Here is a 57,671-nt window from a genome sequence, read left to right as displayed (position 1 = left end):
TCGATGAGGCCGTCGCCCCACACGGTCGAAGTCAGCACGGCGCTGCTTTGATTGGGAAAGAGATCGAGGCCGCCCGCGTCGTTCACGCGCGCGCGCAGGAACTCGTTGCGGCGGTCGCCCTTCTTTTGGCTGAAGTCGGCACGCATCGAGTAGACGCGCGGCGCGACGTCGCTCGCGCCTGCCAGCCGCAGCAGGAACGGCCGCACGAACAGCAAGAAGGTGCAAAAGCTCGACACCGGATTTCCCGGCAGGCCGATGAAATATGCTTCGCCGAGTGCGGCATCCGAACGTCGCACGTTGCCGAACGCGAGCGGCTTGCCGGGCTTCATCGCGATCTGCCACATGGCGATGCGTCCTTCGGCTTCCACCGCCGGTTTCACGTGATCTTCCTCGCCGACCGATACCCCGCCGCACGTCAGAATCAGATCGTGTTCCCCGGCCGCGCGGCGCAGGGTTTCGCGCGTTGCGTCGAGACGATCCGGCACGATCCCGAGGTCGGTCACGTCGCAACCGAGTTTCGCAAGCAGCGAGCGCAGCACGAAGCGATTCGAGTTGTAGATGGCGCCGGGCGCGAGCGGCTCGCCGGGCATGCGCAGTTCGTCGCCGGTAAAGAAGATGGCGACGCGCACGCGCCGCACGACATCGAGCGCGCCGCAACCGACCGATGCCGCGAGACCCAACGCTTGCGGCGTGAGGCGCGTGCCCGCAGGCAGGATCGCCGAACCGCCGCGGATGTCCGCGCCTTGTTGCGTGATCCATTCGCCAGCTGCGGGCGCGTGCGCGAACGCGACGCTGCCGTCGTCCGCCGCACGCGCCATTTCCTGCATGACGACGGTATCGGCGCCCGGAGGCACCGTCGCGCCGGTGAAGATGCGCGCGGCCGTGCCTGCCGTGAGCGGCGTGGCGGCGTGGCCAGCCGGAATGCGTTGCGACACCGGCAGCGCGCGCGGCGCGGCCTCGCTTGCGCCGGCGAGATCGGCGGCGCGGACGGCGTAACCGTCCATCGAGCTGGTGTGCATTGGCGGAACGTCTAGCGGCGACGTGACATCGGCGGCGAGAACGCGGCCGAGCGACGCCGCGGCATCGAGCGTATCGATGCGCTCGGTGCCATCGACCCGATGCGCGGCGTCGAGGAGAAGGCCGAGCGCTTGCGCGGTCGCGAGCATCGGGGGACGAGGAGAAGTGGACATGGAGTTCGTACGGAGCGATGCGCCCGTCAATCGTGAATGGGGAGTAGCTGGCAACGTCAGTCAACCATTGTAGCGAGATGGGCGGTGAGGCGAAGCGCTCTGGCGTTTGCGGTCGTTCGCGTCGTTCGCGGTCGTTCGCGTCGTTCGCGGTCGTTCGTGTTGTTCGTGTTGTTCGCTTCGTTCGCTTCGTTCGCTTCGTTCGCTTCGTTCGCTTCGTTCGCTTCGTTCGCTTCGTTCGCTTCGTTCGCTTCGTTCGCTTCGTTCGCTTCGTTCGCTTCGTTCGCTTCGTTCGCTTCGTTCGCTTCGTTCGCTTCGTTCGCTTCGTTCACTTCGTTCACTTCGTTCGCTTCGTTCACTTCGTTCGCGTCGCCTGCGCGAGTTCCGCCCGACCAACCGATCACGCCCCCGCTTTCCGCCTCACCCGCCCTTCATGACGACCCCCAAGCCGGTGATACACTCGCACCACACTTCCCACGTCCATTTCCATGAAATTCTGTTCCGTCTGCGGCCACGAGGTCGCCCTTTCGGTCCCGCCTGGCGACAACCGCGAGCGCTTCGTCTGCGGCAGTTGCGGCACCGTTCACTACCAGAATCCGCGCAACGTCGTCGGCACGGTGCCGGTGTGGGACGACAAGGTGCTCTTGTGCCGCCGGGCAATCGAGCCGCGCTACGGCTACTGGACCTTGCCGGCAGGCTTCATGGAAATGGACGAGACCACGAGCGAAGGCGCATCGCGCGAAACGCTCGAGGAAGCAGGCGCGCGCGTCGAGATTCAAAGTCTTTTCACGCTGCTCAACGTGCCGCACGTGCATCAGGTGCATCTGTTCTATCTCGCGCGTCTGCTCGATATCGAAATCGACGCCGGCGAGGAAAGTCTCGAAGTGCGTCTCTTCGAGGAAAGCGAGATTCCGTGGGACGAGATCGCCTTTCCGACCGTCGGCCAGACGCTGCGTTTCTTCTTCGCCGACCGCGCCGCGGGCAACTTCACGCTGCACACGGGCGACATCTTCCGCACGCTGCGCGAAGGCTGAGCGCCTCGCGCATCGACCGCTTCGACCATGGTTCCCTGGCTCGCCGACGACGATCCGTTCCCGCCCGTCGAGCGCGCGCTCGGCGCATTGAGCGGCGCGCCGGGTTTGCTCGCCGCGAGCGCGGAGCTCTTGCCCGCGCGTCTCGTCGATGCCTACCGGCGCGGCATCTTTCCGTGGTATTCGGACGGTCAGCCCGTGCTGTGGTGGAGTCCCGATCCACGCATGGTGCTGGTTCCGGACGAGTTCAAGGTCTCCGATTCGCTGCGCAAGACGCTCAAACGCGTGTCGCGCGAGCCGCTCTGGGAAGTGCGCGTGGACGACGACTTCGCCGCCGTGATGCACGCGTGCGCCGACACGCCGCGCGACGGTCAGCGCGGCACGTGGATCACTTCCGAAATCGTTGAGGCGTACTCGACGCTGCATCGCGCGGGCAAGGCGCACAGCGTCGAAACGTGGTTCGACGGGCGGCGCGTCGGCGGGCTTTATGGCGTGTCGTTCGGCAAGATGTTCTTCGGCGAATCGATGTTCGCGCACAAGACCGATGCCTCGAAAATCGCCCTCGCCGCGCTCGTCGCGCACTTGCGCCGCCATAAAATTGGGATGATAGACTGTCAGCAGAATACGGCGCATCTGGCGTCGCTGGGCGGCCGCGAGATCGGCCGCCGCGCGTTTGTCACGCATCTGCGTCACGCGGTCGAAGATGCGCCGATTCCCTGGCGTTTCGATAAATCGGTTCTCGCGGAACTGATCGAGCGCTAGACGACGACGCAAGGACACCGGAACGGAACCAGGCACCGGACAGGCATCAACCAGGCAACCAGAAACCAGCAACGACGAGACGCCCGCGAGACGAGAGCCGCCAACGTGACACATCCGAACGAGCTGCCGCTGTCACCGCTTTCCGCGCTGCAATTCTATGCAACAGCGCCCTATCCTTGCAGTTATCTGGAAGGACGCGTGGCACGCTCGCAAGTCGCGACGCCCAGCCATCTCATCAATTCCGACGTCTACACCGAACTCGTCAAAGCCGGCTTCCGGCGTTCGGGCGTGTTCACGTATCGCCCGTATTGCGACGGTTGCCGTGCCTGCGTGCCGGTGCGCGTGCCGGTGGCGCGCTTCGCCCCGAACCGCACGCAACGGCGCGTCTGGAAGCAGCACGGCAATCTCGTCGCGAGCGTCGCGCCGCTGCATTACGACGAAGAGCACTACGCGCTTTATATGCGCTATCAATCGGCGCGGCACGCGGGTGGCGGCATGGATCGCGACAGCCGCGACCAGTACGAACAGTTTTTGCTGCAAAGCAGGATCAACTCGAGGCTCGTCGAATTCCGCGAGCCGGGCAACGCGGACACGCCCGGCGCATTGCGCATGATCAGCATGATCGACATTCTCGGCGACGGGCTTTCGTCCGTGTACACGTTCTTCGAGCCGGGCCTGCCGCACACGAGCTTCGGCACGTTCAACATCCTCTGGCAGATCGAGCAGGCGAAGAGCCTCGACTTGCCGCACGTGTATCTCGGCTACTGGATTCGCGAAAGCGAAAAGATGGCGTACAAGGCCAACTTCCGGCCGCTGGAAGGGCTGATCGATGGCCGCTGGTCACCGCTCGATCCCGCAACGACGCTTTCCGCCGGAACCTTGCCGATGCCGGGCCGCATCCACAACGTGAGTCAGCCGAAGTAGCAAGCGCCTCGCGCGCGGCAACCTTGCGCTTGACGCTCGGAAAGCCCCATCGGCAGGAAACAACCGCTTCCCCGAATCGCCGCACCTTGCCGACAAAACTCGCGCCGCAACCATCCACTCCGGCGCCCTCTGCAAAGCCGCTAAAATAGCGGGTCTTAAAAAAACTCGCCGTCGCAGGCGTTCACTTCGTGTTCAGCTCCCTTTACCCGCTCGCGCGCTCGCATCTGTTCAAGATGGACGCGGAAGACGCTCATCACCTCACCCTGCGCATGCTGGGCGCGGCCGGCCGCACCGGACTCGCCGGCATGCTTGCCAAACGCGGCCCCGACTCGCCGCGCAACGTGATGGGCCTCGCGTTCCGCAATCCCGTCGGTCTCGCGGCGGGACTGGACAAGGACGGCGCGTGCATCGACGGACTGGCGGCGCTCGGCTTCGGCTTCATCGAAGTGGGCACGGTCACGCCGCGCGCGCAGTCGGGCAACCCGCGGCCGCGCATTTTCCGGCTGCCGGAAGCGGGCGCGTTGATCAACCGCATGGGCTTCAACAACGGCGGCGTCGAACAGTTCGTCGCCAACGTGCAGGCGGCGCGCTATCGCGGCGTCCTGGGGCTCAATATCGGCAAGAACGCCGATACCCCGATCGAACGCGCCGCCGATGACTATCTGTACTGCCTCGAACGCGTCTATCCGTTCGCGAGCTACGTGACGATCAATATCTCGTCGCCGAACACGAAGAATCTGCGGCAGCTACAGGGCGCGGGCGAACTGGATTCGCTGCTCGGCGCGCTCAAGGACAAGCAGCAGCGTCTGTCCGATCTTCACGGCAAGCTCGTGCCGCTCGCGCTCAAGATCGCGCCCGATCTCGACGACGAGCAGATCAAGTCGATCGCCGGAACCGTCCTTACGCACGGTATCGACGGCGTGATCGCCACCAACACCACGCTCTCGCGCACCGCCGTCAGCGGCATGCGGCACGGCGAGGAAACCGGAGGCCTGTCGGGCCGCCCCGTCTTCGATGCGTCCAACGAGGTGATCCGCAAGCTGCGCGCCGAACTGGGCGCGGATGTGCCGATCATCGGCGTGGGCGGGATTTTCTCGGGCGAGGACGCGCGCGCAAAGCTCGCGGCGGGAGCATCGCTCGTGCAGATTTATACGGGGCTGATCTACAAGGGACCGGCGCTCGTGCGCGAGTGCGTCGAAGCCCTTGCGTAGGAATATGGAAATAAGCAAACGATCTTACGCATCGCTTGCCTTTTATCTATGATGCCGCACCTGCAAAGCACGGCTCGCCGTCGCGATGCCATTCAAGAGGAATAAAACACGATGAAACTGTCCACGCTCAAGAAAGTGCTCGTCGCCGGTCTGATCGGCGCGTCCCTGTCGGCTGCGGCGCATGCCGAAGACCTGCTCGATTCCGTCAAGCAACGCGGCACGCTGCGCGTCGGTCTGGAAGGCACCTTCCCCCCGTTCAACTCGAAGTCGCCGCAAGGCGAGCTGGTCGGTTACGACGTGGATATCGCCAAGGCGGTTGCCGCCAAGCTCGGCGTGAAACCCGAGTTCGTGACGACGGAGTGGAGCGGCATCATCGCGGGCCTGCAGGCTGGCAAGTTCGACGTGATCGTAAATCAAGTCGGTATCACCGATGCGCGCAAGGCCACGCTCGACTTCTCGCCCGCCTACACGTACTCGAACGCGCAGCTGATCCAGCGCGCGGATGACAAGCGCGAATTCAAGTCGCTCGACGAACTGAAGGGCAAGAAGCTCGGCGTCGGTCTCGGCACGAACTACATGGACATGGCGAAGTCGGTGCCGGGTATCGATGTGAAGACGTATCCGGGCGCGCCCGAATATTTGCGCGATCTGGCAGCCGGCCGTCTGGACGCCGCGCTCAACGACCGTCTGATGCTCGCCTATCTGCTGAAGAACTCGCAACTGCCGCTGCGCACGGGCACGAATCTCGACAAGGGCAGCCCGTCCGGCATTCCGTTCAAGAAGGGCAACCCGAAGTTCGCGAAGGCGATCGACGACGCCATGACCCAGCTCGAACAGGACGGCACGTTCACGAAGATCTCGCAGAAGTGGTTCGGTATCGACGTGACCAAGCCCGCGAAGTAAGCCTCGTTCCCGCGCGCCGAAAGGCGTTGCGGACGTTACGAGCGTAACGCGCGGCTCGAGGGCGGCATCGTCTGACGGTGTCGCCCTTGTCTTTTTCGCGCGCGGTTTATGATGTGCGCTTTGCGCGGCAACCTGCCCGCTCTCCTTCCTGCTTCCCCGTTCATGTCCACGACCTCCCTGCTCGTTCAATCGGCCCCGGTGCTGGCGCAAGGCGCGCTACTGACGATCAAGTTCGCGCTCTATTCGATGTTCTTCGGACTCATCGCGGGCGTCGTCCTGGCGTTGATGGGCATCAGCCGCAGCCGCGCGCTCGTCGCCATCGGCCGCTGCTATGTGAGCGTGATGCGCGGCACGCCGCTGCTCGTGCAGATCTTCGTGATTTACTACGGCCTGCCGAGCCTCGGCATCTCGCTCGACCCGACGCCCGCGGGCGTGATCGCGCTGTCGGCGAACGTGGCGGCGTATCTTTCGGAAAGCATGCGCGGCGCGATTCTCGGCATCCCCAACGGGCAATGGCTCGCCGCCTACAGTCTCGGTTTGTCGCGCGCCCAGACGCTGCGTTACGTGGTCGGGCCGCAAGCCTTGCGCATTGCGGTGCCGAGTTTGTCGAACAGTCTCATCAGCCTGATCAAGGATACGTCGCTCGTCTCGGTCATCACCGTGACGGAGTTGCTGCGCAGCGCGCAGGAAGTGATCGCGGCGACGTATCAGCCGTTGCCGCTTTATCTCGCGGCGGCGTTCGTCTATTGGGTGCTCTGCAGCGTGCTGGAATTCGTGCAGCGCAGGTTCGAAAGACGCCTCGCGCTGCCGGGCCGGCATTGAGCTGCACGGGCGACGAACGCTAATCTGCCTCGAACGGGAAGCGCACGTTCAGATCGCGCCGCGCGGCATCGATGATGGCGATCATGCGCATCGACATGGCGTGCGGCATGATCGGGCTTTCGATGGCGCCCGCGCGCAGCAGCTCGCAGAAGTGCGCGGTCTCGTAGTTCAGGCCGCCGCCGCTGAAAGGCTCGTCGAGTTCGACGCGGCGTCCGTCCGTATAAACGATGCTCGCGCGCGCCGGGTTCCACCAGTTCTCGTGGATCGTCACCGTGCCTTGAGTGCCGCCGATGAGTGCATCGCCACGACCTTGCAGATCGAGCCCGCAGAATATCTGCGCGATGCCGCGCTCGTGGCGCACGTTGAGGCTCGCGAAGACATCCACGCCCGTTTCGCCCACGCGGCCGATCGTCTGCACGTCGAGCGCCTCGCCGAGCCAGTCGACCGCCAGAAACGCTTCGTAGACGCCGATATCGAGCAACGCGCCGCCGCCCGCTTCGAGTGAGAACGACGGATGATCGAGCGGCACGCCGGCTATCGAACAGCCCGCGCGCACGAGTCCGATCTCGCCGATGGGATCGCGCGCAAGATGCTCGCGCAAACGGCGATAAAGCGGATAGAACGGCGGCTTCATCGCTTCCATGAAAAGCAGCTTGGACGCGCGCGCGGCGTCGATCATGGTCTGCAAGGTGCGCGCGTTCACGGCGGCCGGTTTCTCGCAGAGCACGGCCTTGCCCGCCGCGAAGGCACGCAGCGCGTATTCGGGATGACTGTCCTGCATGGTCGCGATATAGACCGCGTCGATCTCGCCGAACATGGCGTCGAGGTCGTCGAAGGCGCGCGCGCCATGCGGTGCCGCCAGCGCGCGAGCGGGTTCGGCGCGTCGTGACCAGACGCCCGCGAGTGCCGTGCCATCGACATGCCCCAGGCTTTCGGCAAAGCGCCGTGCAATGCGTCCCGCACCCACGATGCCCCAGCGGATCGCGTTCGTCTTTCCCGTGTTCGTCGTCGTGTTCGTTTCGGTATTGCTCAAAGCCGGTCTCCCGCGAGATGTTCATCGTGGGAGGCATTGTGCCTCAAGGAACCGCGCGGCCAAATGCAAAAAGCCGGGACAGGTCCCGGCTTTTCGCGCGATACGGACGCCGTTACGCGCCTGCCGGAGCATTCACGCTCGGCGGCTGCGCCGGATACTGCGGGCTCGAGCGCTCGAGCGAGAACGCGCGGCCCACTTCTTCCGCCGCGAGGTCGACGAGTGCGCGCGTCGCGCGTTCGGCTGCATCGGTATCTTTCGATTCGATGGCTTCGACCACGAGCCGCTGCGCCGCGAGCGTCGCTTCACGCACCGACTCGATGCCGTCGACGATCGGATTCACCGTGACGAGCGCACCGCGCACGATCGCCGTCATCTGGCGAAAGAACTGATTGCCGCTCGCCGCCACGATACGCGTATGCAGCACTTCGTCGGCGGCCTGATATTCCGGCTCGCCAACCTGCAATTGCGAAAGCGCGTCGAAGGCATCGCGAATGCCGGCGATCTCGTCGGGCGTCGCGCGGGCTGCTGCCAGCGCGGCGGCACGGGGCTCGATCAGCATGCGGAATTCGATTACATCGCGCAGAAACGTCTGATCGGGCTTCGCGCGAAAACGCCAGCTTACGACATCTTCGTCGATCAGGCGCCAGTCGCTCATCGGCCGGATGCGCGTGCCGGTTTTCGGCCGCACGTCCAGCATATGCCGCGCGAGCAGCATGGAGAGCGCCTCACGCATGACGGTCCGACTTACGTCGAACTCCTTCGAGAGGATGTCCTGCGGCGGCAATATCGCCCCATATTTCTGCTCGACGATCCCTGAGACGAGTCCGTCCATGACCTTCGCCACCAGCGATCGCTCTTTGTTTTCATCCATCTCGCTTCTCCCCTTTGTCGCCTGTCCGTAGCCATGTGTGTTCGTCGTGAACACGCTGTTTGCTCAGAGGCGCCGAGGCACGGCGACAACCGACTGGTCCGGTCGTCGTGCCTGATACGTTGCGTCTTCGTTGCACCGAAAACCAGTTGGGAATTTCCTGACAGGGTATTCCCTCTGACGGGGTGCAATCGCCACGTCGCCGCCCTTCTTGCTGCATGCCCTGAGTGCTGCACTCGCGCCGCGCGCGCGCCGGCATTCGTCAGGGAAACTGAAGAATGGCGACGTCGCAGCGCGGCGCGAGCGTTTTTTTGCGGTCCGTCCGAAATGCGAACCGGTCATGCAAGCATTTGAGCAAGCATCTCGTATGCGTTCTGTGCGACCGCGAACGCTCGCCCGATTCGATACCCCTTTTGTATGACACTCGCGCGCTTTATGCGGTACGTATGCGCGTTTTCGTCGTGCACCACTTAGTTCATTCGTCGGTCTATTCGCTCATACGGCGCCATCGGGCGCGCGCGTGCGACGCGGGCCGACCGGCATCGCACGCGGCCGTTGCGAAGCGCGTTCCGCGAGCGTTTCCTGATAGATCGTCAGGTATTCGTTGCTTACGCGCTCGACTGAAAGCTGATGCAGATTCTGTCGCGCGCGCGCCGACAGTTGGCCGCGCGCCTGCGAGTCGAGCAGCAGCCAGCGCAGTTTCGCCGCCGCCTCGGCCGGATTTCCATCGGGCACGAGCACGCCCGCCGCGCCGCCATCGAGTAATTCGGGGATACCGCCGATACGCGTGGCAACGATCGCGCACCCTGCCTCGCGCGCCTCGGCGATCACGAGCGGACTCGGGTCCTGAAGCGACAGCAACGCGAAGACATCGGCTTCGGCGAGATACGGACGCGGGTCCGCGACGAAGCCGGTGAAATGCACCGTCGCGCCCAGATCTAGCTCGGCGGCGAGCGTTTCCATCGCGCTGCGATCGGGCCCGTCGCCTACCAGGTACAAATGCGGCTCCGGTATGAATTCCCGGTCGTGCATCGATTGCTCGCGCAACAGCGCGAATGCATGCAGCAAATCGGTAATACCCTTTCTTCGATACATCCCCGCCACGCAAACTACGTTCGGATGCTTCAAACGCAGGGGTTTCGGCGCGGGACGGCACACGAGCCGCGGCGCGCCTATCGCACCATTGCGCACGACCGAAAGCCGCTCGGCCCCGATACCGCGGGCGACGAGATCCTTCGCGACCGCATCGCTCACGGCGACCATGCGATCGCCCGAGCGCACTAGCGACGCGCTCTTCTGCAATTCATGGTGCACGGTCGTGACGAGCGCGAAGCGGCGGCGCATGCTGCCAAACCGCGAGATCAATGCGCCCGTCATCATGTGCGCGTGCACGATATCGGGATCGAATCGGTCGATAAGGCGATTGAAGCCCGCGATCATCGAAGGGACGCGCCAAGGCTGGCGCGACTGTTGCAACGGAATATGCGTGATGCCGTGACGTCGCAAGAGCGGCTCGAATCCGCCGCCGGATGACGCCACGATTACCTCCTGCCCCATGCGCGCCTGCATGCAGGCGAGATCCACCATCATGTTGACGGTGCCGTTGCCAATCGTCTGTGCGTGGTTGGCTAGATGGACTATTCGCATGTGGGTTCGGCACGCGCGACCTTGGTCGGCGCGCGTGTCCTGGATTGCCTTTCGTTTTTACAGCGTGGAATTCGTTGGAGCGCGCGCCGCCTGAACGGCCGAGCAGCGCGCGCAAAGCTGCTTACAGCAACTCGTAGGTGTTGGCGTGCAGTTGCGCCTTGCTGGCGCTCGCCGTTTCGCGCGCCGTCTGACGGCTCTTTCGCGTCAGGCCGATGTACGGCATGCCGTGTTCGAGGAACGGACCTTCGGTCTTGCGAAAGCCGAACGCTTCGTAAAAGCCGCGCAGACTCACAGGCGCCGTGAGACGCACGCCGCGTCCGGGCCAACGTTCCGCGGTCACTTCGAGCACGCGTTCGATGAGCGCATGCGCGGTGCCATCGCCGCGACGCAGCGGGCTCGTCAAGATCTTGTCGACGACGACTTCCGGGTCTTCGGCGTCGCCTTCGTGAATGCGCGCATAGGCGAGCACGGGCATCGAACGAGTCATGTCTTCGGCTGCGAAGACATGCACGCCGCTTTCATCGCGGCCATCGGGATCGAGGTGCACATGCGACTGTTCGACGACGAACACCGCACTGCGTGCGCGCAGAATCAGATAAAGCTCTCGCGCAGTGAGCTGTTCGAAATCAAGGGCTTTCCAGTTCATCGTTTTATTCTCCATGCTCGGGCCGGATAAAACCGGCGTGGCGACCATCACACGTTACGTCCCGGTGAGCCAACATTCCGTGCGGCGGCGCACCGACGATAGCCCTTGCAGCCCCGTCAAATAAGGCCAACCGCACGCAAGGCGTCTCGGGGAAAAAGACGCCTTCGAACCTAAAACCGCATACACGGGCCGCGATGCACCGTTCGCCGCCCATAAGTGCATGCAACCGTGCACCCGGCGCGATTTCGTGCATTCGCATGCACCGATAGCGCTCGCTTCATGCGGCACCTTCATGGGAAAATCGAGATGCTTACCGCCGTCGACCGCGACCCGGGCGCGCAAAAAAACGAAAGCAAAAATGACTGCATGCCCGGCCGCACGGGCGGTATCGGACGCCGTCCTTACTGCTCAGAGGTCAACGCATGAGCGCGTTCCACACCGGCGGTGTGACGGGTTCCGACGCAGGCCGTTCGCGCGTCGTGCAACTCGACCCCTTGCGCCTGCGCGCGCGGCGGCATCACGCGCATGCGTTGCATCGTGGCGAGCGCATCTGGCGCGACGGCGCGGGACCCGTCGATCTCTGGATCGAGCTTCTGCACGGCAATGGTCTCGAACCGCGCGCGGCACTCGCGTATAGCGTCGCGCAAGACTTCGAGGACGACCAGTTCACGCTCGGCCGCATGACACCGGAAGACATCGAAAAGCTTTACGGCCTGCAAGTGCAGGAGCTTTCGATCTTCCATTCGCTCGAAGAACGCGCGCTCGTGCAGACGCGCCGCGCAAACACCGTGCTGATCGAAACGGATGCGTTCTTCTTGCCCGACACGCGGTCGGCTTCTTACCATCGCGAGCATGCGAAGACGACTATCGGCATCGATGTGATCGATCCCAATGCGCGGCGTCTCGGCTACTTTCATCACACGGGCTACCATCTGCTCGATGGCGATGACTACAACGGCGTGCTGGGCTTGCCCGCCAGCGACGCAAGCACGTTGGCCGCGACACTTTTCCCGCATGTCGAGTTCGTCAAGCGTGTACGTGAACCGCTTACCGGAACGGCCCTGGCGGAAGCATCGGCCGATCTGTTGTGCGCGCATTTGCTGCGACGTCCTTTGCACAATCCGATCACGCGCTGGCGTGCTGCCTTTCCCGAACATGTCGATGCCATGCTCGCGCGCGGTGACGCTTACACGCAGCTCTACTTCGCAAACGTAATGCGACAGCTCGGCGCGAACTTCGAACTGCTTGCGCACTACCTGCAATGGATGCGCGAGCAAGGCTTCGACATACCCGTGCAAACGCATACCAGCGCCCGCAAGATCGCAAGCGAGACCATGGTCATGCAATGCCGTCTCGCTCGCTCGCTTTCACGACAACATCGCGAGCTTTGCGAAGCCTCTTTCGATGTTCTCGAAGATGCATATTCGCGCGTAGTGCCGCCTCTCGCCGCTATAGTCTGTTGAACATTTCATAGCATGAATCATGAGATGCGCCCTTTGCGGCGCCCTCATTTCGAGCCTTATTTCAAGGGGTTTTCTGCTTGCTCCAATCTCTCGGCGACATGGCACGCCAAGTGTGTTAGTCAAATCTCACGCTGCTTTGCGCTGTGTTCAAGGCTTCACGCGACACACAAGCGCTCGAAGTTGTCCTCGATGAAACATTTCTGAATTCTTCCCTCCGCGTAATTCGGCGTTGTCGCAAAGCACCAAACCATCAAATGTCACGCAAACGTTTTACGCTGAATCATCGTGATGATGTTCGTTGAAGCATGCTGTGCAAGCCTCGTATGGGCCGATGTAAGCCATCACGGCCGACATGAAGATCGTTCACCATGATGCTTATCGCGTGAGGATTCCACATCGCGCAAGAGCCGCAACGTTTTGCCCTTGAACGCGAATCACGACCATGCACGACTTGCATGTCGCAAAGACATACGCAGCAAGGCTTTGCGGATAAGCAAGCGAATCATCCACGAATGCACGTTCGCTTGCCCACGAAGCCGATGGAACACGGATGAATCAATTTTCAAACTCCCTACGAAAGAAGGAAGGTTTGCAACCTGATGTCTCCCCAAGAGCCCTGTCGCGCGGTAATGCGATATGACCAATCCTTCATTCGGGGGGATCGCAACAATGCTACGTATTGGGTCGCATACGTATTCCTAAGACCAGCAATGTTCAAAACTGAAACAAAAACGCTTCGCTGCACTGCATCACAAACGGCGGATTTGCACTGAGGCCCCGCCCACATTGACGCTCGCCGCATTGGCACAGTCCTCGCTAAAAGAGTGTCGCCACCCGATCCACGCAATCAACCAAATCAACTCATGCGCGACACAGGAGCTACGGGGCTGATGTGAAGGACGGAATGTGTTGGAAAACGTTCACATCAGTAAATAAAAGAGTGAAGCGCACTGCGCGAGCTACGAGAGAACAACCATGCTTACCCTCCAGTCCGACCTGCACGGCAACCATTTGCTTGGCGCGCTTCCGGCGCACGAATGGCAAGCACTGACTCCGCATCTCGAGCTCGTTCAACTGCGCACCGAACAACTGCTGTGCGATTCCGGCCAGCGCATTCATCACGTCTATTTCCCGACGACGGCCATCATCTCGTTGCTGCATACCATGGAAGATGGCGGTTCCGTCGAAATCGCGGCGGTCGGCCGCGAAGGCATGACGGGCGTGCCGGTGCTCACGGGCGGCGAAACCATGCCGACGCGCGTGCAAGTGCAGTGCCCCGGCTTCGCGTATCGCATGAGCGCGCAAGCGCTGCGCGACCAGTTCGCGCGTTCCGACTTCCTGCGCCGCCTGATGCTTCTCTATATGCAAGCGCTGCTCACGCAAGTCGCGCAGACGGCCGCATGCAACCGCCATCATTCGCTCAATAAGCAACTTTGCCGCTGGCTTCTGATCGAAATCGATCGTACGGCGTCCAACGAACTACAAGTGACGCAACAATTAATTGCCGATATGCTGGGCGTACGCCGTGAAGGCGTGACCGAAGCAGCCGGGCAAGCTGCACGATGCGGGCCTCATCCATCACAGCCGCGGCTGTATCAAGGTGGTGGACCGCGAAGGGCTCGAAGCCCGCGCCTGCGAGTGCTACGGCCTCGTGAAGCGTGAATTCGACCGCCTGCTGCCGCGCATGCGCGTGCAGGAAAACGTCTCCGTTCCCAGCGCCTGATAATGCAGATGCAAACTAAAAATCGCGATATGTTCGCCCGCTCGGCACGTTGTCTCGACGTGTTCCTGATCATCGCAGGCGGGGTGATTGCGCACTTCATGCGCTTCTCCTCGCTCGATTTCAGCGATGTCGAAAAGTTGCTGATCGCGTTCAATTGCGTGCTCGCCCTCTTGCTGTTTCCGGCGTTCGGCGTGTACGAAGCCTGGCGCGGCAAGCCGTTGCCGGTGATGCTCGCACGCGTGACGCTCGCCTGGGTCGCGGTGGCGGCGGCGGCGCTTTTGCTGGCGTTCACGCTGCATCGGATGGATCTGGTCTCGCGTCTGTGGTTCGCTTATTCCACGCTGATTTCCGGCGCGTTGATCGTCGTCGCGAAGTGCGCGGTCTATCTGAGCCTTAGAGCCATGCGTGGCCGCGGCTTCAACCAGCGCACCGTGGCTATCGTCGGCGCGCAGGGTTTCGCGCGCACCTTGCTCGCGCACCTCAGCAGCACGCCCGAACAGGGTTTTACGCCGGTTTGCCTGCTCGATACGACCGGCGACGAGGAATTGCACGCGAGCGGCGTAGGCAGCACGCTGGGCGCTTCCATGCGCATGCCGGTGCTCAACGACTTCGACGAACTCGTCGAGAAAGTGCGCCGTGAAGAGATCAACGAAGTGTGGCTCGCGCTGCCGCTTTCGCAAGAGCACACCATCTACCGCTTCGTGCACGCGCTGCGCCATGACTTCGTGAATCTGCGTTTGATTCCAGACACCCGCAGCATCTCGCTCTTCAATCATTCGATGACGGATGTCGCCGGGCTCGCCACCATCAACCTGACGACCTCGCCGGTCAGCACGCTGCAAATGTGGCCGAAGATGCTGTTCGACCGCCTGTTCGCGGCCGCCGCGCTCTTGGCGCTGTCGCCGCTCATGATCGGCATATCGATCGCGGTGAAGGCTACCTCGAAGGGACCGGTTTTCTTCACGCAGAACCGCAAGGGCGCTGACGGACGGCCGTTCCGCATCTACAAGTTCCGTTCGATGGCCGTGCACAAGGAAACGAGCGGCCACGTGACCCAGGCAACGCGCAACGACCCGCGTGTGACGAAGATCGGTGCATTCCTGCGCCGCACGAGTCTGGACGAGCTGCCGCAGTTCCTGAACGTACTGTTCGGAAATATGTCGGTGGTGGGCCCGCGCCCGCACGCGCTCGAACACGACGACTTGTACAAGGATCTCGTCTACGGTTATATGTTCCGTTACCGCATCAAACCGGGCATTACGGGTTGGGCGCAGGTGAACGGCTATCGTGGCGCGACCGAAAAAGTCGAGAAGATGCAGAGCCGCGTGAAGTTCGACCTGTTCTATATCCACAACTGGTCGTTCTGGTTCGACATCAAGATTGTCGCGATGACCATGTTCAAGGGCTTTATCGGACGTAACGCGTTCTGATTTTGCCTTTGGATAAAAAATGGCCCGGACATTCCGGGCCATTTTTAGTTTGAGCGTGCTGCCTTCGAGCGGTTTTTTATGCCGCGTAGTCGATACGTTCGACGCCCTTCTCCGTGCCCAGCAAACACACATTCGCGCCGCGCGCCGCGAACAGTCCGACGGTCACGACGCCCGGCCACGCGTTGATCTGCGCTTCGAGCGCGCGCGGGTCGGTGATGGAAAGCCCTTTCACGTCGATGATCTCGTTGCCGTTGTCCGTGATGAAGGGTGAACCGTCCAGCGTCACGCGCACGATCGGCACGCCCCCGAGCGTCACGAGCTTGCGGCCGATAGCCGTGCGCGCCATCGGCACGACTTCGACGGGCAGCGCGAACTTGCCCATTACGTCGACGCGCTTGCTTGCATCGGCGATGCACACGAACACGTCCGACACCGACGCGACGATTTTCTCGCGCGTGAGCGCGCCGCCGCCGCCCTTGATCATCGCGCCGCTGCCGTCGATTTCATCGGCGCCGTCCACGTACACGGGCAAGTTTTCGATTTCGTTGAGATCGAACACCTTGAAGCCATGCGCTTCGAGGCGCGCCGTGGTCGCGAGCGAACTCGATACCGCGCCGCGATAACGCGCTTTCGACTTTGCGAGCGCATCGATGAAGCAATTGGCGGTCGACCCCGTGCCAACGCCGATGATGCAGCCTTCGGGCGCCTGCGCGTCGACATAATCGGCGGCGGCCTGGCCGACCAGTTGCTTGAGTTCGTCCTGAGTCATGATGGTGTTGCTGCTTTCGAGGTGAGAATTCGAGTCCAAGGGAGCATCTTGCTCCGCTAAGCGAACGCGTGCAGGAAACCGAGCGGATCGTGCGTGCGCGCCACCGAAGCGATGAACGCGAAGACGACGATGGCGAGCACGCCGAAGATTGCCCGCGAGGTTTTGGTGCGGCCGCGTTTGAGCGCAAACGTCCCGAGCACGATATAGACGACGAGGCCCGCGATCTTCGCTGCGAGCCATGCGGCATTCGCGTCGAAGCCGATGATGACGACGAGCGCGATGGCCGAGACGAGCAGCACGGTATCGACGATGTGCGGGACGATTTTTACCGCGCGCTTTTGCAAGAGACGCGAATCCGCGAGCATCCAGATCCAGCGCAGCAAGAAACCGGCGATGCTCAGTCCCGCGCAGGTCATATGGAGCGCGCGAAGCGGCAGAAAGTAGTCGCTCATGTCAGGGCAGATATTTGTCGATGAGCGCGGACGCGATGGCGTCGCTTTCGGCATCCGCGTCACCCGCGTAGTCCGACGGGCGGAAGTGCATCTGGAACGCGCCGAAGACGCGGCGCGTTTTCTCATCGAGGACACCGTCGGTGGCGACATCGTAGCCGTAACGTTTGAGCTTTTCCTGAAGCGCGCGGACATCCGTAGGCGCCTTCGGCGCACGGCCGGCGAGATGCGCGGCGACCGTGGCATCGTCGGGCCATGCGCCGATGCCCGCCTGGTAAAGCGTGTGCCACGGAAAAAGCGGACCGGGATCGATCTTGCGTTGCGGTGCGATATCGCTATGGCCGACGACGCGCGTCGGCGGAATGCGATAGCGCGTGACGATATCGCGCGACAGCTCGATGAGCGCGTCGATCTGCGCGGGCGGATAAGGTTGCCATCCGCGGCCGGACGGCGTGTCGATGGGCCCGAGATTCACGTTCTCGATTCCGATGGACGAAGCGTTGAGTTCCGTCGCGCCTTGCCAGTAACTCAGCCCGGCGTGCCACGCGCGCTGGTCTTCCGGCACGAGTTGATAGACGACCGGCTCGCCTCGTTCGATACGCGGGGCATCGGGGACGACGTAATGCACGCTCACCTGATCGCCGGTCAGGACCGAGAGAGACTTCGCTTCGTCGATCTCGGTGTAGTGCATGACGAGAAAGCGCACGCGGGAGTCGGCGCCTTTTGCGTGGTGCTGAGTGTCGGCGAGGTAGGTGCCGCGGTCGATCATGGTGGTGGTGCAGGCGGTGAGCGCACAGGCGCAGATCAGGGCGGTCAGGCGGGACAACATTGGCACGTTACTTCTTCACACTTCTCTGCCGCACGGCCTCGAATAAACAAACCCCGCTCGCCACGGACACATTGAGACTTTCCACCGCGCCGGCCATCGGGATATTCATGATCTCGTCGCACGTCTCGCGCGTGAGACGGCGCATGCCTTCGCCTTCCGCGCCCACCACGATAGCCAACGGGCCGTCCAGCTTCGTTTCAAAGAGACTCGCTGACGCTTCGCCCGCCGTGCCGATCACCCACACGCCCGCATCCTTCAATTCGCGCAGCGCGCGCGCCAGATTCGTCACGGTGATGTACGGCACGCTGTCCGCCGCGCCGCTCGCCACCTTCGCCGCCGTTGCGTTCAGCCCGGCGGAACGGTCGCGCGGCGCGATCACGGCATGCGCGCCCGCCGCATCGGCGACACGCAGACACGCGCCGAGATTATGCGGATCGGTGACGCCATCGAGCACCAGCAGAAGCGGCGTGCCGGTCACGCCATCGAGCAATTCGGCCAGATTCTGCGCGAGCGGCAAGTCTTGCCCGCGCGCCACCACGCCCTGATGCTGAATGGTGCCCGCGAGCCCGAACAAGCGCGATTCCTCGGCTGAGATCAGGCGAACGCCCGCTTCCTTCGCGGTCCGCAGAAAATCCTGCATGCGCCGGTCCTTGCGCGAAGGGTCGTACAAGACCTCTTCGATCGACGATGCATCCGCACGCAAACGCGCGGTCACTGCGTGAAAACCGTATAGAACCTTGAGACGTGACATGACTGATCCAAACCTTCGTGAAATCCATAAAAGCATGACGCGGTCCGAAGCTCGTGGCGTCGGACCGCGCGATTGCCAGCTAGCGCCCTGAAGCGCGTCTTATCGTTTCTTGCGCGCCTGGCCTGCCCTGCGCGGATGACTTCGACGCCACGCCACGCTTTCTGGCCGCGCCACCGCGCGTGGCCGACGCCACCGCCGCGCCCTTCTTCGTGCCGCCACGCGCACGCGTGCCGGTGACGTCGTCGTCGAAAGCGCGGATGCGCGGACCGCCCGCATCGCCGCCCGATGCATGCTCGGCGCCCGCATTCGCGGACGGACGCGGCGCCGGCGGTTTCACCGGCGTGTCGCGCACGAGACGGAAGTCGATCTTGCGCGCATCGAGATCGACGCGGCCCACCTGCACGCGCACACGATCCGACATGCGATACCGGATACCCGTGCGTTCGCCGCGCAGTTCGTTCTTGATCTCGTCGTACTGGAAGTAATCCGAGCCCAGTTCGGTGATATGCACGAGCCCTTCGATGAACAGCGAATCGAGTTGCACGAAGATGCCGAACGACGTCACGCCGTTCACCATGCCGCCGTATTCCTCGCCGAGCTTGTCGCGCATGAAATAGCACTTGAGCCAGGCTTCGACATCGCGAGAGGCTTCATCGGCGCGACGTTCGTTCGACGAACAATGCAGCCCGAGTTCTTCCCAAATCGCGACGTTGTTGCGCGAACGGCCGCGCGACTGATCGTCGTTCTTCTGCATCTCGCGCGCGGCTTTCGTGAGGCCGGTGCTAAGCGATGTGTCGTGACCCACTTCGGGCAGATACTTCTTGCCCTGCAAAATGGCGTAAATGGCGCGATGCGTGAGCAAGTCGGGATAGCGGCGAATCGGGCTCGTGAAGTGCGCATACGCCTCGTAAGCCAACCCGAAGTGACCGATGTTGTCCGGGCTATACACCGCTTGCTGCATGGAGCGCAGCACCATCGACTGGAGCATCTGCGCGTCGGGCCGGTCGCGAATCTGCGCGATCAGCGCGGCGTAATCGCTCGCGTGAGGCTTCGCGCCGCCCGTCAACGTGAGACCGACGCCACGCAGGAACGTGCGCAGGTTTTCGAGCTTCTCCTCGGTCGGTCCCGCATGCACGCGGTAGAGGCCCGGATGCTTGTTGCGCTTCAAAAAGTCCGCCGCGCAGACGTTGGCCGCCAGCATGCATTCCTCGATCAGCCGATGCGCGTCGTTACGATGACGCGGCACGATCTGCTCGATCTTGCCCTGCGAGTTGACGACGATATACGTCTCGGTGGTGTCGAAATCGATTGCGCCGCGCTTCTGACGCGCGGCGTGCAGCGCCTTGTAGACGCCGTAGAGATCCTGCAATTGCGGCAGGATGTCGGCGCGGCGCGCGGCTTCCGGTCCCTTGGTGTTCGTGAGCACCGCGGCGACTTCGGTGTAGGTGAGACGCGCGGCCGAATGCATCACGCCAGGATAAAACTGATATGCCTTGATTTCGCCGCGCGCGGTGATGACCATGTCGCACACGAGCACGCAACGGTCGACGTTCGGGTTCAGCGAACACAAACCGTTCGAGAGCTTCTCCGGCAGCATCGGGATCACGCGACGCGGAAAGTACACCGACGTGCTGCGGTCGAGCGCGTCGACATCGAGTGCTTCGTTCGGGCGCACGTAATGCGACACGTCCGCAATCGCCACGAGCAGCCGGAAGCCCGAACCGCGGCCCACGGAGATGGGCTCGCAATACACGGCATCGTCGAAGTCGCGGGCGTCTTCGCCGTCGATCGTGACGAGCGGCACATCGCGCAAGTCCACGCGATGGCGAATGTCCACCGGACGCACTTCGTCGGGCAGCTTCGCGGCGGCGGCAAGCGCGGCATCGCTGAATTCGTGCGGCACACCGTACTTGCGCACGGCGATCTCGATCTCCATGCCGGGATCGTCGATATCGCCGATCACCTCGGCCACGCGGCCGAGCGGCTGCGAATGACGGCTCGGGAAATCGGTAAGATCGACGGACACCACTTGCCCGACCTTCGCCTTCTTCGGGTTCTGCGTGATGAGAATGTCGTGACCGATGCGCTTGTCTTCCGGCACGAGAATCAACGCGCCATTCTCGTTGATGAGCCTACCGATGATGCGCTTGTTCGCGCGGTCCGTGACCTCGACGATATGCCCTTCCGGCCGGCCGCGCCGGTCGAAGCCGACGATGCGCGCAAGCACGCGGTCGTTGTGCATGACCTTCTGCATTTCGCCATTGGGAAGGAAGAGATCGTCCTGGCCGTCGTCGCGGATCAGGAAGCCGAAGCCATCGCGATGACCTTGCACGCGGCCTGCAACGAAGTTCGAAGGATGCGTGAGCTGGTAGTGACCGCGCTTGTCGAGGCGGATTTGCCCGTCGCGTTCCATGGCCGCCAGTCGCTTGAAAAATCCTTCGCGCTCCTGGCGCTTGATCGACAATGCCTCGGCGATGTCGTTCGCGGCATGCGGAGTCTCGCTCGTGCGCAGCACGCCGAGAATCTCTTCGCGGCTGGGAATCGGATACGGATATTTGCTCAAGGGCTTGATCGTCTTTCTTCTCGTTTAGATGGACTTTCGCGGAACTTTGCAGCCTTCAATGGCGGGCATCGTTGCGGATCATTCTAACACCCGTATTCGGGCCCTCATGAGGCGTGCAGGCGCTTGAGCGTGCCGCGGCGAGGATCACGCTCGCGCTGCGAATCGTCGAATGGAAATGCTTGACAGACGCAATCCGGTCGATATAATGGCGTTCTTTGCTGCTCACGAAGCACAAAACGCAGTACACGCACCCTTGCCCAGGTGGCGGAATTGGTAGACGCACTAGGTTCAGGTCCTAGCGGTGGCAACACCGTGGAGGTTCGAGTCCTCTCTTGGGCACCAAGATGTTTGAAAAAGCCACCTTCGGGTGGCTTTTTCTTTTTATGCGGAAGTCCTGCTTCCGGCGGCGCTCCATAAAAGCGCAGTTGGTTGACACGGCGACCGTTACCGCTAGAATAGCGGGCTCGCTGTACCCCTTGGCCCAGGTGGCGGAATTGGTAGACGCACTAGGTTCAGGTCCTAGCGGTGGCAACACCGTGGAGGTTCGAGTCCTCTCCTGGGCACCATAAAGCTGTTTAGAGTAGTACAATGCAGTCCAGCAGAACCCCGCAAAGCCTTGTCGCAGCGGGGCTTTGTGTTTTTCAGGGTCCATCGTTGTCCAGCTGAAGCGCGTGTCAAAGTAGTACACTGGCCAGTACATCGAAAGTTCGAGCTGACTGGATGTACTACCATGCTTCTGACTGCCCGACAGGTCCAGTTGGCCAAACCAGCCAGCCGCGACTACACCATGAAGGACGGCCGCGGCCTGTTCCTTTTCGTGCCCGCCGAGGGCCCTAAATGCTGGCACTTCCGGTACAGCTTCGCCGGGAAACAGCGGCGTATCTCCTTCGGCACGTACCCCGCCCTCTCCCTTCAGGATGCCCGTGAGCTCACGTCTGTGGCCCGGTCCCAACTGGCACACGGCACGGATCCCGGTCATCACCGGCGCACCGCAAGAAAGCTCTCGAAGGAAACGGAAGAGAAACTCTTTCGTTCGGCCGCAGAGCGATGGTACAAGCGGAAGGAAGTCGCTGGCCGTGCCAGCTCGACGCTGGGCAAGATACGCACCTACCTCGACAAGAACATCCTGCCCGAGATCGGGTCGATGATGCTGCAGGACATCACCCGCGCTGACTGCGCCCGCGTCCAGGAGCGCTTCGAGAAACGGGATGCCTTGAACGTGTCGAAGAAAGCCCGGGGGTGGCTGCGTGAGATCTTTAGCCAGGCGATCGCGGAGGGACGCTGTGAATTTAATCCCGCCTCCGAACTCAAGACCATCGCGAAGGCTGCGCCGAAGTCCAGACCGTACCCTCACCTTCTCGAACCCGAACTGCCCGATTTCCTTCGCGCGCTCGGGAAATCGACGAGTCGTCTCATCGCCTTCACCGCTGCCTGGATGACGATCTGGACGGCCAGTCGGCCCGGCATGGTGCGCTACGCGGAATGGACCGAGGTGGACCTGGATGGCGCCCTGTGGACAATATCTGCGGAGAAGATGAAGATGCGGCGCCTGTACGTCGCACCCCTTCCGTCACAACTCGTCAGCGCGCTGCGCGAACTCAGGAGGCTGACCGGGCGCCACCGCTATCTTTTTCCGGGTATCGGAACCAAACACGAGGTCATCAGCGAAAACACGATCAATCTCGTGTTCTCGAAGATCGGCTACAAGGGCCGTATGGTTGGCCACGGCACGCGTCATACCGCGAGCACCCTCCTTCGCGATCACGGCTGGGAAAAAGACCATGTCGAGACGCAGCTATCGCACCTTGAAGCAGGCATCGCAGGCGACTATAACCACGCGAAATATCTCCGGCAACGTCGCTCGATGATGCAGTGGTATGCCGATTATCTCGACGCGCTAGGAATCGGGATGTCGCCTGCCCAGCAGGCAAGCTTCGCCCGCCGGGTTAATGCCACGCGTCCTCAGTTGATGTCGCCGCCGCAGCAACCCAACGGAGCTGAGGGAATAGCGGCATGAAGCGTGCGTCGCCGAAGCACGGGCGCTCAACTGCGCGACTCCGCGTCGGCGCACGGACGCACTGACGCCTCCATCAATTCGATGTTCCATTTTGCAGTCTCGTAGCCATGAAGCGCGAGTAGATCGAATCCTGCCGTTGGCATTTTCGATAGAGTCGTATCGTACCCAGCGGCTTCCCTTGCCTGCTCTGCCTGCAGCCACTTTCCAGCCAGAAGCGATGCGGCGACCGCCTCTTTCCCGCTGCGAAATCGGCGAATAGACGACTGCGCATCGGCACCGATGCCAAGATAAGCGCCAGAATCAGGTTGCTGCTGAAGGAAGCTGACGAATGCTCTCACACGGAGCGCGCGGCTCTGGTCGAGCGCAATGTCGGCAATCCGCTTGAAGCGGAAAGGGTTGAGCGGATGAGGGATGGTTTGACGGGGAAGAGGCGCACCGCCGTCTGAGACCAGAAGATAGGTTAACTGATCACGCAGCGTGTCGTCCTTCTTGATACATTGTTTTCCGATATCAAACAGGGGCTCGATGCCGAGGTTGTCGTACACTCCACCGTCATACAGGTGCAAGCGGCTAAACGCGAGGTTGTACGCCTCGGGTTCACCGACATCCCAACCTCTAAGTTTTTTCCAGACATAGTCGCCGGATCTGATGGTCAGTGGTCCAATACCTCCGGGAAAGGCTGCCGAGATAGCCATGGCCTTGGCCAGACTGAATCCGTTGGACGGCGTCAAGCAGCACGGCCGGTTTACCGACAAATGGAATGAACGCCCCCACCTACCGGATGAGAGAAGCTGAAGGAGGTGGACCCTCACGGGCCGACGGCATCAAAGTGCCCAAATGGGAAGATCATTGAGATCTTCAAGGCAAACCGGAGGGTCCGAAATGAAGTATACGACGGTCGGTGTGGATATCGCCAAGAACGTCTTCCAGCTTCATTGGGTCGATGCTAGCACAGGAGAGATCGTGAACAGGCAACTGAAACGTGCCGTGTTCCTCGAGCATTTTGCGAATCGCGAGCCCTGTCTGGTCGGCATGGAAGCCTGCGGCGGTGCCCAGCACTGGGCACGACGATTGATCGAGATGGGCCATCAGGTCAAGCTGATGCCGGCGAAGTTCGTCAAGGCGTTCGTGATCGGCAACAAGAATGACCCGGCAGATGCCCGTGCGATCTGGATGGCTACGCAGATGCCCAGCAAGGCTGTCGCGGTCAAGACAGAAGCGCAGCAGGCCGTACTGGCACTGCACCGGTTGCGGCAACAGAAGATCAAGTTTCGAACGGCGCAGATGAACTGTCTGCGCGGGTTGTTGACCGAATACGGCGAGGTAATCGCCAGGAGCCGCGCCGCGCTCGACAAGGCGATTCCCGGAGTGCTGGCGAAGCTGTCCGAGCGTCTGCCGGCGATGCTGATCGAGTCGTTACGCGAACTTTGGAGCGACCTTGACCGGCTTGACAAACAGATCGCTGACATTGAACGGCGTCTGCAGACGTGGATGAAAGAAGATAAGGCATGCAAGGCAATTGCGGCGATCCCGGGCGTTGGCCTGCTGACAGCGACCGCTACCGTTGCGGCCATGGGCGACGCGAAAGCCTTCAAATCCGGGCGGGAGTTTGCCGCCTGGCTCGGTCTGGTTCCCAAGCAGGTCGGTACCGGTGGAAAGGTCCAGTTATTAGGTATTAGCCGGCGTGGCGACACTTATGTACGTACGCTGCTTATCCACGGCGCTCGCAGCGTTCTCTTCCACGCGAAGCACGCTGGAACGTGGGCCGAAAAGATGCAAATGCGACGACCGTCAAACGTGGTAACCGTAGCATTGGCCAACAAGATGGCCCGAACGATCTGGGCAGTTCTCGCGCATGACAGACCATACAGGTCCGATCACGTTAGTGAGCGGGCGGCTTGCATCTGAAAAGGCAAGTCCAATAAGCGAAGATTACAGGATGACGTCGAAAGGTTGCGTTGGCAATCGAGTGTGATGACAAGACAGGTCGGACCGGGATTCGCTAAACCTGAAAGATAGTTTGAGCATTCAGCTCGCGCGACAAATGAGGAGCGAATCAGCGGATTTCATCGGGGCCCGCAGCAGATGACGCTGCAAAAAGGCCGCATATAAAGCTGCAACCTATCCTGTCGAATCAGAGCACAAGAAAACCTGGCGCATCGGGGGCGTTCATATAAACCATCTTGGCCGGTCGACCGGGATGATTGTCGGTAGTTATCCGGTCATGGTTGTCGCTCCTTGTTGTTGATTGTCGCCGGATGATTGTCGGCGCCGGCTGTTCTGTTTGTCGCTGGCGGTGCGTCGACGGTAGCTTTCGACATTCATCTCGAAGATCGTCGAATGATGGACAAGCCGGTCGATTGCAGCGACGGTCATGCCGGGATCAGGAAACACGTCATTCCAGCCCGAGAACGGCTGGTTGGCGGTGATCAGGAGGCTACGGCGCTCGTACCTTTCGGCAATGAGCTCGAACAGCACGCTGGTTTCGGCCTGATCCTTCCGGGCATATGACAGATCGTCCAGGATGATCAGGTCGAAGCGGTCGAGCTTGGCAAGAGCTGAGGGCAATTGCAGGCTCTGACGCGCAGCCTGCAGCTTCTGCACGAGCTCGCTGGTACGCGTGAACAGCACCCGGTAGCCGGCGTCAATCAACGCGTGTCCGATGGCCGAACCTAGGGTCTGTTTACATTCTCACTAGCGGTCCAAAGGCACAGGCAAGCGAAGCAAAGGCGAGATAGTTGCCGGCGAGCTTGTCGTAACGCGTGGCGACGCGACGAAAATGTTTGATACGGCAGAAAAAGCGCTCGACGATATTCCGAGTTCGATACAGCACTCGACTGTAACGGCGCTGGATCTTGCGATTCGAACGCGGCGGGATGACGGCCTTCGCGCCCGTCGCGCAGACGTTCTCGACAAACGTATTCGAGTCATAGCCCTTGTCGGCAATGACTGCTCCGGTACGCAGATGCTCTACCAGGGCATTCGCGTACGCGTGATCAGAGGCTTGCCCTTCGGTGACGATTAATCTCAGTGGACGTCCACCGTGATCGACGGCCACGTGCAATTTGGTCGTCAACCCGCCTCGCGAGCGGCCGATCGCTTGCGGACCGTTTCTTTTTCGAGCGCCTGATGAGTGCTGGTGCGCGCGTACGATGGTCGAATCGATCAACACATGTTTGATCTCGGAATCGTCGGCTACCGCGTGTATCACACTCTCCCACACGCCCTTGCGGCGCCATCTGGAGAAACGCATGTACACCGTATGCCATTTCCCGAACGCCTTGGGCAAGTCGCGCCACGGACAACCCGTGCGGCCGATCCAGAGAACGGCCTCGATAAACCATCGGTTGTCGGCCGCTGTTCGCCCAGGATCGCCTTCCTTGCCCGGCAACACCGACTCGATTCGTGCCCATATCTCGTCACTTAGTAACGTTCGGATCATCTTGCCCCGCTCGTGCAAAAGACAAGACGTAAAACATTTCATCGAATGTATACCGGCCCTAGCTTCTCTGACATTCGAACCTCCGTACAAACAGAAATTAGCAAATTTTCTGCTGTACGTGAAATCGAGGCATGGTAACTGTCAGGTTGCGTTTTAGGGCAGTATAGGTCAGACTAATGCCCCTCAAATCTGAATCACTGCCCCCTTTTTTGGTACGGCTGCGACTCAATCAAGAGAAGCCTATGAAACGTAAATATTCTGCTGCCATCCTCCCATCGAGCGGTCATCAATTCTGGTTCGCGCGACCAAGCGGCCAACGTTTGAACAGTCGGTGCGCTATCAATCATCGGTCTGAGGCCTCAGAAGGGCATGCTCTTCAAAAGTGCCTCGGTTCTGTCCTGTTTACGCGCGACTCTTCTCCTCGACGCTCTGAGCTTAAAGACGCTTTGCTTTCGCGGTGCGCGTCGCACGCAAGCTTTTGCTGATGTTTTGGCCCGATCCCACAGCACTTCGCGCTTCGTCGTCGGGCCTATTACGGTGAAAGTGCGCGATCGACCGTAATTGGGCTTGAAATTCCATTGGATTCTTGCCGCCGGACGCGACCAAGTCATCTCTGGGCAGTAGCAGCGCTGCCCTGGCTGATTCTACTGAGCTTCTTGACGGGCAACATGGACGGAGCGTTGCGCTTGCTGCGGGACGATGAAGCCGCAGTTTGTCGGCTAACGTGATGAGACGGTGGAAAGATTTCTCTAACCCAACAGCGCTATCGCGAGAGAACCTCTTTCACTATCATGTTTAAAAAGTTTGATTTATTTCTATGCGGACAGGTCAAATTCCGATTCATAAAATTCCAGTGTCTTACGCACTTGAACACACCATGTCGCATAGCCTTGAACGGTATGTAGAGCAAAAACTTCCCGCCGACTTACTGGAGCATGTTGCCGCGAATCGCATCCGCCTCGTAGTGGAGAACCAAGGAAGCGATAGATTTTTGCCGAACCAAATTGACTTTAGTTACAGGAAGACCCACAGAGTGGTTAATAGCTTAAGGCCCACTTGGCATACTCATGTTGATGATGATCAACATGAGTCCGTCATCCTTCGCATTCCATCCGGCTATGATTATATTCGTCATTTCTCATCACTGGTACTGCATTACCTTAAAGCCCGAATATCAAGTCCGCAGGATCTGATTACGATTAGATATGATATTCTCAACGATCGTCGTTATCCGGCCATGACTGGTCTAAATAAACTCGATATCGCGCGGGGTAGCCAAATTGTCATCGGTTGCTGTGATTTGTTAATTGCCGATATGCATGACAAGATCATTTCGTTTGAAGAAAACGATTTTTACATGTGCTGGAAAGCGAAGAATAATGTGGTTTTCCTCGGCTGTAAGTTCAGTTTCTGGGGCCGACTTTCTGGGAGCATCGCGCGTTCTATTTGCGAGAATTTTCGACCTGCTGAAATCATTTACTTCGGTAAACTGGGCGCACTTACAGTGCCTTCCGATATCTACGATAAAATTTTCACACCGTCGCAGTTCCACACGTACAGTTGTTTGACAAGGCTCGGCCCCTCCATCACGTTAAAAAACAGCATGGCACAGTTTAATGACAACGGTTTGATTGGTGTCCACGCGTCAGTTCCTACGATCATAGAAGAAACATTTCAACAGCGTCAGCATTTGGCGCAGTGCGGTGTAGAGTCAATTGACAACGAAATCGCCTTTATTGCCCGCGAGATCCATCGCTACAACGTTCGGACGTGCTCGCAGGTTACCTATTCCCCGATTCACTACGCCACCGATTACCTGAGAAGCCGTAGCGACTGGTCGCTACATGTACACCACGATCTTGCACGAGGGCGTTCCCCCTCATCCCTGCACAAGAAAAAAATCATCATCAGCAAAATTACACGTATCATGAAAAACTACTTGTGGTGATTCATGTATTGTCAGCTTATTTCCGTCCTTCTGAATGCACTCTCTGTGCTGTTGGCTAAGCTCGCCCTTAACCAGGTCAGTGAAAACGCGTTTCTCGCGATCTACGCCCTGACATTTATTTCTCTCGCGTTAATGTATGCTCGCGTAAGCGAATTGGCCCAATATCTCTGCTCCCGGAATGGTTTGGCTTCGGCTCTATTCAATTCGCTCGGTACTTGGTGTTTCTATAAAGGGCTGGAAAAATTGACGCCAGGAACGCACTCCTTTGTTGCGCGCAGCTACATCATTTTCGGCACGCTTATATCAGTGCTATGGTTCCGCGAAAAACTGACAACGACAAAGCTTTTCGTGTTGCTGGCTTGCATCACAGGGGTAGTACTTTCGTCGCTGCCTGCCGCCGCAGGGAGCGTCACCTTCGAGGCGGTGATGCTTACGCTGCTTTCTTCACTACTTTTTGCACTTAATTACGCCGTTTTGAAAAAGAAACCGACAGATATCCATCCCTGTGTACCTCTGGGAACCAACGGTTTTTGTCTTCTGATACTGCTTGGTTGCTTATCCGTTAGTCAAAAGGGATGGCCCTTCAGCGAGATTGCGATTCATGGGATAATTTACATCGTATTGAGTGCCGCATTTATATTCTACTCAATGTTTGCCTACATCAAATCAGCAGGAACCATTGATTTTCATGTTGCTACCGCGCTACGTGCGCTGTCGCCCGTGGTCGTAACGCTGATATCGCTGCCCTTCTTCGGCTATTCAGGGAGTCCGATTCAGATGAATGGTGAGGTACTAATCGTCGTTTCAATTGTTGCTATGGGAATTACACAAAAAATGAACACGGGAAGGTCAGTTAAATGACTATCGAACGCGAACGCCCCTATCTGGCGATTTACTGCATCGTCCGCAATGGCAATCATGTGCTTATGCTCCGGCGGGCAAACACCGGCTATGCTGATGGAAAATGGTCGTTCCCAGCCGGGCACGTTGATGAAAAAGAATCTTTAACCACGGCAGCCAGTCGCGAGTTAAAAGAAGAGACTGGTCTGTCCGTCTTGGAAACGGACTGGATATTTCATTCTATGATGCACCGAAGAACCGCAGATCGTCGGGTCATCGACGTGTTTATGGAAGCGACCAACTGGCAGGGGCAACCCGTCAATACCGAACCACATAAATGCAGTGCAATAAGATTCATGTCTCCGATGGGCCCTGATATTGACCTAATGGATTATATCGTTCCCGTGTTTCTTTCTTTGGCAGGTGATGGAACAGAGCCCTACCTTGAGTGGGGATGGAGCACTCATAATGATTAAGTCGACTGGCCCTCAACTCATCACTGACCAGACAGCAGAGGCATACAGGAGCAGTCTGCTGACATACCGCGACTATTCTGGCACTTCCACTGTGGTGCGTGAATACGAGAAAATGCTGGAAACGTATTTCCAGGTCAATCACGTTATCGCCGTCTCGTCAGGGACTGCGGCGATTCATGCCGGATTGGTAGCTATGGGCATCGGTAAAGGTTGTCGTGTCGCCGTACCAGCGATATGTGCCGTGATGACAGTAGTGCCGGTCGTTCAGCTAGGTGCTATACCCGTTGTTATTGATTCCGATGGCGATAGCTTTTGTATGGATCCGAAGCAACTGGAACGCGAGATGGAAAAGGGTCTGAAAGTGGTCATCGCCTGTGGAATGTGGGGAAATCCCGGTACGTCAAAAGCAATGCTGTCACTTTCTGAAAGGTTTAACGTTCCGATTTTGGAAGATGCCGCACAGTCTCTGGGCGCGTCAACGCCCTGTGGACGGGAAGGATTAAAAGGTCGAATTGGTTGCTTTAGCACTCACGAGTACAAGCTGCTATCAACGGGCGAAGGTGGTTTTATTACAACCAACGATGCTGATATCGCCGAACGCCTGCGGGCATTTATTAGACTCGGTTTTGACGGTAAGGCGTACGGTAATCAGTTTGGTGTGAATTACAAACTGTCTGGATTCCAGGCTATTGCGGGGATGAACGCCATCCGTAACCTTGCCAGCTATCTATCACGGCGCCAGGAGTTATGCGTGGCGTGGGAAGAACATCTATCTGGTGTAAAACATCTCGCACCGATTCAGGTCGCTGATAGCGGTACGAGTGCCCCTTATGCCTGCATCATGCTTTTTGATGACGATACGGATGGGGTGCGGTTTGCGGAGGAACTCGCTGCTAGAGAATTCCTGACTGATCCATACCGATATGAACTGAAACCAATTACGTGTTATCCGGTTTTCTCGGATTATCACCCCGGGAATGGACGGTTACCTAACGCAATATCCTTCCTTCACCGGCTATTGGTTTTACCAGTACATGACAATATCAGCTTGCAGGATATAACCAATGGCGCCCGGATAATAAAGAAAATACGAAGCATATAAGCCATCACAGGTAAATGCCGCTTTGACGCCAGTCCCGATAAGTGGCAACGCCGTAACCAAGCATTCCCACACAAGCATTCCGTGCCGCAGACAATAGGCGCTGTCAAGTTGAAGGCTGGGAATCAACTTGACAAATCCATTAATCGATAATTAGGGTCTGTTTTCATTCGATGAAATGTTTTACGTCTTGTCTTTTGCACGAGCGGGGCAAGATGATCCGAACGTTACTAAGTGACGAGATATGGGCACGAATCGAGTCGGTGTTGCCGGGCAAGGAAGGCGATCCTGGGCGAACAGCGGCCGACAACCGATGGTTTATCGAGGCCGTTCTCTGGATCGGCCGCACGGGTTGTCCGTGGCGCGACTTGCCCAAGGCGTTCGGGAAATGGCATACGGTGTACATGCGTTTCTCCAGATGGCGCCGCAAGGGCGTGTGGGAGAGTGTGATACACGCGGTAGCCGACGATTCCGAGATCAAACATGTGTTGATCGATTCGACCATCGTACGCGCGCACCAGCACTCATCAGGCGCTCGAAAAAGAAACGGTCCGCAAGCGATCGGCCGCTCGCGAGGCGGGTTGACGACCAAATTGCACGTGGCCGTCGATCACGGTGGACGTCCACTGAGATTAATCGTCACCGAAGGGCAAGCCTCTGATCACGCGTACGCGAATGCCCTGGTAGAGCATCTGCGTACCGGAGCAGTCATTGCCGACAAGGGCTATGACTCGAATACGTTTGTCGAGAACGTCTGCGCGACGGGCGCGAAGGCCGTCATCCCGCCGCGTTCGAATCGCAAGATCCAGCGCCGTTACAGTCGAGTGCTGTATCGAACTCGGAATATCGTCGAGCGCTTTTTCTGCCGTATCAAACATTTTCGTCGCGTCGCCACGCGTTACGACAAGCTCGCCGGCAACTATCTCGCCTTTGCTTCGCTTGCCTGTGCCTTTGGACCGCTAGTGAGAATGTAAACAGACCCTAGATGACTTTTGCCGGCTCCGGGCGGGCCGAACAGGAGCGCCGTGGCGCCTTTCTCAAGCCACGAATCGCCGGTCGCGAGCGCCATGACGTGTGCCTTTGAAACCATCGGCACCATGCTGAAGTCGAAGGTCGCAAGCGTCTTGGTCGGGTCCAGATGCGACTCGGCACGGTGTCGTTCGATGCGCCGTTTGGCCCGCTCGGCCAGTTCGTGTTCGAGCAATGCGCCGATCAGCCGCGTGGCCTGCCAGCCTTCCTTGTCGGAGCGCTCCGCAAACTCGGGCCACAGGCGGGCGATGGTCGGCAGGCGCAGTTCATTTAGCATCAAGGCAAGACGGCCGGCATCGTAAGCGGGCGTGCTCATGCGACCTCCTTACCGAGCAGGTCGTCATAGCTGCTTGCGGGTGGCATCTCGACATTGACGACTGGGCAATCGGCGTGACGCGGCGCGAACTCCTCGCGCAGAGCCTTCAGATCAGGCAGCTTGCCGTCAACCAGCAACGCGTTGAGGCGCGCGGCCAGCACGGCCTCGACGCCATCGAGCGCGGCGAGTTCAAGCAATGCAACGATGACTTTGCACGCCTCGCGTTGCGTCAGTCTTGCCTCCAGCTGTTCCCACGTCCGGCGATACGCCTCACGCGGAAACAGCTCGTCTCGAAACGCAAGCCCCTTGAAGGCCTGCGGCTTGCGTTTGAGGCTCTCAATAAAGTGTCGGTAATCCAGCGCGCGGCGGTTGTCGCCGGCACGCGAGCCGCGCGAGGTGCTATGCACCAGCGCGCCCGACAGATAGCAGTCAAGCCTGTCACCATACACGCGCACCTTCAGGCGATGACCGATCAGGCGCGACGGCGCGCTGTACAGAATGCCGCGTACGGTGAAGGTGCTGCAGCGTGTAACGCGCGCTTCTTCCTCGACGAAGTCGGTGGTGCGCCTTAACGGCAGATCCATGAGCTGTTCGCGCTCAAGGCGGAACGCTGCTGCGTTGCGCCGGTTGCGACGCATGACGACCTCGCGCAGAAACTCATCGTAGGCCGCACGATCGACGAAGTCCCGGTGACCGCGCAAAATCAACGCCTGGTCGACGGCTTCCTTCAGATAGCGATGCGATGACTCAACGCTACCGTTCTCGTGACCGAGGCCGCGATTGTTGCGTGTCCCGGTCATGCCATAGTGCTCGAGCAGCGCCGCATAGCGCATCGTGAAGTCGTCTTCATCCGCGAGGTTTCTGAACGCCGCCGACAGACTGTCGGTGCGATGCTCGCGCGGACATCCCCCGGCCTGCCACAGTGCATTCTGCAATCCCATGGACAGTGCTTCGAAGCTCTCGCCACCTTCAACGACATTGGCGTATTCCCAGCGCGAGAACGCGAGCACGAAGTGGTACAGCCGGTGTTCGAATGGCACGCCAGCGATCGTCACTCGCAGTTCGGCCATGTCGGTAAAGTCGGACAGGCCGCGTGCGGCGGGCTCATGCAACTGCGGGAAGAAGACTTCCTTCGGTGGGCCGGACGTCGCCCGCCAGTGCCGCACGCGGCGCTCGAGTGTGCGGCGTGTGCTGTCCGGATACTCGCCGGGATGATCGTCCTGCAGCTTGCGCAGGATCGTGACCGCCTGAAGTTGCGGCGCGTTCGCGAGCATCGGAACGACTTCAGTATCCCAGACGTCAGCGAAGGGATCGGGACGGGAACGCCAGTAACGACGAGGTTTCTGGGATGGCAGTAAGGCATCTCGTTCTATGCGGCGCGCGCTGCGCACACTGATGCCAGCCTTGGCGGCGGCGATCTCCTGAGAGTGATGTTTGCGTTTGGACATGTAGAGGCGAACCTGTTGGTCGGTAATGCGGGTTCCAGACATGTAGCTGATCGCTTTTTTATTCGATCAGCCATCGTAGAGCCCGGCCGACTCGGCGCCGCCGGTGGGGAGGAGTCTCCGGCGGCTACGCCGCCTGCGACTCCTCCCCACCGGCCAAAACCTTCGCCGCTACACCGGCCAACATGATTGTCGCGGTCCAATCCGTCGACGTTGGCATACCCAAGCTCATAGTCGCCCATCGCCTTGTTCTTGAAGCGGAAGCGCCGACCTGTCTCCCCTGTGGTGCAGTTGATCGACCATACCGGGGACGCCTGCAGTTTCTGCAGGGGCGCATCGACTCCCCACAGGGCCTCTATCGCCTGAGCGAGGACATTCGCCCGAGAGAGAGCAAACCGCCAGTTCATCGGATTAAGCGTAAGCCGCGCGATTGCAGAAAGCTGCAACGACTTTCCGGTCAGCATCGCGCGAACGTGCGGGAACACGTCATTCAGATAGCTCGGGGAATCGGGCCAGCGATAGCCCGAAACCTTGAAGATCAGGCCAGTGAACAGACTACCTCCCGAGACCGACGATATATGTATGACATCCTCCAGTGCAGCCCGCTCTGCGAGATACCGCAATACGCCTGCGTGGAAGGCTGCGGCGCGTACCCCGCCGCCGGACAGTGCAAGCCCTATTCGCCGCGCAGACGAGTCTCCGGTCATGTTCATGTTTCCTCGGCCTGCCGCAACGATATCGAGATGTCGCGCTCGCCTGCGATCACCATTACTGCAGGCACCCAGTCTGCCGCCAGACTCTCGGCGAGATATGAAAGAAGCCCGTTGTCTGTGGTGCTCGGCACGGACGACGCGTGTGCTGGATGGGAGTGCCACTCGCCGACATAGCCAACGATGTTCGCCGTGAGTGCCGCGGCCCGTTCGACAGACTCCGACGTGCTCGCAGCACCCCGGACGAATGCCGTTTCGCTCCCGGTGCTATCTGGGGGTTCAGGAAGAACATCCACGAGATAGACGCTCCTGCGCTTCTGATCAATGGTGCCGAGAACGATGCCACCGGTTTCGCGCGGAAGTAAGCCCGTTCGCAACGCGTGCAATTTCTTTTCGAGCCCCTCATCCCACACGACGGACCAGTTGCCCTGACGGCACGCGTGGGAACGTTCGACAGGCACAATGTCTGCCGTCAGGCCACCGTTTTGTTCATCGAGCGTCCAGATACGGATCTGCGCTGCGGACCCCGATGACAACAGGCGGATCTGGCGGGCCAGTGTGGCACCGTGCAAATGCACTACGTCCTGCGACAGCACGCCGGAAAGGTCCCGACAACCTGCCCCGACGTAATACGAGCCGAGATGGCCGGTGAGATGGTCATCGCCCCATCCGGAGTTTAGTATCGCCCGGTAATACTGCGCCTCAAGCGAGTCTAGGCGAATGCTCCGCTCAGCGTCCTCAAGCAGAGTGACCGAAGCACGCCCTGACGGAGTAAGAAACGCGGATACGGAACGCGGAACGCTTTCGCTGGTCGAGAGGTCCCGCGGTACCTCAAGCGTCGTGGTGGCGTCGACAAGCAGTGCTGCCATACCCAATGCCTGTGCGACTGGCGCATTCATGCTGTCGTTTACCTTCGCTAGCAGCGCGAGCGGTGGACACTCCCTTGGCCGGACCCTCATCGCCACGTCGCGTACCGCATCGACCTTTGCCCAACCGATATGCTCGTCTTCGCCTGCATGCCGGACAAGATTGTGCGCAAAGAGCGTGTCGTCATCGATGTACGTCCAATGTCCCCAACCCTGCCGGCACCAAAGCTCAGCAAGGCAACTGCCCAACGCGCCAACGCCCGCCAGCACGCCTTCGAACTCGCTATCTTCGGCCGACAGGCCAGAGGCCCGCCGGGCGTCCGGTACCGAAAATGCGATCCTGACGTCGACCGGTTCGATGCGCAACGCGCGCCAGCTTTCTACTACATGCGTGGCGGTGCCGTCGTTCCCGCCGGGGTTCACCAGCACGTCGCGGTAAGCGTTCCCATCCTTGCCGTCGATGTAGGCTCCGCAAGCCACGCCCAGTTGCGCGAGAGTCGACCCGCGAACGATAAAGCCGAGGACGTCGACGCGCGTGGGTGCGCTATGGATGTCGGGTGCAACGGGTACCTGGATGACGAGCAGCGTATTGCGGCAGCCCGTGTTGTAAAGGGGAAGGCCGCTGGCCGGAAGCGCTGTTCCCGTCGACCCGATCAGAGGTTCCAGAAACGTCGATCCATATCTGGCCAGTTGGTCATGCAACTCACCGAGCGAGTCGGGATCACGTTCGATGCGTACCGACACCATCGGCGGTACCTTCACAACCAGCGTGTCCAGCCCGAGATCATTGCCCGCTGTCTTTGCTGCGGTCCGTGGTTGGAAGAAGCCGCGCAACACCTTTGAATTGTCACGCCTTGACGTCGCCACCAGACCCAAACATTCGTCCGGTGCAGCGACGTGATGTCGAAAATCAGCTGGCAGAACGATCTGGTATGGCGAGACGAAGTGCAACCGTTCCAGGGGCTCGTCGCTACGATGCAAAGTTTCCCGCGCTGTTTCCCGAAGCCACCACAGAACCCGCTCAAGATGCTTGACAGGCGTCCACGTCAGCTCAACAGCGCTCCACGGTTCGAAGTAAAGGCAAAGGGACGCCGGTTGCCCAAGAGACACGCCGTTCTGATGCCCCGTCGCAGGAAAATCGACGCGCAGGGCGCGCGCCTCATGCGGAGTGTGCCTGGCCGGGTTCATGTAGAAGCGCGAGACGCTCCCGCGGCTTGATGCCGGTTGGATTCCTTGAGGGCACCGTCCCATCACAGCATTCAACCACAATGCCATCGATGATATGGCGAGATCCCTGCGCATCGACCGTCTCGATGCGCAACAGCCCCGTCACTTCGAACGCATGGTGTTTCAGACAGGCTTTGAGCAGGCGCCTGCTGTCTTCATGCTCAAGCCGTGCCCCGTCTAGATCCGGCAGCAATCCTCCGAGCGTATGGAACCCGGTGCCCACTCAGCCCGCCCGCGGTGCCGGTTTGGACGTGACAATCGCCGCCGCGCTGGCGGCCGCGCGCGTGACCGATAGACCCGCATTGTCGATTGTGAACTCGATCGGCTCCGGCTTGCTGGCGTTAGGCTCCTCCATGGTCACCATGAATTTCGCGCCATCAACCTTCTTGAGATAACGCTCGTAACACTTTCTGGCCTGAAGGTGCGGTGGTTGCGTCTGTTCCCTCGCGTCGCGGGTATCTGGGATCGGACAGCTTGAGCTGACGATGTACCCGCCAGCCTTCCCTGATAGAAGAATCGTTTCTACGAGGGGATTCGGCGTCGTTTCGAATTCTCCCTTTTCGTCGCTGAGCGCCAGATAGCTGCAGTGATGCGGGATGTTGTAGAGATCCCACGCGAGCCGGTCCATGTTGTTGTGCGCCTGCGTCGCCTCGACGATCTCCTCGAGCACGCACCAGTCCGAATCGCCGACCGCGAGGTAGTCGTAATCCTCGCCGTTCTTCCGGAACCGGACGTTGAAGATCAGCGACGCGCCATTGCGGAGGTCGTCGCCCTCGTCGACATGCTTAATGAAGGGCGAGTGGCAAAAAAACTCCACGCCGTCGGTGGCAAGCGAGAACTCCGGCGCGAGCTGCCCTGCGTCGGTAATCAGATGTCGGCGCTCGTCGAGCGACAGTCCATTTTCCTCAAGCCAGCCCTTGAGCTTTTCCGGCTTCGAGAAAACGCGGATCCCTTTTCCTTCCCTCAGGCGATGCCGGGCCTCCTGACGCCAGAGAACATATTCCTGCGATTGCTGGTCGTTCGTTCCCGTTTGCAGAACCATGCACGCAGGCACCCACAAGGTCTCGATCTTGATCCGACCGTTGCCCTGATATTTCTCCGCGTGCCGAAGTTCGAAGAACTCCGTGCTATTTTCGATGTGATCGTTGTCTCCATGGGTAAAGGCGACGACGTCGAACGAGTCGCGACCAGCGTCGTCGAGCTCCTTTGTCAACCGTGCCTTCAGGTTGATCTCGGGCCCTTCCCCAAGTTCGGTCTTCTTCCGTTGGCGATAGTCCATGAGAATCCGCTTGCCGTTCTCGAGGACGATCTGGCAAGTATCGCCGTTGCCTACGGGATAAAACAGAATGCGCTGCGCCATTCGTAATCTCTCAATTGGTCTCACAACAACGCCCTCGGTCTCAGAATCCGACCGTCCCGTTCGCGGCAGCATGTCAAACACGGCACGATCCGTGACGTCTGACGAGCCCCATCCATGAACGCATAGTTATTATACGCATAATTTTTGTTCGTCTAATTTTTATTCTTATGGTATGGTCTCACCATGACTGACCAAGCCAACCCCGCTTCTCCCAATGAGCCCCAACCGAAGGTCAGCACCCGATGGGGGCAAGATCGTCGACTGGCGTTCATCGACTACCGGCTCCAGTGGGACGGGCGGATCAACCGAAGCAACCTGACGGATTTCTTCAACATTTCAATCCCTCAGGCGTCCCTTGATCTGGCACGCTACATGGACATGGCGCCCGGCAATCTCGTCTATGACCGAAGTTCGAGGACATACCTCGTAACGCCAGAGTTTCGGCCCTTGGTTACATCGACGCATTCCCAGCGATATCTTGACGACTTGGGCGCGCTAGCTGCCGGGCGTCTTGAACCGGAATCTGCCTTTGTTGGTTGGCGGCCACCTACAGCAAGCGTGCCGCTGGTCGGCCGTGTGGTTCCCGCTACGATTCTTGCAAGCCTGATTTCAGCGATGCGTGACGTGTCAGGCATTCGAGTGCTGTATCAATCCATGTCCTCGCCTGAGCCGACATCGCGGGTAATCACCCCTCACGCGCTGGCTCACGACGGATTTCGCTGGCATGTCCGGGCGTACTGTCATTCCCGTTCGAGGTTCCTTGATTTCGTGCTCGGACGGATATTGGCCATTCAGGATCATGAAAAAGCGGGCCCCACCGTCAGCGATGACCACGAATGGAACACGATTCTGGGGCTTGTTCTTGCAGCCAATCCCGCACTTCCGGATGCCCAGCAACGAGCCATCGAGCTGGACTACGGAATGGTAGATGGCGAAATCAGGCTTGAATGTCGGCAGGCCCTTCTTTTCTACACGATCAAGCGATATGGGCTGCAGCATTGGGGCACCGAACCGGCACCCTTAAGCCAGCACGTGGTTCTCAAAAATAATCAGGAAATATTGCCGTTAGTGGCATCGGCAGCGGTCCAGCGTTGACCATATGCTCTGCGGAGCAAGAAACGGCCAGACATCGTCCTGCCAGATGCGCCTGCTACCAAGCCATTGGGGCTTAGCTTACAGCGATCGAAGGCTTCACTGCGCGACGACGGCCAGCTGGATTTCCGATGTGCAGTAAATAAAAAAGCCAAACCGACACTTTGTGGAGCACTGAATGAGCGTAAATCCTTGGACCGACAGAGCGCGTGGGGACGTAGGGCTTAAAGGCGTGCGCACGAGGTTTCGTGCATATCAGATTGGCGAAGCAGGTTCTTCTTATTCATATTGGGCAGACGGGCATTTTACGCTGATAGAAGCGCGACGCACGCAAGAATACAGCTACAAAACGTTGACTCACGAACTGGCGTTATGCAATAAAGATACGATCGACACGCTCCATATCACGAGCTGGGACGTTGACCACTGCAATCCGGGAGATCTAGAGTGGATTCTGGACAATTTGAAGCCGCGAAAGATCGAGTTTCCCGGCTACGAACCGCATACTGAAAGCGCAAGAACCAGCCTGAAGCTGATCAACGATTATCGATGGAAGAAGAAGACGATCAGGCCCATCTCGACGATTCAGGTCACGCCTTCCTACATCGAATCGTTGGGGAAAGCCAAGAATCTTGGCTATCAAGATCTCTTTTATCACCCTAAGAAAATCTACGAGAACAACTCAAACAACAATTCTACAGTCAAGGTTTTCCGTACCGGCGCCTTCAATGTTGCGAGCCTTGGAGATGTGGAGCACAGCAACATTGGCGCGTATCTTCGGAGTTGCCGGATATTTCGTAGCGAAGTAGACGTCCTGGTGCTACCCCACCATGGAGCACCCAGTGAAATAACAACGAAAAAATTTCTGGAAGAAGTCCGCCCGTCAATCGCGATCTGCACATCAAATTACGACAACCAATACAATCACCCATGCGATGAGATCCGCTCGATCCTCCACGAGCTAAACATACCAATCTTTACCACGAAGACCGGCGACGTGATTGTCGAATCAATCCGAAGTCACACGACACAGTATCGCCTGACGAACCTGATATCGAACTCACAAAAGGTGTCGTCGGACTATGAATTCACTGCAAAAAAGGCCAAGCTATTGAATCAAAATGCGGACACAATAAGCAACCGCTATCATCCCGGCTTCAAAGGTCTTCGATGATATCTATGAATCGCACAGATGAGGAGCAGGCCGAAGTGCCACGCAGAAAGGCCTATGTGCCACTCGCGTTCGAGCCCGGCGAAGCGTTCCAGTTCGACTGAAGCTGCGAATACGCCTTCATCGGTGGCGTGCGGCGCCTGGAGGTCGCCCACGTCAAACTCAACGCTAGTCGTGCGTTCTGGCTCGTCGCCTATCCTACCCAGAGTCACGAGATGCTGCCGCAGGCACGTCGTCGGCGTGCAGATAACCCTCACCGCGAATCGCTTCGAACATGAACCGTGCGATGCGCCGGTCGCGCTTTGGGCGACGACTGTCCGCCCGCGGCCAGCCCGTTAGTTGTGCGGCCCACTCGTCAACGACGCTCAGGCTGACGCGCTTTGGATACTTCGGTTCGACCGCATCGGTCTGCCGCAGCCAGCTGCGCACCGTGTTGCGAGATAAGCCCGTACGCCTCGTGCAGAATCGTGACCATAAGCTCTTCCGTGAACCGGCTCTTCTTCATGACTTCCTTTCTCCGTTGGAAGCCATTCTCTCAAGTTTCAACTGGTCCGAAAATCGCCCGGCAGGTCATAACCTCGAACGTGACTCAGTCATTGAGATGGCGTCGATCGGCGCAAATAAACAGCCTCTGGCTGCATGAATGAGGTGACAACTTGCTTGACACACGCCGGCATCGCGAAACGGAAGAGAAGCAGCGCATCGGCTGGTAGCTATAGGCGCGATTTTAATCGGGCCGCAGCCGGCTGTCAGTCCTCGAGAAAAAGGCTCTCGACGATGTCTTTCCTTACGTTCGCAGTGATATAGGCATCCACATTCAGGCAGTTAACCAACAGCCTTGTCATCTGGATATAGACTTTGATGGTCTGGCCGGAAGACGACGATGCGTCCAGAATGCTTTTCACCACAGCATCGACGCTGTCCCGACCAGACTGAAGACCAATCTCGAGCGATTTGATTGTCTCCATGTCGACATTCGAGATTTTCCCGAATTCCTTTTGAATATCAGCGAGCATTTCCTGGGCCGCGCTGTATGCCGGCTTGAATTCGATATCCTTCTCGCGAAGCCGGTCCATCACAAATCTGACCGCCAGGGCTCTTCGCACAGGAAGCGGCACACCGGCGCGCGCCCTGACAACCAGCGACGAAATATCATTCAGGGTACGGGATAGCCGGGCACTGCGCGCGAATTCGCCCATTCTCTGGCGAATTCGCCTGACAAAGTCATCGGCCTCCGCAAGGAGGCCCGTTGTCAGGATAAAGACTTCACGCCATCGAGGATCCACCAAGTGCTTGTCCACCAGCGTCATTGGCGATTCCCGGTTTGTGTTTTCTGTGATGTTTCTCGCGGTGAAAAATTCCTGAAACGTCAAATGCGAAAATGAATAAACATGGAATGCACGCTCTACAAGAAGTCCATGCTGCGCTTCGATTTCCTTCAAAACCTCGGTCGCATCATAGTCGAACTCCTCCCTCTCCCTGGGAGCCCTGAGATTCTTCATGAAGGAGGAAATCTCTGCTTCCAGCTCAGCCTGGCGAAAAAAATATCGACCCTCGGAAAACGTCTTTGCTGCTATCCGACTGAGCAACAGTTCTTTTTTTGCGAGCGACAAATTTCGATAAGCAGTATTTCTGCGAATCGCACGAGAGGAATCCCATTTTTTTAGCAGGGCATCGAGGGCTTCCTTGTATAGCTCCGCGCGATTCGCCGGGAACGTCATTGCTTCGTCGAACGCGAGACACATCAGCGTCAGTAGCAGGGGCGTTGCACACAGCCTGGCGATAGACTGGTTCTTGTCGAGCTTGAGTTCAGAGAGAAACATCGTCGCCTTGCGTGGATCATCGGAAAACCAGTTCGATACGAAGTTCTCAACCTCCAGGGTGCTAAAATCTGCCAGCTCTACATCCACGAAGTCCTGAAAGACATAGGTATAAGCTGCCGTCCTGCAACTCATGACAATCTTGATATTCGGGTACTTCTCAGCGATATTCCGGATCTGCTTTGTGGCCTCATCGAGTTTCCCACTGATCTCGTCATAGCCGTCGAGCAACAAGAGAATTCGCCCGTCCGTAAGCAGTTGTTGAACGAACTTTGCGGGCTCCTCAAACGCACAAATCCTGAATTCTTCGTTGATGAATTCAAGCATCGAGACGTTGGAATCGTTCCAGTCTTTTAGCGAGATGAAGACTGGCACACGCGGTACGGAGAATTTCGTGGGATCCCACGAGGAGAGCGCCAACCATTTCAGGAAAGTCGTTTTCCCACCACCCGGCTTACCGAGGACAATGAGGCGGTCTTCCCTCTGCGCGACATCTACACCTGGTTCAGTTTTCTGGACAACGCCAAAACTGTTCTGGTCCCGGTTAAAAAAATGCTCTAGCTCCTCTGTGGTGAGTCGATGGGATGAGCTTATTTTCTTGAGAACGTTCACCCGCACATAGATGTCGCGAATCGACACCGGGCGCGCCATACCAATAATGCGCATCGAACTGTAGCGACGCTCTACAGTTTCGACGTAGCTCTGCGCTTCCAGTCCGAATGGATCGTGTTGCTCATACTTCCCCTGGATCCAGGCGGGGACCTTTCTGGAAGCGGACCAAAGCCCCTTGAATATGTCGGTGACAACCGCCTTTCCAATCGCGATCGCCGTTTCATCGAGTTTCTGATCGCCCGTGGTGATCATGTTCCTGCCCGTCGGGAAATAGTTTCAAATTGAACCGTACACATCAACGATGTTTCGCGACTTGCCGGCAAGTCTTTGAAATTCGTTGAGATCAGTGTCCCGCCCGATGACCGATCCATGCCACCAGTTATGGGCTTGCGCGGCGCGTGCATTCAAAAAAGGAAGCGTAGCGAGCGTCGTTCGGGGGCACAGACGCAGTGGCGCGGCCTCGTGCCCGACGTCGTGTCGCGCCGGCTTGACCGGCGAGCGCAGCAAGTACACCGGACAGTTGACGGTCCACTTTCGACCGGTCTGTCACTCCGGATGCCACCGCCATTTGTGGAAGCCTGACCGCCAGCTGGTCAAGCAGGATACAGAGTTGTGCGGCCGCAGCCACACGCCGGACATCGTGAAGATCCAATCTTTCCTCCCTGGGCGGAGCTGATCTACCCTAGCACGCGTTTCCGTCAGTATCGTCCGCGAAGGCAAGTGCAAGCTGGGCCTCTCGAGCCCGCGCTGCCGGTGGAACCTGGTTGCCCGCCATTGGTACGGCATGGGGCGGCACGCAGCGCATCACAAGGGAAAACGACATCGGCCGTTATCCGCAGCAACCCACCGACCTGTGCGAGGCAACTGGTCATCGATTCGTTCGGCATTCTCGATCAGGCGATAACGGTAGATCAAATAATGCTTCCTTGCTGGCGCGGAGGCCGTGGCTAATCGTGAGATTCCAGCGGCCGCGCATGTGATGATACTCCCCGCCACGGGGCGGACGGAGCGACGATTCGTGCATTCCACCCGGCTTGCTCCCAAACGCGCCGTCTCGGGCAATGCTGACGATCCGGCCGATGAACCGTCCCAAGGATCCGTCTTCACCTCAGGCGGAACCCGGTTGAGTCCTAGGGACCTTCGGCACGAATGTTGCCGACCGACTTCGACTCGTATCGTCACTACTCGCGGCTCTTCAAGGCAGCGGTCGCGACGTTCACGACACAGATCCAAGATCGAGGGATTGACGAAATCTACATCGACCTGACCGACGTGCGCGGCGAGTCACGCGAGCTCGGTGCGGCAATCAAGCAGGCCGTGCGAGATGCGACCGACCTTACGTGCTCGATCTGCATCGCGCCCAACAAGCTGCTAGCGAAGATCGGCTCCGAGCTTGGCAAACCGGATGGACTGACGATCCTGACGCCGACCGACGTTTCGTCGCGCATCTGGTCGCTGGGCACGCGCAAAGTGAACGGCATCGGACCGAAGGCCAGCGACAAGCTCGCTTTACTCGGCATTCATACCGTCGGTGACCTTGCTGGCGCAGCACCGGAATTTCTGCAGATGCACTTCGGGCAGCGCTACGCCACGTGGCTGAAGGAAGTTGCACGGGGTATCGACGAGCGGCCAGTCGTGGTGTCGCCGGAACCAAAGTCGATGAGCCGTTAGACCACGTTCGAGCGCGATCTTCACCCACGCCGAGATCGCCCCTTACTCTCAGAGACCTTCAAACGACTCTGCGTCCGCGTCGCAGAGGACCTGCAACGTAAGGCATATACCGGACGCACCATCGGGATCAAGTTGCGCTTCGATACCTTTGAAACGGTCACACGTGACCTGAGTATCCCGGTAGCAACGGCCGACGCAACCACAATTCGCCGTGCGGCGACTGAATGTCTGAAGCGCATTCCCCTGAAGCGCCTCTTGCGGCTACTCGGCGTGCGCGTGAGTGCACTGAAGCGCGCCCCAGAGCCTCGCGCCGTTCAACCCTATCAACCGGATCTGTTCGAGACGTCCTTGAACGCGAGCCCGATCCTGCGCCCCGCTCAGCAAAGCGGTAACAAAGTGTAAATTCGAACTGTCACACCGCACTGCTGATACGGCCAATAGGCTCATTGTTCCACCTGTTCCATCACGATGTCGATCCCCTGCGTCCATTGCGGCGAAGCAGACTCCATGGATAATCGAACATAACCAGGGCATCCCGGAGTCGTGCGAAATGGACCAGGTAATGCGCATGAAGGACGTCGTCAAGAAAATCGGCCTCTGCCGGGCTACCATCTATTCGATGATCAGCCGCGGAGAATTCCCGCGCCCCATCCGCATCGGTGAACGTGCAACTGGATGGCGTGAGTCAGAACTGGAGGCCTGGCTTGCCAGGCGCTCAGCGGCGAGGGAGAGCACGACCCGACCCGTTGCCTCAGGTCGCTGACCTCCGTCGCCCGTATCACGAGTCACTCGCTGCCAGCATGGTTCCCCTGCACCCGGGAGCGCCGCACCGGCACGCATAGCCCAGCCTGATCTCGTCGTCGGCCGGTTCGTCGGTGATCAGCTGGTAGTCGAGAAATAGTTCTTCGCCGGGTGCAATCGCGGCCAACGCGTGAATAAAAACGCGATCGTCGATCTCGATTGCCTCGCAATTTGCTTCGCACGAGTGATTGAGCCAGCGGGCGCTGTTTCCCCGTTGGCCACCATCGATGACGCGTCCGTCAGTCAACCCGAAGAACCAGGTGTGGCCGGACACGCCCTGCTTGCGGTGTTGCCTGACCGCTACTTTCCACGCGATCAGCTCACCCTTATATTCGAGAATCCTTTCGCCAGCCTCAAGCGCCTTTAGCGCGAATACGCCCCGTCCATGTACGGGTGAATGCCTGACCACCACACGTTGCCGCATGACCTGCTGCTCCCCTCTCGTTCATTGTCGAAGTAAAGTATAGGGCCACCGATTGCGGCCTACGTGTATTTCTTGAAGTATTTGGCCATGTTCCATACCGCGATCAGCATCATCACGGAGACCGGCCAGAAGAGGAGATAGACCGGCAGGCACAGCGGTGCAACGAGCCAAACGATGGCCGTCAGCGGTATCACCCCAAATGCAAGCGCACGCTTTGCATGGTGATAGCGGGTCGCAGATTCGTGGCCGCCCTGCGCCCGCCTGACGTGACGCGCCACCAGTCCATCCGTGAGCGCGACCGCAATGGCCAGCAGAAACTGCGGGATCGTCATCAGCAACATCGAGACGCGAACGCCGAACAGCTTCACTCCCACCATCGCCACGATCAAAACCTCGCGTGTCGATCCGGTAAATGCGGGCCGCAGCATGGAGCCGAGCCCCTGGGCCGGCAATGTCCCCGCATGCCACGCGCGCGCAGAGGCATCGACGCCCGTCCAACCAAACCAGCTCCAGTACGCGAGGTTTGCGGCACGCCTTGCAAGTTCGTGATCCGATGTCTGTTCCAGGTAATAGCGAAGCAGCGTCTCCATCCCGCCCACGGGATCGTCCCGCCAGAAAAAGTGGGCTGCCGCGATGTCGGCCAGCACCGACAGGAGCGATGCCAGCACCAGCCATAGCACCGCATGGATCGCCAGATCGACGATCCAGAAAAACGACTTCACACCGTCCGCGTTGCCATCCCGGCGCGTCGCGCTCATGCCCGCTACTCTCAGAACCCGGCGCCCTTGCCTTCGACCGCCCAGGGTTCGCTGGACGACGGCAGGGTGTGAGTGCCGGCCGGCAGGAAACTACCCACCGCGCCTCCGATAACATCCGGCGCCACGCCGCCCGCCTCGTCGAACGGCGAGACTGCCTGTACATAGGACGCGTATTTCGCCCGCATATCGGCCACCACTTCATCCAGCCCGGGCAGCATGATGGGATCGTTCTCCTCCAGCAGCGGTAGCCGAACCTTGACCAGCTGACCGCCCTCAATCAGCGCAAAGGCCTGCCCCTTCGGCAACTGCGTGAGGTCGGAGGGCTGCAGCATCGGCACAGGGCGTACCGAAATCTGGTCGTGCGTCTGCGCCGTGAAATGCACACCCTCTCCGCGTCGCACCGCATCCGTCGCCGAAGAGGCGAGTGTCAGCGTCTTCACGTCGACCATCGGCAACTGGTCGGTGAGGATCTTCGCGGTCGTGACGTACTTCACCCGCAGCATCACGAGCGTGTTGAAGTTGCCGAAGATCTGTTCAGCCTTGGCCCGCGAACCGATCTTCGCTTCCACGTCGGCGCTCGTCTGCGTGTAGGCCGTCACCTGATAACCGGCCCCGCCGGCCTTGTTGACCATCGGCACGAATTCGTCGCCGACCAGTTCGTTGAATTCGTCCGCGTGGATCGATACGCGACGCCTGCCGCCAGCGGTGCTCTGGCCGTAACCATGCCCATACTTGTAGATCCGGCCGGCAGTTGACGTGAGATCCGCAAACATCGCGTTGCCGACCACGCCCGCGACTTCGAAGTCGGACAACGCATCCAGCCCGACGTATACTGAGTTAGGCTGAAAGAATTGGAGATCAATGTCTCGTAGAATGAGCGAAACGGAGATCAAATGAATCGAGTACTGAAGGGCACCTACACGAAGGAATTTCGCGAGCAGGCGGTGAGGCTCGTGGTTGTTGAAGGGCTCACGCAGCGCGAAGCGGCCAGCCGTTTATCTTTGTCGGTCAAGACACTGGGTGCCTGGGTTGTTGCTGAGCGCAAAGGTACGTTGGCCAAAGTCGGTGAAGCGCAAAAGCCGCAAAGCGAGCTCGAAGCGGAGTTGGCGCGGGTGAAGCGAGAGCTTGCAACAGTCACGATGGAGCGAGATGTTCTAAAAAAAGCGACGGTCTATTTCGCGAAGGAGTCGCGGTGAAATACGACCGGATCGAAGCGATGCGACATGACTATCCGATCGCAGTGCTATGTCGAGTGTTCGAGGTGGGAGCCAGCAGCTATTACGCTTGGCGTCGACGTGCTGAGTCGCCACGTGCACAGGAGAACGCAAGGCTTGAAGTCCAAATTGCTGCAGCCCATGAACGAACTCGGCACACTTATGGACGCGAGCGGCTGCAAGCCGATTTGCGAGATCACGGCGTGCGCGTTGGTCTTCATCGCATCAGGCGCATTCGCTCTAAACTGGGACTTCGCTGCAAGCAGAAGCGCAAGTTTAGAAATACAACCGATTCCAAGCACGATCTGCCAGTCGCACCGAATTTGCTAGAACGCAAATTTGACATGAGCGCTCCGAACCAGGCTTGGGTAAGTGATATCACTTACTTATGGACCGATGAGGGGTGGTTGTATCTTGCTGGCATTAAGGACCTCTTCAACGGCGAATTGGTCGGCTACGCCATGAGCGAACGGATGACTCGCAGCTTGGTGATGCAAGCGCTTTTCAGCGCGGTGTCGCTCAAACGGCCACAGGCGGGACTGATTGTTCATTCCGATCGCGGCGCTCAATACTGCTCCCACGATTATCGGGATCTGACAAAACAGTTCAGCATGACGATGTCGATGAGCCGCAAGGGCGATTGCTACGACAACGCACCAATGGAAAGTTTCTGGGGGTCGCTCAAAAACGAACTCGTGCATCACTGCCGGTTCGCGACACGCGCTGAGGCTCGACAGGCCGTGACCGAATACATTGAGATCTTTTACAACCGGCAGCGAAAGCAGGCCCGTCTTGGTTATCTGTCTCCTGCCGCCTTCACCCAACGATTTTATAAGATGCAACTCGCAGCCTAGGCCATTGCTCTCCACGATTGACGACCGACCTCATACGATCCCGCCGCGGTCCATCACCCGGTTCCAGTCGAACACCGGGCGCGGGTCGTCCGGGTCGCTGTAGTCGGGCGACAGCAACTCCGACGTCCGTCCCGTGCTGAGCTTTTCCAGGAGGGGATAGAGCGATGAGATCAGCTTGTCGAAGTAAGAACGCTCGTTGCTGATCACCGACAGCAGACCGTTCGCGATCGGATCGGTCCAGCCCTGCTGACGGATCAGATTCGCGACCTGCAGGACTTCCTGGTTGCGCTGCAGGCGCATCGCCTGCTTCGCTTCCTCCTTCTCAAGCGGCTCCAGCCCATCTTCCCAACCAGCGTGGTCACGATCGAGCCAGAAGCGGAAATACCGCAGCGCCAGCCCGTCGATATTCACCGCATTCTGGTAGATCATCTCGTAGGTTGGGCGAATACCGAGCGCGCTCATCGCGCGGGCCATCACGTTCACGAAGCGCCAGACGAAATCGCGGAACGCGGCCGACTGGCCTTCCTTCGGCAGGTTGCCCGCGATTCGGGTCGCGACCTCCGTGATCCGCGAGTAGGTGCCGACCGGGCTGTAACGTGCGGAGCGGTCCGGGTGGCCCAGATGGAAGAAGGTGAATTCGCCCTCGCGACCGCAACGTTTCGCCTCCGCATACATGCGCAGCAGCAGGTCGACGTCGCCCTTCGGATCGAACACGATGACGATATCGCCGCGACGGATATCCTGGGCGACCAGGACCTCGCACAGCCGGGTCTTGCCCACACGCGTCGTGCCGAGCACCGCCATGTGACCGACACGCTCGCCGAGGTCAAACCAGACATCGCGCTCCTCCGGTTCGACACCGTGCAGGGCTGGATCGCCGCCAACCGGTGGCAGTGGTGCCACGGGATTCCACCATCCGTGCCGCCGCGTGATACGCGCGAGCCGGCCGGCGGGATAGCGCCGCTCGTGATCCCGTGCGTGGTCGTAGAGATCGCTTCGGGCGAGCAGTCGCCGGTTCTCGGGAAGACGGGCCTGATACAGGCGCTGCGTGTGGATACCGCTCCACCGGAAACCGCGGCCGAGAAATACCTCCCTGCTGGAGCACGGGATGACCGCGGCCGGGATCACGTACTGCGGCAGGCGTCGCAGGTTGCGCTGGAAACGGATCAGTTGCCACGCCTGCCTGGCACGCACCCAGGCCAGGGTGAGTAACCCCAAGGTCGTGGCCCCGCCCGTCGCAGGGGTCAGCAGAAACAGCGCGGGGTGGGACCACAGCACGCCCGTTGCGGCAAGCGCGGCCATCGATGACAGCAGTTCGACGGGTCTGCGAAAGCGGTTTTCGACTGGATAGCCCATCGCCTGTCCGCTCGAACGTCTATGGCTGCGACGAATGCGGCATGCCGTCACCGCCGCCATCCTGCACCGGCTTATGCTTCGACTGGATCATCGCGTTCGGCGGCGGAACGGGATTGAAGAACCGCTCAGGCCCGGGCACGAGCATCACGGACAGTTGCCGTCCACCCGCACCCTTGATCGTGTAATGAAGCAGGTAGGATCGCGCGGCACCGCCCGAATCCGCCGCCGCCGGATAGCCCGATTTCTGGAAATCGCGCTGCACCTGTTTCCATGGCTCAGGCGTTCTGCCGTCTTCTGACGGTGTCTGTTCGATCGCTTCCGGGTGCGCCTGCGCGAAGTCGCGGAAGACTGCGGGTGTCACGAGCAGCATGCCTTCCGGCACGAAGTGGACCCGCGCCATCGATTCGTTGTACGGCAGAGCGCCGGTTGCAATCCCTTCCTGGACCCAGGCCATGAAACGCTCGGCATTCGGTCGCGGCTGCCGCCCGCCCTCGCGTGCAGCCACGGACCGTGCCGGCGCCTTCGCTTTCTGCTTCGGGCGCATCGGAGAGGCAACCTGGTCGGGCACAGGTCGGTCTGCGGTATGCGCCTTCCCCTCGCGAACTGCTTCGGCCTGCAACGTCGATGCGCTCTCGACGTCAGGCAGAAAAACTGGCGAGTCGACATGGGAAACCGGCTGCGGGACAGTTGCAGTCGACATCGGGATGGGCTTATCGACTGCTGCGCCAGGCAGATCAGGCATCACGAGCAGCATGGGTACCGCAGCGTCGGGCTGTGCACTAGGCGCTCCGCCGCGAACAACCGTTGCCTCAGCAACTGCCGAATGATCCGACTCGGCCGCCGACGGCGAAGCCGACTGGATATTTACCGCATCGCCTGGCGGAGACGGCGACGCATTGGCGACCGGCGGCGACGCCGCGTCCATTCCAGCCTCGACGGCTTCGACTACCTGAACCGCGTCAGGTGGGAGTGCACGGGGATACTGGCCCGGATCAGCGTACAGCCGGTCGAGCGGAAAGCGCAGCACGGTAAAAGTCTGCTTCCAGGTTCCCACCGTCACCTCGACGGTCCAGATCGCGCCGCCCTCCGGCGTGGGAACGAGCGCGCCGTACTCCTGCCAGGTGTCGAAGAGCCGGTTGTTGTCAGCCGGGATACCGGCCGCACCAGGCTGCTGCCGTTCGTTTCGGGCCAGCCACGCCCGCACGGCTTCAGCGAGCGTCTTCGCGACACACCACAGGGATTCGCCGTCGCAGTAACCGGTGGCGCCCGCACGGTTCATCGGCAGCTCGCCTTCGGCGAGCAACCGCCGCAACCCGCCCATCAACCGCTCGATCAGCGGAACCGCGCGCGCTGTCGCAAAGCGGGTGCGAGGGCCCGAGAGCAGGTTCTGCGCAACTGACCGCCGGTCCGCCTCACCCACGATCTTCGCGAGTGCCCCGCCCTTTGCATTGGCGTCGCCGGAGAGATACGATGCCAGTTCATCGATGACTGGCGGATATTGAGCGAGCCAGGCGAGCGATGCGGAGGGAACGAGGCGCTGGAGCAGCACGATGGACAGCCGCGCGTGCGCGCCGTAGTCGCGCTGTGCTGGCTCAGGAAAATCCACCCGGTACCACTCGCCACCCTGCCCGTTCATGCTGCCCGCCAGCGGCACCCAGGGCCGCGCAGTCGTGCCAATCACGATTTCAATGTTCAGGTCTGCCAGGGGTTTGCCGATGTCGTGCAGCAGCGCGGCGACCAGCACGGCATAACTGCAGCGCGCGCCGTGCTGCATCTGGTCCTCGGGACTGGCGCCGAGTGGCAGCCGGTAGCCTTCGCGGAAATGCAGCGCAGACCGTGCCACCTCGAGCAGATGGATCAGCAGGCCACCGGGCTGTGCATGATGATGGGATTCCGATGCGGGCAATAGCTGCACGAATTCGGCGAGTTGCTGGATCAGCGGCTCGACGTCCCTCTGCTGGCTTTCCGCCGACAGGCCCAGGCTGCTTCCGATACTGCGCACTGTGCCCTGCATGCCAGTTCGCACAAGGAGCTCACCTGACGCGAGCACTGGCAGATGCTGCGCAGACGGCTGCGAGCGCCGCAGTGTCGGAACAGCGACGGATGCAGCAGGCAACGCTGGCTGGGAGACCCTCGTGGACGCCGCTGAAGCGCGTCCCAGCCAGGTCAGGGCGGTACTGAGTGCCATGTGGGTTCGCAGGCGGTGAGTGCAATCGGCTAGTTCAATCGGCTTACGCGGCGTGCGCAATGCCTCATTCGACTGTCCCCACAGTACGCAGTCGCCCTCACTTCCGGTCCGGAATAACTGCACGGCGTGCGGACATCGCATGCAGTCACGTCGAACGCGCCGGGACCGGATGTCGCGGTCAGGCGGGCGGTCCTTTCCCTCGCCCTTTCCGACGTTTCCCGGCGTGCGCCGCGGCGTTTTTCTCCCTTGCCGCAGCGGCCTTTTTTTACCCTTCACCCTTTGTGCCTTTCAGCGGGTGAAGCGACTCATCCAAAGCTTCACCCGCGGCCTTTGGATAAGGCCCTTCCCTTTTGATCACCATTTGTTCCCCTTGCCTTTGCAGCCTTCCGCCAACGCCTTTGTATCGCGCTGGACAGTCTGTCCTGGCAACGACCTGGCGACCAGGCAGTCCGCAAAAACCTGCCGGCCCGGACGCACACACGGGCAGGTATCCGGCCCCTCCGCGCGCCATCGCTGCCTACAGTGAACCCGTCGGTCCGCTCCCCCTGGGCCGACGCGCGCTGTTGGCCTGCCGGAATGCTCCCCGCGTCCGGCAGGCTCTTTTTCTGGTCACAGGCAGCGTGGGGTTGACGGCAAACGGATGAGGTCTAGCGTGAAGCGTGGGTGGATCGTTCTGGCGGGTGCAGTGATGTCCGGACTGGCGTTCAGTTGCCGGGCCGACTGCATCGATGACGCCGCGCGCTTTCACCATGTGAACGTGAGGCTCGTCCACGCGATTGCCACCGTCGAGTCCGGACAGCACGCGAACGTCATCCATCTGAATGCCGACGGCAGCACCGATATCGGACTGATGCAGATCAACAGCCGGTGGCTGGCGACGCTCTCGCGCTTTGGCATCTCGCGTGCCGATCTTCACGACGGCTGCACCAACGCCTATGTCGGCGCGTGGATCCTGTCACTGAACCTTCACCGACTCGGCGTGAACTGGGACGCCGTGGGCGCCTACAACGCCGGGGCGCACGAGAAGCGCATCGCGTACGCACGCCACGTGTATCGGGCACTCAACACGGCAGCCTCACACCTGCCTTCTGCATCGTCCGATCCCATGGTCGTTCAGCAAGGTGCGCCGGCTTCCGGGCTGATCACGAAGCTCTTCCAGCCTCTCACATGGGGAGGCATTCGATGAGCCGGCTCACGTACGAATACGCGATCGAGGTACTGAACGACTATCTCGGTCCGCTGCAACCGATGCTCGCGGACCCCGACGTGCAGGAAATCATGGTCAACCGCGCCGACGCGATCTTCGTCGAGCGCAACGGGAGCGTCACACACGTCGCCGGCTGCGAACTCGACCCCGATGCGCTCGACCGCGCCATCACGATCCTCGCGAACGTCAATGCGAAGGAGCAGACGCCGCTGCTCGACGCGCGCCTGCCGGGCCTGCGCCTCGCCGCCGCCCGGCATCCGGTTGCCGTACACGGCGACATGATGTCGATCAGAAAGCATTCGCGTCGACGCATTGGACTTGCCGACTATGAGCGCAGCGGCGCGTTCGAGGTGCTTCGAGGTGCGTCACCGCTCACCGCGCGCCGCCGCCACGCCGCGCTGCTGGAGCGTCTGGCTGCGGGTGGCGCTGCGCTGCGCGAGTTCTTCGAATGGGTCATGCGCGAGCGCATCAATGTCGCGTTCTCAGGCGGAACCTCTTCCGGCAAGACCACACTGCTCAACGCGATGATCGATGCCGTGCCGCAGGAAGATCGCGTCGTCACGATCGAGGACACGGCTGAGCTGCAGGTGCATACGCCCAATCACGTTGCGTTCGAGACCAATCTCGGCATCACGATCCGCGACCTCGTGCGCTTTTCGCTGCGCGTGCGCCCAGACCGGATCATCGTCGGTGAGGTCCGTGGTGCCGAGGCTTTCGACCTGATGGAAGCGTTGAACACCGGACATCCCGGCTCCATCGTCTCGTTCCATGCCGACTCGTCCGACACCGCGCCCGCCCGGCTGGAATCGCTGCTCCGGATGAGCGACGAAAGGCCGGCTCCTGTCGATCGATGACCTGCGCCAGAAAATCGCCTCCACATTCCGGTTCTTCGTGCACGCCGAGCGCCAGGGTGCAGTGCGTGGCCCGGTCGAAATCCGCGAAGTGCTCGGCGCCGGGAATGGGCGCTACCAGACCCGTTGTCTCTTCTCCCGTTTCGCCTCGCCTGAGGAGATGGTCCATGCATGATCAGCGTCATCGCACCCGCACGCTCCGCAGCGCGAGCCGAGTCATCTCCGCATTCCGCCAGCACGGCGCGGATCTGCACGATGCATGGCGAACCGTGGTCGTCCGGCACCACCGGGCGCTGCGCCTGATTTTCACTGCTCTCTGGCTCGGCACGATTCCCGCCATCGCGCATGCCGGCATCTGGAACGGCGGCCTGTGCACGGTCTACCAGGACGTGCTCGATAACGAACTGCTGGAGGTCGTCTCGCTCTCCGCACTCGTCGGCTCGATCGTGCTGTGGCTGCTCGACGACGGGCGCAGCAACTGAGGTCGGTCGTCAATCGTGGAGAGCAATGGCCTAGGCTGCGAGTTGCATCTTATAAAATCGTTGGGTGAAGGCGGCAGGAGACAGATAACCAAGACGGGCCTGCTTTCGCTGCCGGTTGTAAAAGATCTCAATGTATTCGGTCACGGCCTGTCGAGCCTCAGCGCGTGTCGCGAACCGGCAGTGATGCACGAGTTCGTTTTTGAGCGACCCCCAGAAACTTTCCATTGGTGCGTTGTCGTAGCAATCGCCCTTGCGGCTCATCGACATCGTCATGCTGAACTGTTTTGTCAGATCCCGATAATCGTGGGAGCAGTATTGAGCGCCGCGATCGGAATGAACAATCAGTCCCGCCTGTGGCCGTTTGAGCGACACCGCGCTGAAAAGCGCTTGCATCACCAAGCTGCGAGTCATCCGTTCGCTCATGGCGTAGCCGACCAATTCGCCGTTGAAGAGGTCCTTAATGCCAGCAAGATACAACCACCCCTCATCGGTCCATAAGTAAGTGATATCACTTACCCAAGCCTGGTTCGGAGCGCTCATGTCAAATTTGCGTTCTAGCAAATTCGGTGCGACTGGCAGATCGTGCTTGGAATCGGTTGTATTTCTAAACTTGCGCTTCTGCTTGCAGCGAAGTCCCAGTTTAGAGCGAATGCGCCTGATGCGATGAAGACCAACGCGCACGCCGTGATCTCGCAAATCGGCTTGCAGCCGCTCGCGTCCATAAGTGTGCCGAGTTCGTTCATGGGCTGCAGCAATTTGGACTTCAAGCCTTGCGTTCTCCTGTGCACGTGGCGACTCAGCACGTCGACGCCAAGCGTAATAGCTGCTGGCTCCCACCTCGAACACTCGACATAGCACTGCGATCGGATAGTCATGTCGCATCGCTTCGATCCGGTCGTATTTCACCGCGACTCCTTCGCGAAATAGACCGTCGCTTTTTTTAGAACATCTCGCTCCATCGTGACTGTTGCAAGCTCTCGCTTCACCCGCGCCAACTCCGCTTCGAGCTCGCTTTGCGGCTTTTGCGCTTCACCGACTTTGGCCAACGTACCTTTGCGCTCAGCAACAACCCAGGCACCCAGTGTCTTGACCGACAAAGATAAACGGCTGGCCGCTTCGCGCTGCGTGAGCCCTTCAACAACCACGAGCCTCACCGCCTGCTCGCGAAATTCCTTCGTGTAGGTGCCCTTCAGTACTCGATTCATTTGATCTCCGTTTCGCTCATTCTACGAGACATTGATCTCCAATTCTTTCAGCCTAACTCAAACATCAAGACGCATGTGCTACGCGGCGTGCTCGGCACGCTGGCGATCCTGAACATGCCGCTGCTCTGGGCGCAGGTGTTCAACCATGGTGCCGCATGCACGGGCAGCATCTGAGGGGCTGATATGGAAACGCTTCGTTCCTCCGCGCACGACGCATCCGGCGAACCACCCGATCCGCAGGATCCGGCGGACCCGCTTGCGACACGCGTCCGCAAGACCATGCTTGAACCCTTCCTGCTGCTCGGGATCGACCGCAAATGGTGCATTGCCGAATGCGCCATCGTCATCACGTTCGCAGCAGGTCTGCGTAACGGCTGGGTGCTGCTCGCGGTACTGGTCACGCATCCGGTGCTATGGCTCGCTGTACGGCGCGACCCTGACCAGATCCGCTGCTATACGAAATACAGCCGTCAGGGCGACTACTACGAGCCCCGCCAGTTGCTGCGCCAGAAGATCAATGCCCGTCCCAAAGGCTTCGCCCGGGGGATGCCGTGCTGAAACCGTCTGTCACGCTCTCGCCAATACCCCTCTCTCCGTACGATGCGGAATCGCTTGCGCGGGTCGCGCAGCGCACCGACGGTGACCGCCGCTCGACCGCCGAGATGGTGAGTTAGGCTGAAAGAATTGGAGATCAATGTCTCGTAGAATGAGCGAAACGGAGATCAAATGAATCGAGTACTGAAGGGCACCTACACGAAGGAATTTCGCGAGCAGGCGGTGAGGCTCGTGGTTGTTGAAGGGCTCACGCAGCGCGAAGCGGCCAGCCGTTTATCTTTGTCGGTCAAGACACTGGGTGCCTGGGTTGTTGCTGAGCGCAAAGGTACGTTGGCCAAAGTCGGTGAAGCGCAAAAGCCGCAAAGCGAGCTCGAAGCGGAGTTGGCGCGGGTGAAGCGAGAGCTTGCAACAGTCACGATGGAGCGAGATGTTCTAAAAAAAGCGACGGTCTATTTCGCGAAGGAGTCGCGGTGAAATACGACCGGATCGAAGCGATGCGACATGACTATCCGATCGCAGTGCTATGTCGAGTGTTCGAGGTGGGAGCCAGCAGCTATTACGCTTGGCGTCGACGTGCTGAGTCGCCACGTGCACAGGAGAACGCAAGGCTTGAAGTCCAAATTGCTGCAGCCCATGAACGAACTCGGCACACTTATGGACGCGAGCGGCTGCAAGCCGATTTGCGAGATCACGGCGTGCGCGTTGGTCTTCATCGCATCAGGCGCATTCGCTCTAAACTGGGACTTCGCTGCAAGCAGAAGCGCAAGTTTAGAAATACAACCGATTCCAAGCACGATCTGCCAGTCGCACCGAATTTGCTAGAACGCAAATTTGACATGAGCGCTCCGAACCAGGCTTGGGTAAGTGATATCACTTACTTATGGACCGATGAGGGGTGGTTGTATCTTGCTGGCATTAAGGACCTCTTCAACGGCGAATTGGTCGGCTACGCCATGAGCGAACGGATGACTCGCAGCTTGGTGATGCAAGCGCTTTTCAGCGCGGTGTCGCTCAAACGGCCACAGGCGGGACTGATTGTTCATTCCGATCGCGGCGCTCAATACTGCTCCCACGATTATCGGGATCTGACAAAACAGTTCAGCATGACGATGTCGATGAGCCGCAAGGGCGATTGCTACGACAACGCACCAATGGAAAGTTTCTGGGGGTCGCTCAAAAACGAACTCGTGCATCACTGCCGGTTCGCGACACGCGCTGAGGCTCGACAGGCCGTGACCGAATACATTGAGATCTTTTACAACCGGCAGCGAAAGCAGGCCCGTCTTGGTTATCTGTCTCCTGCCGCCTTCACCCAACGATTTTATAAGATGCAACTCGCAGCCTAGGCCATTGCTCTCCACGATTGACGACCGACCTCACACAGCTATTTCGTCGACAACATGCAGACGATGGCGTCACGTGTGTCCGGTGGCGAGGGCAATCCCGGTGACCTGCTGCGCGCGCTCGTCAATGCCGCTTCGACCATCATGCAGGGTGTGCGCACGGAAGCCGCGCAGGTGTGCGAGCAGGTGCCCGACATCACGCCCGATGGTGTCGTGATCCCGAACACTGGCCATCAGGTCTGCGGGGCCGCGAACGATGCCGGGGCGAACTCCGCGGGCCT

Annotated in this window: 49 protein-coding genes, 2 tRNA genes and 7 pseudogenes (2 of these 58 cut by a window edge); 31 read left to right on the top strand and 27 right to left on the bottom strand. The window is 59.8% G+C overall.

The window, feature by feature from the left end:
• A protein-coding gene (gene glp / locus P9292_RS34030; RefSeq protein ID WP_404989362.1) for a gephyrin-like molybdotransferase Glp crosses the window boundary here: on the bottom strand, positions 1–1,166 show its 5' portion. 73 nt of this gene lie to the left of the window's left edge; 1,166 of the gene's 1,239 nt are visible here — the first part of the coding sequence; its start codon is at positions 1,164–1,166; the stop codon falls past the left edge of the window.
• A gap of 80 nt (positions 1,167–1,246) precedes the next feature.
• On the bottom strand, positions 1,247–1,591 hold the full coding sequence (locus P9292_RS34025; RefSeq protein ID WP_309963552.1) for a hypothetical protein: 345 nt from the start codon (positions 1,589–1,591) through the stop codon (positions 1,247–1,249).
• An 84-nt stretch (positions 1,592–1,675) separates the two neighbouring features.
• On the opposite strand from P9292_RS34025, the gene P9292_RS34020 reads away from it, so the two are divergent.
• The 6 genes from P9292_RS34020 to P9292_RS33995 all read left to right on the top strand — a co-directional run bounded on the left by P9292_RS34020 (position 1,676) and on the right by P9292_RS33995 (position 6,840).
• Positions 1,676–2,221, top strand: coding sequence for an NUDIX hydrolase (locus P9292_RS34020; RefSeq protein WP_244825366.1), 546 nt, complete (start codon positions 1,676–1,678; stop codon positions 2,219–2,221).
• Positions 2,222–2,248: 27 nt separating this feature from the next.
• Entirely contained in the window at positions 2,249–2,980 is a 732-nt protein-coding gene (gene aat / locus P9292_RS34015) for a leucyl/phenylalanyl-tRNA--protein transferase (RefSeq protein ID WP_309963550.1), read from the top strand.
• 105 nt (positions 2,981–3,085) lie between these two features.
• Entirely contained in the window at positions 3,086–3,904 is an 819-nt protein-coding gene (locus tag P9292_RS34010) for an arginyltransferase (protein WP_244825368.1), read from the top strand.
• 188 nt (positions 3,905–4,092) lie between these two features.
• Positions 4,093–5,115, top strand: a complete 1,023-nt coding sequence (locus P9292_RS34005; protein ID WP_309963547.1) for a quinone-dependent dihydroorotate dehydrogenase — start codon at positions 4,093–4,095, stop codon at positions 5,113–5,115.
• Positions 5,116–5,226: 111 nt separating this feature from the next.
• Positions 5,227–6,018, top strand: coding sequence for a transporter substrate-binding domain-containing protein (locus P9292_RS34000; protein ID WP_309963545.1), 792 nt, complete (start codon positions 5,227–5,229; stop codon positions 6,016–6,018).
• Positions 6,019–6,180: 162 nt separating this feature from the next.
• Positions 6,181–6,840, top strand: a complete 660-nt coding sequence (locus tag P9292_RS33995; protein ID WP_244825371.1) for an amino acid ABC transporter permease — start codon at positions 6,181–6,183, stop codon at positions 6,838–6,840.
• Positions 6,841–6,859: 19 nt separating this feature from the next.
• Here P9292_RS33995 and P9292_RS33990 read toward each other — a convergent pair whose 3' ends face one another.
• From P9292_RS33990 to P9292_RS33975, 4 genes are all read right to left on the bottom strand, one after another.
• Positions 6,860–7,873 (bottom strand): Gfo/Idh/MocA family oxidoreductase, encoded by a 1,014-nt coding sequence (locus P9292_RS33990; protein WP_309963543.1) that lies wholly within the window; start codon positions 7,871–7,873, stop codon positions 6,860–6,862.
• Positions 7,874–7,985: 112 nt separating this feature from the next.
• Positions 7,986–8,744 carry a FadR/GntR family transcriptional regulator gene (locus P9292_RS33985; RefSeq protein WP_244825373.1) on the bottom strand — a complete coding sequence of 253 codons (759 nt, stop codon included), beginning with the start codon at positions 8,742–8,744 and terminating at the stop codon, positions 7,986–7,988.
• Positions 8,745–9,236: 492 nt separating this feature from the next.
• The gene (locus tag P9292_RS33980) at positions 9,237–10,388 is read right to left on the bottom strand and encodes a glycosyltransferase family 4 protein (RefSeq protein WP_250465008.1); all 1,152 of its coding nucleotides are present in this window, start codon (positions 10,386–10,388) and stop codon (positions 9,237–9,239) included.
• Positions 10,389–10,509: 121 nt separating this feature from the next.
• Positions 10,510–11,034, bottom strand: a complete 525-nt coding sequence (locus P9292_RS33975) for a GNAT family N-acetyltransferase (protein ID WP_244825375.1) — start codon at positions 11,032–11,034, stop codon at positions 10,510–10,512.
• A gap of 422 nt (positions 11,035–11,456) precedes the next feature.
• On the opposite strand from P9292_RS33975, the gene P9292_RS33970 reads away from it, so the two are divergent.
• The 3 genes and pseudogenes from P9292_RS33970 to P9292_RS33960 all read left to right on the top strand — a co-directional run bounded on the left by P9292_RS33970 (position 11,457) and on the right by P9292_RS33960 (position 15,650).
• Positions 11,457–12,497 carry a DUF1839 family protein gene (locus P9292_RS33970; protein WP_309963541.1) on the top strand — a complete coding sequence of 347 codons (1,041 nt, stop codon included), beginning with the start codon at positions 11,457–11,459 and terminating at the stop codon, positions 12,495–12,497.
• A gap of 975 nt (positions 12,498–13,472) precedes the next feature.
• Positions 13,473–14,220 (top strand): annotated as a pseudogene (locus tag P9292_RS33965) (Crp/Fnr family transcriptional regulator).
• Between the two features lie 29 nt (positions 14,221–14,249).
• Entirely contained in the window at positions 14,250–15,650 is a 1,401-nt protein-coding gene (locus tag P9292_RS33960; protein ID WP_309964277.1) for an undecaprenyl-phosphate glucose phosphotransferase, read from the top strand.
• Between the two features lie 76 nt (positions 15,651–15,726).
• Here P9292_RS33960 and rpiA read toward each other — a convergent pair whose 3' ends face one another.
• From rpiA to rnr, 5 genes are all read right to left on the bottom strand, one after another.
• Positions 15,727–16,419 carry a ribose-5-phosphate isomerase RpiA gene (gene rpiA, locus P9292_RS33955; protein WP_250465012.1) on the bottom strand — a complete coding sequence of 231 codons (693 nt, stop codon included), beginning with the start codon at positions 16,417–16,419 and terminating at the stop codon, positions 15,727–15,729.
• 56 nt (positions 16,420–16,475) lie between these two features.
• A complete protein-coding gene (locus P9292_RS33950) occupies positions 16,476–16,871 on the bottom strand; it encodes a SirB2 family protein (protein WP_244825379.1) in 396 nt (131 codons plus the stop codon).
• A 1-nt stretch (position 16,872) separates the two neighbouring features.
• The gene (locus P9292_RS33945; protein ID WP_309845251.1) at positions 16,873–17,697 is read right to left on the bottom strand and encodes an N-acetylmuramoyl-L-alanine amidase; all 825 of its coding nucleotides are present in this window, start codon (positions 17,695–17,697) and stop codon (positions 16,873–16,875) included.
• Positions 17,698–17,704: 7 nt separating this feature from the next.
• Entirely contained in the window at positions 17,705–18,448 is a 744-nt protein-coding gene (rlmB, locus tag P9292_RS33940) for a 23S rRNA (guanosine(2251)-2'-O)-methyltransferase RlmB (RefSeq protein ID WP_309963538.1), read from the bottom strand.
• 79 nt (positions 18,449–18,527) lie between these two features.
• Entirely contained in the window at positions 18,528–21,011 is a 2,484-nt protein-coding gene (rnr, locus tag P9292_RS33935; protein ID WP_309963536.1) for a ribonuclease R, read from the bottom strand.
• A gap of 255 nt (positions 21,012–21,266) precedes the next feature.
• Here rnr and P9292_RS33930 point away from each other — a divergent pair.
• The 3 genes from P9292_RS33930 (at position 21,267) to P9292_RS33920 (ending at position 23,028) form a co-directional block, all read left to right on the top strand.
• Positions 21,267–21,353: transfer RNA gene (locus tag P9292_RS33930), tRNA-Leu, on the top strand.
• A gap of 137 nt (positions 21,354–21,490) precedes the next feature.
• Positions 21,491–21,577, top strand: a tRNA-Leu gene (locus tag P9292_RS33925).
• Positions 21,578–21,741: 164 nt separating this feature from the next.
• Positions 21,742–23,028, top strand: coding sequence for an integrase arm-type DNA-binding domain-containing protein (locus P9292_RS33920; RefSeq protein ID WP_309963534.1), 1,287 nt, complete (start codon positions 21,742–21,744; stop codon positions 23,026–23,028).
• Positions 23,029–23,054: 26 nt separating this feature from the next.
• On the opposite strand, the gene P9292_RS33915 is transcribed toward P9292_RS33920, so the two are convergent.
• The gene (locus P9292_RS33915) at positions 23,055–23,759 is read right to left on the bottom strand and encodes a hypothetical protein (RefSeq protein WP_309963532.1); all 705 of its coding nucleotides are present in this window, start codon (positions 23,757–23,759) and stop codon (positions 23,055–23,057) included.
• Positions 23,760–23,910: 151 nt separating this feature from the next.
• On the opposite strand from P9292_RS33915, the gene P9292_RS33910 reads away from it, so the two are divergent.
• Positions 23,911–24,936 carry an IS110 family transposase gene (locus P9292_RS33910; RefSeq protein ID WP_309853528.1) on the top strand — a complete coding sequence of 342 codons (1,026 nt, stop codon included), beginning with the start codon at positions 23,911–23,913 and terminating at the stop codon, positions 24,934–24,936.
• 306 nt (positions 24,937–25,242) lie between these two features.
• Here the strand turns inward: P9292_RS33910 and P9292_RS33905 are convergent.
• Both P9292_RS33905 and P9292_RS33900 read right to left on the bottom strand, forming a co-directional pair.
• A pseudogene (locus P9292_RS33905) lies at positions 25,243–25,713 on the bottom strand (ATP-binding protein); the annotation flags it as partial.
• On the bottom strand, positions 25,712–26,470 hold the full coding sequence (locus P9292_RS33900; RefSeq protein ID WP_309851706.1) for an IS5 family transposase: 759 nt from the start codon (positions 26,468–26,470) through the stop codon (positions 25,712–25,714). The pseudogene P9292_RS33905 and the gene P9292_RS33900, both read right to left, overlap by 2 nt.
• Positions 26,471–27,347: 877 nt before the next feature.
• Between P9292_RS33900 and P9292_RS33895 the strand changes: the two genes are divergently transcribed.
• The 5 genes from P9292_RS33895 to P9292_RS33875 all read left to right on the top strand — a co-directional run bounded on the left by P9292_RS33895 (position 27,348) and on the right by P9292_RS33875 (position 31,807).
• Positions 27,348–28,418 (top strand): hypothetical protein, encoded by a 1,071-nt coding sequence (locus P9292_RS33895; RefSeq protein ID WP_309854404.1) that lies wholly within the window; start codon positions 27,348–27,350, stop codon positions 28,416–28,418.
• Between the two features lie 3 nt (positions 28,419–28,421).
• A complete protein-coding gene (locus P9292_RS33890; protein WP_309854407.1) occupies positions 28,422–29,279 on the top strand; it encodes a DMT family transporter in 858 nt (285 codons plus the stop codon).
• Complete coding sequence (locus P9292_RS33885) at positions 29,276–29,734, top strand: NUDIX domain-containing protein (RefSeq protein ID WP_309854410.1); 459 nt, start codon at positions 29,276–29,278, stop codon at positions 29,732–29,734. The genes P9292_RS33890 and P9292_RS33885 overlap by 4 nt, the downstream gene beginning before the upstream one ends.
• On the top strand, positions 29,727–30,836 hold the full coding sequence (locus P9292_RS33880) for a DegT/DnrJ/EryC1/StrS family aminotransferase (protein ID WP_309854413.1): 1,110 nt from the start codon (positions 29,727–29,729) through the stop codon (positions 30,834–30,836). Before P9292_RS33885 ends, P9292_RS33880 begins: the two co-directional genes overlap by 8 nt.
• Before the next feature lie 212 nt (positions 30,837–31,048).
• Positions 31,049–31,807: an IS5 family transposase gene (locus P9292_RS33875; RefSeq protein WP_309851706.1), complete on the top strand. Its 759-nt coding sequence runs from the start codon at positions 31,049–31,051 to the stop codon at positions 31,805–31,807.
• Here P9292_RS33875 and P9292_RS33870 read toward each other — a convergent pair.
• Genes P9292_RS33870 through P9292_RS33850 form a run of 6 tightly spaced genes read right to left on the bottom strand, consistent with a single transcriptional unit; the run spans position 31,753 to position 37,786 of the window.
• Positions 31,753–32,178, bottom strand: a complete 426-nt coding sequence (locus tag P9292_RS33870; RefSeq protein WP_309963530.1) for an ATP-binding protein — start codon at positions 32,176–32,178, stop codon at positions 31,753–31,755. The two genes, P9292_RS33875 and P9292_RS33870, sit on opposite strands and share 55 nt — an antisense overlap.
• Positions 32,175–33,626 (bottom strand): IS21 family transposase, encoded by a 1,452-nt coding sequence (gene istA / locus P9292_RS33865; RefSeq protein WP_409015303.1) that lies wholly within the window; start codon positions 33,624–33,626, stop codon positions 32,175–32,177. Before istA ends, P9292_RS33870 begins: the two co-directional genes overlap by 4 nt.
• Entirely contained in the window at positions 33,548–34,330 is a 783-nt protein-coding gene (locus tag P9292_RS43345; RefSeq protein WP_409015440.1) for a patatin-like phospholipase family protein, read from the bottom strand. The genes istA and P9292_RS43345 overlap by 79 nt, the downstream gene beginning before the upstream one ends.
• Positions 34,331–34,332: 2 nt before the next feature.
• Complete coding sequence (locus P9292_RS33860; protein ID WP_309963526.1) at positions 34,333–36,387, bottom strand: Mov34/MPN/PAD-1 family protein; 2,055 nt, start codon at positions 36,385–36,387, stop codon at positions 34,333–34,335.
• Positions 36,359–36,649: a hypothetical protein gene (locus tag P9292_RS33855; protein ID WP_309963524.1), complete on the bottom strand. Its 291-nt coding sequence runs from the start codon at positions 36,647–36,649 to the stop codon at positions 36,359–36,361. Before P9292_RS33855 ends, P9292_RS33860 begins: the two co-directional genes overlap by 29 nt.
• Positions 36,650–37,786, bottom strand: coding sequence for a hypothetical protein (locus P9292_RS33850; RefSeq protein ID WP_309963521.1), 1,137 nt, complete (start codon positions 37,784–37,786; stop codon positions 36,650–36,652).
• A gap of 183 nt (positions 37,787–37,969) precedes the next feature.
• Between P9292_RS33850 and P9292_RS33845 the strand changes: the two genes are divergently transcribed.
• The 4 genes and pseudogenes from P9292_RS33845 (at position 37,970) to P9292_RS43340 (ending at position 40,692) form a co-directional block, all read left to right on the top strand.
• A complete protein-coding gene (locus tag P9292_RS33845; RefSeq protein WP_309963518.1) occupies positions 37,970–38,881 on the top strand; it encodes a WYL domain-containing protein in 912 nt (303 codons plus the stop codon).
• 175 nt (positions 38,882–39,056) lie between these two features.
• Positions 39,057–40,052 carry a hypothetical protein gene (locus P9292_RS33840; RefSeq protein WP_309963516.1) on the top strand — a complete coding sequence of 332 codons (996 nt, stop codon included), beginning with the start codon at positions 39,057–39,059 and terminating at the stop codon, positions 40,050–40,052.
• Positions 40,053–40,093: 41 nt separating this feature from the next.
• Positions 40,094–40,288, top strand: a pseudogene (locus P9292_RS33835) (IS21 family transposase); the annotation flags it as partial.
• Between the two features lie 35 nt (positions 40,289–40,323).
• Complete coding sequence (locus P9292_RS43340; protein ID WP_409015300.1) at positions 40,324–40,692, top strand: hypothetical protein; 369 nt, start codon at positions 40,324–40,326, stop codon at positions 40,690–40,692.
• A 106-nt stretch (positions 40,693–40,798) separates the two neighbouring features.
• Here P9292_RS43340 and P9292_RS33825 read toward each other — a convergent pair whose 3' ends face one another.
• Positions 40,799–42,733 carry an NACHT domain-containing protein gene (locus P9292_RS33825; RefSeq protein WP_309963514.1) on the bottom strand — a complete coding sequence of 645 codons (1,935 nt, stop codon included), beginning with the start codon at positions 42,731–42,733 and terminating at the stop codon, positions 40,799–40,801.
• Positions 42,734–43,618: 885 nt separating this feature from the next.
• Here P9292_RS33825 and P9292_RS33820 point away from each other — a divergent pair.
• Both P9292_RS33820 and P9292_RS33815 read left to right on the top strand, forming a co-directional pair.
• A pseudogene (locus P9292_RS33820) lies at positions 43,619–44,554 on the top strand (Y-family DNA polymerase); the annotation flags it as partial.
• A 148-nt stretch (positions 44,555–44,702) separates the two neighbouring features.
• Positions 44,703–44,915 carry an AlpA family transcriptional regulator gene (locus P9292_RS33815; RefSeq protein WP_309963512.1) on the top strand — a complete coding sequence of 71 codons (213 nt, stop codon included), beginning with the start codon at positions 44,703–44,705 and terminating at the stop codon, positions 44,913–44,915.
• Positions 44,916–44,930: 15 nt separating this feature from the next.
• On the opposite strand, the gene P9292_RS33810 is transcribed toward P9292_RS33815, so the two are convergent.
• The 3 genes and pseudogenes from P9292_RS33810 to P9292_RS33800 form a co-directional block, all read right to left on the bottom strand.
• Positions 44,931–45,377, bottom strand: coding sequence for an SET domain-containing protein-lysine N-methyltransferase (locus tag P9292_RS33810; RefSeq protein WP_309963510.1), 447 nt, complete (start codon positions 45,375–45,377; stop codon positions 44,931–44,933).
• A gap of 59 nt (positions 45,378–45,436) precedes the next feature.
• Positions 45,437–46,135, bottom strand: coding sequence for a DUF4400 domain-containing protein (locus tag P9292_RS33805; RefSeq protein ID WP_309963508.1), 699 nt, complete (start codon positions 46,133–46,135; stop codon positions 45,437–45,439).
• An 11-nt stretch (positions 46,136–46,146) separates the two neighbouring features.
• Positions 46,147–46,968, bottom strand: a pseudogene (locus tag P9292_RS33800) (TraM recognition domain-containing protein); the annotation flags it as partial.
• A gap of 60 nt (positions 46,969–47,028) precedes the next feature.
• Between P9292_RS33800 and P9292_RS33795 the strand changes: the two are divergent.
• Positions 47,029–48,203 (top strand): IS3 family transposase gene (locus P9292_RS33795; protein WP_309961939.1). Its coding sequence is split into 2 segments (ribosomal slippage): positions 47,029–47,302 and positions 47,302–48,203, totalling 1,176 coding nucleotides; the frame shifts between segments, so codons are not numbered across the junction.
• Between the two features lie 33 nt (positions 48,204–48,236).
• Here the strand turns inward: P9292_RS33795 and traD are convergent.
• Together traD and mobH are read right to left on the bottom strand one after the other, a co-directional pair.
• Positions 48,237–49,559 (bottom strand): annotated as a pseudogene (gene traD, locus P9292_RS33790) (conjugative transfer system coupling protein TraD); the annotation flags it as partial.
• Positions 49,560–49,578: 19 nt separating this feature from the next.
• Entirely contained in the window at positions 49,579–51,747 is a 2,169-nt protein-coding gene (gene mobH, locus P9292_RS33785) for a MobH family relaxase (RefSeq protein ID WP_309963505.1), read from the bottom strand.
• 652 nt (positions 51,748–52,399) lie between these two features.
• Between mobH and P9292_RS33780 the strand changes: the two genes are divergently transcribed.
• The 3 genes and pseudogenes from P9292_RS33780 (at position 52,400) to P9292_RS33770 (ending at position 54,287) form a co-directional block, all read left to right on the top strand.
• A complete protein-coding gene (locus P9292_RS33780) occupies positions 52,400–52,933 on the top strand; it encodes a lytic transglycosylase domain-containing protein (protein WP_309963503.1) in 534 nt (177 codons plus the stop codon).
• A pseudogene (locus P9292_RS33775) lies at positions 52,930–53,980 on the top strand (CpaF family protein). Before P9292_RS33780 ends, P9292_RS33775 begins: the two are co-directional and overlap by 4 nt.
• Positions 53,973–54,287 (top strand): hypothetical protein, encoded by a 315-nt coding sequence (locus P9292_RS33770; protein WP_409015297.1) that lies wholly within the window; start codon positions 53,973–53,975, stop codon positions 54,285–54,287. The pseudogene P9292_RS33775 and the gene P9292_RS33770 overlap by 8 nt, the downstream one beginning before the upstream one ends.
• A gap of 30 nt (positions 54,288–54,317) precedes the next feature.
• On the opposite strand, the gene P9292_RS33765 is transcribed toward P9292_RS33770, so the two are convergent.
• Positions 54,318–55,492, bottom strand: a protein-coding gene (locus P9292_RS33765) for an IS3 family transposase (protein ID WP_309961939.1) whose coding sequence is annotated in 2 segments (ribosomal slippage) — positions 54,318–55,219 and positions 55,219–55,492 — 1,176 coding nt in all. Because the reading frame shifts where the segments join, the coding sequence is not laid out codon by codon here.
• Positions 55,493–55,675: 183 nt separating this feature from the next.
• On the opposite strand from P9292_RS33765, the gene P9292_RS33760 reads away from it, so the two are divergent.
• The 3 genes from P9292_RS33760 to P9292_RS33750 all read left to right on the top strand — a co-directional run.
• Complete coding sequence (locus P9292_RS33760) at positions 55,676–56,050, top strand: VirB3 family type IV secretion system protein (protein ID WP_309963501.1); 375 nt, start codon at positions 55,676–55,678, stop codon at positions 56,048–56,050.
• Positions 56,051–56,218: 168 nt separating this feature from the next.
• A protein-coding gene (locus tag P9292_RS33755) for an IS3 family transposase (RefSeq protein ID WP_309961939.1) occupies positions 56,219–57,393 on the top strand; the annotation gives its coding sequence in 2 pieces (ribosomal slippage) (positions 56,219–56,492 and positions 56,492–57,393; 1,176 coding nt in all).
• Positions 57,394–57,447: 54 nt separating this feature from the next.
• Positions 57,448–57,671, top strand: the beginning of a protein-coding gene (locus tag P9292_RS33750; RefSeq protein ID WP_309963500.1) for a type IV secretion system protein. Its footprint extends 535 nt past the window's final position; only the first 224 of its 759 coding nucleotides appear in the window; its start codon is at positions 57,448–57,450; the stop codon falls past the right edge of the window.

It is taken from the genome of Caballeronia sp. LZ001 (assembly GCF_031450875.1).
Classification (GTDB): Bacteria; Pseudomonadota; Gammaproteobacteria; order Burkholderiales; family Burkholderiaceae; genus Caballeronia.
The sequence above is the reverse complement of the archived record's forward strand: the minus strand, read 5'-3'. Positions and strand labels throughout refer to the sequence as shown.

What these genes read in the sequence shown, in the direction of transcription:
- P9292_RS33845 (WP_309963518.1), top strand. Translation starts at nt 37,970, where the DNA reads ATGACTGACCAAGCCAACCCCGCTTCTCCCAATGAGCCCCAACCGAAG.
- P9292_RS33995 (WP_244825371.1), top strand. Translation starts at nt 6,181, where the DNA reads ATGTCCACGACCTCCCTGCTCGTTCAATCGGCCCCGGTGCTGGCGCAA.
- P9292_RS33870 (WP_309963530.1), bottom strand. Translation starts at nt 32,178, where the DNA reads ATGAGCACGCCCGCTTACGATGCCGGCCGTCTTGCCTTGATGCTAAAT.
- P9292_RS33810 (WP_309963510.1), bottom strand. Translation starts at nt 45,377, where the DNA reads ATGCGGCAACGTGTGGTGGTCAGGCATTCACCCGTACATGGACGGGGC.
- mobH (WP_309963505.1), bottom strand. Translation starts at nt 51,747, where the DNA reads ATGGCACTCAGTACCGCCCTGACCTGGCTGGGACGCGCTTCAGCGGCG.
- P9292_RS33985 (WP_244825373.1), bottom strand. Translation starts at nt 8,744, where the DNA reads ATGGATGAAAACAAAGAGCGATCGCTGGTGGCGAAGGTCATGGACGGA.
- rlmB (WP_309963538.1), bottom strand. Translation starts at nt 18,448, where the DNA reads ATGTCACGTCTCAAGGTTCTATACGGTTTTCACGCAGTGACCGCGCGT.
- P9292_RS33880 (WP_309854413.1), top strand. Translation starts at nt 29,727, where the DNA reads ATGATTAAGTCGACTGGCCCTCAACTCATCACTGACCAGACAGCAGAG.
- P9292_RS33970 (WP_309963541.1), top strand. Translation starts at nt 11,457, where the DNA reads ATGAGCGCGTTCCACACCGGCGGTGTGACGGGTTCCGACGCAGGCCGT.
- P9292_RS33760 (WP_309963501.1), top strand. Translation starts at nt 55,676, where the DNA reads ATGGAAACGCTTCGTTCCTCCGCGCACGACGCATCCGGCGAACCACCC.
- P9292_RS33975 (WP_244825375.1), bottom strand. Translation starts at nt 11,034, where the DNA reads ATGAACTGGAAAGCCCTTGATTTCGAACAGCTCACTGCGCGAGAGCTT.
- P9292_RS33850 (WP_309963521.1), bottom strand. Translation starts at nt 37,786, where the DNA reads ATGGCGCAGCGCATTCTGTTTTATCCCGTAGGCAACGGCGATACTTGC.
- P9292_RS33770 (WP_409015297.1), top strand. Translation starts at nt 53,973, where the DNA reads ATGCATGATCAGCGTCATCGCACCCGCACGCTCCGCAGCGCGAGCCGA.
- P9292_RS33895 (WP_309854404.1), top strand. Translation starts at nt 27,348, where the DNA reads ATGTCGCATAGCCTTGAACGGTATGTAGAGCAAAAACTTCCCGCCGAC.
- P9292_RS33875 (WP_309851706.1), top strand. Translation starts at nt 31,049, where the DNA reads ATGATCCGAACGTTACTAAGTGACGAGATATGGGCACGAATCGAGTCG.
- P9292_RS33825 (WP_309963514.1), bottom strand. Translation starts at nt 42,733, where the DNA reads ATGATCACCACGGGCGATCAGAAACTCGATGAAACGGCGATCGCGATT.
- P9292_RS33885 (WP_309854410.1), top strand. Translation starts at nt 29,276, where the DNA reads ATGACTATCGAACGCGAACGCCCCTATCTGGCGATTTACTGCATCGTC.
- P9292_RS33945 (WP_309845251.1), bottom strand. Translation starts at nt 17,697, where the DNA reads ATGTTGTCCCGCCTGACCGCCCTGATCTGCGCCTGTGCGCTCACCGCC.
- rpiA (WP_250465012.1), bottom strand. Translation starts at nt 16,419, where the DNA reads ATGACTCAGGACGAACTCAAGCAACTGGTCGGCCAGGCCGCCGCCGAT.
- P9292_RS33950 (WP_244825379.1), bottom strand. Translation starts at nt 16,871, where the DNA reads ATGAGCGACTACTTTCTGCCGCTTCGCGCGCTCCATATGACCTGCGCG.
- P9292_RS33815 (WP_309963512.1), top strand. Translation starts at nt 44,703, where the DNA reads ATGGACCAGGTAATGCGCATGAAGGACGTCGTCAAGAAAATCGGCCTC.
- P9292_RS33980 (WP_250465008.1), bottom strand. Translation starts at nt 10,388, where the DNA reads ATGCGAATAGTCCATCTAGCCAACCACGCACAGACGATTGGCAACGGC.
- P9292_RS33920 (WP_309963534.1), top strand. Translation starts at nt 21,742, where the DNA reads ATGCTTCTGACTGCCCGACAGGTCCAGTTGGCCAAACCAGCCAGCCGC.
- P9292_RS43345 (WP_409015440.1), bottom strand. Translation starts at nt 34,330, where the DNA reads ATGACCGGAGACTCGTCTGCGCGGCGAATAGGGCTTGCACTGTCCGGC.
- P9292_RS33890 (WP_309854407.1), top strand. Translation starts at nt 28,422, where the DNA reads ATGTATTGTCAGCTTATTTCCGTCCTTCTGAATGCACTCTCTGTGCTG.
- aat (WP_309963550.1), top strand. Translation starts at nt 2,249, where the DNA reads ATGGTTCCCTGGCTCGCCGACGACGATCCGTTCCCGCCCGTCGAGCGC.
- P9292_RS33805 (WP_309963508.1), bottom strand. Translation starts at nt 46,135, where the DNA reads ATGAGCGCGACGCGCCGGGATGGCAACGCGGACGGTGTGAAGTCGTTT.
- P9292_RS34000 (WP_309963545.1), top strand. Translation starts at nt 5,227, where the DNA reads ATGAAACTGTCCACGCTCAAGAAAGTGCTCGTCGCCGGTCTGATCGGC.
- P9292_RS34020 (WP_244825366.1), top strand. Translation starts at nt 1,676, where the DNA reads ATGAAATTCTGTTCCGTCTGCGGCCACGAGGTCGCCCTTTCGGTCCCG.
- P9292_RS33860 (WP_309963526.1), bottom strand. Translation starts at nt 36,387, where the DNA reads ATGAACCCGGCCAGGCACACTCCGCATGAGGCGCGCGCCCTGCGCGTC.
- P9292_RS33960 (WP_309964277.1), top strand. Translation starts at nt 14,250, where the DNA reads ATGTTCGCCCGCTCGGCACGTTGTCTCGACGTGTTCCTGATCATCGCA.
- P9292_RS33840 (WP_309963516.1), top strand. Translation starts at nt 39,057, where the DNA reads ATGAGCGTAAATCCTTGGACCGACAGAGCGCGTGGGGACGTAGGGCTT.
- istA (WP_409015303.1), bottom strand. Translation starts at nt 33,626, where the DNA reads ATGTCCAAACGCAAACATCACTCTCAGGAGATCGCCGCCGCCAAGGCT.
- P9292_RS33900 (WP_309851706.1), bottom strand. Translation starts at nt 26,470, where the DNA reads ATGATCCGAACGTTACTAAGTGACGAGATATGGGCACGAATCGAGTCG.
- P9292_RS43340 (WP_409015300.1), top strand. Translation starts at nt 40,324, where the DNA reads ATGAACCGTGCGATGCGCCGGTCGCGCTTTGGGCGACGACTGTCCGCC.
- P9292_RS33910 (WP_309853528.1), top strand. Translation starts at nt 23,911, where the DNA reads ATGAAGTATACGACGGTCGGTGTGGATATCGCCAAGAACGTCTTCCAG.